Raw genomic sequence first — 57671 nt, forward strand, 5'->3', positions numbered from 1 at the left:
TGATGCGGTGGCAATGTTCCAGTGCCCGTTGTTGTCTGTTCCACCTGGTAACCTGACATGGATCGCTTTCTTTCTTGTTTTCGGCTGTTTGCTGGCCGGTGCCTTCCGGCTTCAGTGGATGTTAACGGGGATGCCGTGTCTGCGGTTACTGAGGAGGAAGGTGACTGCATGGCTTCTTCGGGGATTACCTGTTTGCAGTTGGAGAATCGTCTGGGGATGACAACAATAGAACGTAAACGCGAATTTAACCAGCGTAATAGCCAACCCCGCCGGATCGGCTTATTCTTGAGGTGCCTTCACACAGTTTCTTTTTCCAATAACCAGGCTGTGATGGTCTGACGCCGTTTTGTCGGCACCAGGCTTTTTGGCTAAGCCCGGGGTCGTGCCAGGCTTCGATCCGTTGCAGCCATTGTTCTTTAGTGGTTTCTGGGGTGGTCATCGGAGCCTCCATGCAATCAGAGGCTTTATGATCCACGATCAAATCTCAGCGGGGTAGGACGTGGGTTATTTTGGCGGTTACACTGCATCCAGATGAAATCGTTTTCTTCGCTCCAACAGTACTGAGCCCACCCTGCCTGTAACAAACTGCCATCAGGCCCCTCACTACCCATCACTGAGGTTGGAAATACCAACATCTGTACTACGATACATCCATAACAAATCATCCAGTCGCCCGAAAAAAATCACTAATAAGTAGGTGGACGTTTGGTTTTAAATATTTGCCTCTATCAAATCATGGGGATGTCGTCAGTCTTATGCCTAGCAAGGGATGGAACTAATTACTGATTATATGGTCGGAAGTATACGAAGGCTAACGAGTACCTGCTTACAATATATCAGGCACCAGATGAATACCGTCGCACAATCCACCAGTAAAACAATGAGTCCCTCATTTCCCGCAAGCTGGCAGATGCCAGAAAAACAACCCATCACGAATGCACACTTTGGCAACCGCCCTGTGGCATCACATTTAGTGAGTACTTCCCTCTTAAGTGGACACCTGACACTTGCTGAACCGACCTCCCCATCATTGTCCAGTTATGGGATATCCCAATGCACATCAGTTGCCGGATGGATGATTGAAAACCGGCTTGGCCTATCCAAACTGTTGGGCTGCCGCCTTGTTTCAGCACAATACTGCTACCTGTTTTCCGCTAAAGCCCACTTCCCCGCCAAGAGTCAGGCGATTATAGATTCTGCCTGTAACGCCACCCATGAGGACGGTTTCAGGACAGAAAAAATTACCCTCTCCCATGACGCCACAACCCTTTGCGGAGTCATTTGCTACCCCGCAGAGCGACAGTCCACACCATTGTCAGACCTGATCATTTTTAACAATATGAATGGTACAACCATCTCAAACTTCTTTGACAAAGACAGGCTTGCCAGCACATCCCATGGACTGCCAGATGGCAAACCCACAGAAACACCGGGCAATATTCAGCAGATTCTGGGCTGTCCAGTTCTTCTTTACGATTACACGGGCACCGGAATCAACAAAAGGGCAGGACTTTTACGCTATGCTCCTGCGGCCACCGGCGAAACCGTAATCAAGGATGCCATGGCAGTCTTGCACACGGCACTGAACCAACCCGGTATTGACAACATCACACTGATGGGAAGTTCATTGGGTGGCGGCGTTGCCACAGTTGCTCTGGAACGCTATCTCAGTAATCTGGGTGAAGATGAGGCAATACGGACCAAAAAACGCCTTACACTGGTTAACCATGACTCCTACAGCACCACTTCAAGAGTCGTCATTCCACAATTACCCGAATTTGCCGATACCCTGGGTTGGTTGTTCGGTGCTCACATTGATGCAGCCACCCCCATGAAACAGTTGGTGGAATACCAAAAGGTGAACACAATCATTCTCTCACGGGAAAACGATCATACGATTCGCAAGGGATCCCGGATGTACGAAATGTTTGCCAATGCTGCGGCAAAAGAAAGCCATTTATCGTGGTACCATAGTAAACTTCCCGGACACTCAGGCCTTTCTGAAGACCAGGCTGCTTTTCTTAAAAGTAAAATGTGTGATAGTTGAAGTAGCCAGGGGCAACCAGAAGCATCGCTGGTTGCCAGTCAAACTAAACTATGAACGTCGTTTTCCAGATGGGTGAGGCTTTTTCTCTTCCGGTGCGTTGAAGATCAGGTAAAGCTCCATCAACACTTCAGGAATCTGGCTGCACATATCTTCTGTGAGCTTACTGTCCCTGCGAATATCCTGAAACTCCTGTTCATCATCAAACAGGCCTGAGGCCAGCATGATCGGCAGCAGGAGTTCACAGACCTCCTGTTCATTGGTCCCGAACCAGATGTCTTCATCGAGGAAGTGAGCCACCATAAAACCGATGCACCAGTTGGCAAGGGCTTCATCGTCGTGGTCTTCCAGCTCTTCGGATTCGCAGGAGAGGGAAAAACCCTCATCTTCGTCGTTAAATCCCCGGTCGATGGTCGTTTGCATTCTGGCAATAAGTTCATTCAACTCATTGGCAATGGCTGCTGGAAGCTCTACCTTACCATCAAAAATACTCTCGTTCCGTACCTGCTCGGTCAGGTCTATCGGGCAGATGGTCAGGGCTGTCAGGAAACCGTGGAGACCATGGTAGTCAAGAGTTCCTTCATTTTGTTCCGTAAAAGGCTGTAACAGCGCCTCCACAGAAGCACGGGTATTGGACATAGAGGGTATCCTGAAAGTTTGAGGGGGGGATTTTACTCTGGCTTTGGTGGAGATAAAAGTCTGTCCGGTGAAGCCTTTATCATGATGGGTTACCTGATAATGAGCATCACTGTTTTTTTCTTTTTATAGAACTAAATGTTGGTTGTTAACGTCTGATTGAGTGGAGTGATCAGCCCATAAGCCGTCCAAACAGTCTCTGATAAGGGTTGGACGTATAACAAAAAACATCAAATGTCGTTCATATGTATGGCGAATCTTTGGAGATTGAGCATGGATAATCCGAAGCCTGTAGGTAGACCTTGCAAAACATATAGCTTGCGATCTGATGATAAAAGGGATAAGCCTGTCAGAGAAGGGCGCATGAAGGATGGCAAATCAGTAGGGCCATTTAAGTCTTTGAGGTCGATGTTAATGCGTCAAAGGCCTGCTGAGGAACCGGTGTATGCTAAAAATCGACGTGATGTTGTGCATTGTGATAAGCAACTTGCCGGAAAAGTCAGTTCAGAAATACGTGGCAGGATATCCCGGCCAAGAGTTGGTCATGGGGCAGCGTCGACCAGTGCAAGGTCTCCTATGGGTAGTACTGAATTCGGGTCTGCACTGGATGTGATGAGAGGGATCCCAAGCCAGTCGGCAAAAGCAAAAGATTGCTTTTCTGCGTTTTTTTTTCCGGTAACCTTCTCCTGCAAGCTCAACGATGTTGAGGAGACACTTCCCCATGAAATGGCACGTAAGATTTGTGATAACGATGCCATCCGGGATTGTGCGGCTTATCTGGCAAATGGGGGAACCGAAAAAGTAAGATTAAGGAAATATGAAGAATCGTATCAGAATGACGCAGGCAGGGTTGATTTAACCATTATTAAAGAAGGTACGAATGGTGCTCAACCACACAAGTTCAACACTAAAGACTACAAGTGCAGTTTGAATCTTGCAGATGAATCTGTCAGTAATCACGAGGTTGAGAGGATGTTGGCTTCATATCTTGAGGGTCAGGGTCCTGAACTGTCGGATTCCTTGAAAATTCTTCTTGGGCAAGGCTTGTTGAATCAGCTATATGCGTACTTCTCTGAAATGGGGGTGAAAATGAGTTGCTCAGGATCTTCAAGCTGCACTCATACTTTGGAACTAAACGACTGGCGGTGTGTTTTGACATCAACAGTGACTTACAATGAGTATATCAGTGCAGATGGTAAGGCAAAAAGACTGAAATTACCTTGTTCTTTTTCTGTGATGATCAGTCTTGGTTCTTTGAGTAAAAGTGGTCATTGGCGCCTGAATGAAGCAAAAATAAATCTGAACTTTCATGGTAAGGTGGCACGACAGGTAGAGAGACAAATCAAGCCAACAGCTTCAAAGCGTCTACTCCTGGACATCGAAGCGATAGCCGGGAATGCCGGAGGAATGCTTGCTGCCCGGGCACTGAATGATGGCGGGTTGAGGCGTTGTAACAGTGAAGATAGCTTATTATCTTCTATGTCAGAAAAGCCAAAAAACAGAAAAACCTATTTTAAAAAAGGTTTTTTGTTAAAAGATAATAAGGTGTTTTTATGTGATACTACTTTGAGTAAGTATGATGTGCGGTGGCAGTTGAGTAAATTTAACTGGGTGTCCGATTATAATGAAAGTTTAATAATAAGAGGTATCCATTCTGATGGTAGTCATGCTGACATGGAAGAGATTGTGGTGCGATGCTCAAATTTACTGCGCTGGTATCCTTCAGGAAAAAAACAGTTTTTTGATTTTTGGCTTGAGGATCATATTGATACGCTGAAGAATTATGGTGTTCCTTATTTGAGTGCTCTTAAACAAGCGGTTCTAGCTGAATGCAGGTGTTTATGGAATGCTCAGTTTCAAGAGTATCTAGATAAATATTTAAATTTCAATTACCAGGATTATGCCGGTCAGGTATTTCCAGAATTAAGTATACAGGCTAATGGGAGTGAATTTTTAGAGCTCGCCGTTGCCATTTATAAAAGTCAGGAAAATACATCAAGCGTAGTGGCTTGGGTGAAAGCGTTGAATGACATTCGTCAGGAATTAATGGCGGCAAAATCATTGTCCAATAGCGTATGTGCCGAGTATCTTCTCAAACTGGGAAAAGCCAAGGCGGGCAGCTTTTCAATTGTTGCCAGTTATCGAGGGTGTTCCCCATTAAAACACAAGCCAGCTCGTGAACTGGTGCCGTACTTTAACCGATTCTCAACCGCAGGCCAGAAGCTGGTCAGCATTCTTCTTTATGAGAACATGAACAGACTAAAGGTGATGTGTAAGGCTTCATGGGTTGGTCATTATTTGACCGCTATAGAGGTGCACAATAATCCCCATGAGAATGATGAATTTGTCAATAACTTATCCAGAGATTTAAAGTTATGTATTGAAACAGATGGGCGACATATGGCGATAGTCTGATTTGTTGGAACCTATCAGGATTTGATGAAGATGCTGGCGAGTATCCGTATACTTGCCCTTTTATCAGATGCGATTCTGTTCAATGCCTGATCCTGCTCTGGATATTTTAAAAAATACATTTGGTTACCAGTCCTTTCGAGGATTCCAGCAAGAGGTAATTAATGAAATCGTTGCTGGCCGTGATGCCCTGGTATTGATGCCTACAGGGGGAGGGAAATCGCTCTGTTACCAGATCCCCGCATTATTAAGAGGTGGTACGGCAGTTGTCGTTTCTCCTTTGATTGCCTTGATGGATGACCAGATTAACAGTCTTCGGGAGCTGGGTATTCGTGCCGACTGTCTGCACTCCGCCATGCTGCCGGAAGACCGGCTTCAGGTTGAACGGGAACTGCTGATCGGTGATCTGGATTTATTGTATGTAGCGCCGGAAAGACTGCTGACTGAGTCGATGCAGCGGCTGCTGGATCAGATTCAGGTGGCTTTGTTTGCCATTGATGAGGCTCACTGTGTCTCTCAGTGGGGGCACGATTTCCGGCCGGAATACCTGCAGCTCTCCTGTTTGCAAACACGGTTTCCCAGGGTTCCCAGAATTGCCCTGACAGCGACGGCCGATCAGAGAACCCGCCAGGAAATCCGTGAACGACTGGGACTTGGAGCAGCCCGGGTATTTATCGACAGCTTTAACCGACCCAATATTTTCTACCGGATCAGCCAGAAGAAGCAGGGTAAGCAACAGCTACTGAACTTTCTTAATAAAGAGCATCCCGAAGATTCCGGAATTGTTTATTGTCTTTCCCGTAAGAAAGTGGAGCAGACTGCCCAGTGGTTGACGCAGTCAGGGCGAAAGGCGCTGCCCTACCATGCCGGGCTTTCACCGGAAGAACGGCGGGCAAACCAGCACAGGTTTATCGTCGAAGAAGGGATCATTATTGTCGCGACCATTGCCTTTGGTATGGGGATTGATAAACCGGATGTGCGGTTTGTTGCCCACCTCGACCTGCCAAGAAGCATTGAAGCCTATTATCAGGAGACCGGGCGTGCGGGGCGGGATGGCCTGCCTGCTACCGCCTGGATGGTTTATGGTTTACAGGATGTGGTGCTGCTCAAACAGCTGCAGGCCCGCTCCAGTGCCAGTGTGCATATTCAACAGATAGAGCAGCAAAAGCTGGATGCCATGCTGGCGCTTTGTGAGGTGACCGGATGTCGACGACAGGTGTTGTTGAATTACTTTGATGAGCCTCTGGATAAACCCTGCGGCTATTGTGACTTGTGTCTTGAGCCACCGGAAATATGGGATGGGACCGAAGTTACCCGCAAGGCGTTGTCCTGTATTTACCGCAGTGGGCAGAGCTTTGGGGTAGCTCATCTTGTGGATATTCTGCTGGGGAAAAGCACTGATAAAACCCGCCGTTTTGGTCATAACCGGCTTAGCACCTTCGGTATCGGCACCGAGCTGGATCAGAGCAGCTGGCGGTCGGTCTATCGTCAGCTGGTGGCCAGAGGGTATGTGAATGTGGATCATGACAGTCACGGAGCCCTTAAATTGAATGAGCGTTGCCGTTCACTGTTAAAAGGTGATGAGCGTATTCAGTTACGCCGTGATCGATATGAGCCTTCCCGGAAGTATGAGCAGGAATACCGGGAAGTTGGTCGTGTTGTGGTGGAAGCCCATGATCAGCAATTGTGGGAGGCTTTGCGCCAATGGCGCCGTAGCCATGCTGAGGAACAGAATGTCCCCGCTTATGTCATCCTGAACGACAAGACCCTGATGGAGCTGATAAAGGCTCGTCCTCAATCCCATCTTGAATTGTCGAGAATCACCGGAATAGGGCAATTCAAGCTGGAGAAATACGGCGATGACTTATTAGCAGTTTTGGGGGGCAGCCAGGGCGTTACCGAGGAATGTTAATGGCCCTTTACAGGCGGTGCACAGATAGACCGTTCCCCGTTGTGAGCGGTTGTGTCGTATGGTGCTCAGGTGAATCGTCTTGCCCTGACAGTGGCATCGATACAGCCACTGCTTCCGGCTGCTTCTTCCGGTGTCGTACCGGTGACAACGATCGGCAGGAAGTCTGAATACCCTGGTCATGATCCCCTGCCACTCTCTGCCATGGGCCCGGATGTTTCGGCCAAACAGTTCATAGGCCAGCAGGTGGGCCACCTCGTGGGCGACGGTTTGTTGGATAAAGTGCTCACGGTTTTCCTGAAGCAGCACTTTATTGAAGCGCAGTTGATGTTTTTCAATCCACGCCTGACCCGCTGTCTCCCCGGTGAGATCCAGTCGAATATAAGGTTTTTTAAACGGTTGTTGAAAAAAGCGTTCCGCTTCCTGATAAAGCTCAATAATCCGCTGTTCAATTTGGTGAAGGTCGTTCGGCAATGGTTTGTCTGCTCCCTGAGTTTGCCCGCAAATCATAGTGGATTGCTCAGGATTGTAAAATCCGTAAGGCACAAAAAAAGCCGTGTAAAACGGCCTTGGGAATAGTCCTTGAATAATTTCACATTTTGGAGCCTCCAAACTCCGTTCGTCCTGAGGCTGTCGAAGGGCGTAAACTCCCAAGCATGATAGGTCGTGCCCGGGACCCTTCGACTCCGCTCAGGGTGAACGGAGAGCGAGTTCTAAATGTTGGAATCATTTAAGGATAATTAATCATTAAGATTGGGACTAATAACTCTGCACATACTCAGGCCCAATGCCCATACCCCAGAAAATCACGGTGGTGATCATGATGGCAACCAGAACCACCAGGCCAATACAGAGAACCGAGCTGGCATAGATAAAGCCCTGTTCCTGAGGAATCTTCATAAAAATATGGAGACCGCTGTACAGCAGGTAGGCCGTGGCAGATACCGCCACAGTACCGGCAATAATAGCCAGCCACAGGGATGGATAGAGACCGCAGATACCAATGAGAAACAGAGGATAGGCGGTATAGCATGTAAAGGCTGTACAGTCTGCCAATGACGGGTCGCTGTTGAAGTTACCGCTCATCCAGTGGATAAACCAACTCATGACCGCAACGCCACAGACCATCGCCATCCAGGCAAGGATGGACATCCACAGGGCACTCTCAGGTGTGAGTCTTACCACATTGGTGCTGCCGGGAAGGCTCCAGCCAGACATCGTAGTACCAATGTAAGTGCAGATGGCGGGCAGGGCTGCCAGCCAGATGATTTGGCCAAGGTAGAGCTGGATCAGTCCGGGCGGGTTCTTGCGAATGCTGACCCATTCGTTGTCGGGCTCAGTAAGCAAGCCCCAGAAATGGCTTAGGATCATAACAGTGCCTCCGTGTGTTCGGCAGGATATCAGGCCGCTTCTTCCACTGAAGTGGTGGATACTGATACTGACCGGCGCTTAACCTTTGTTATTATTATTGGCTCTCTGCAGAGGTTTTCCATCGCAGAACCGCGTTAAGCCGCTCCTCAAGTGTTGTCATGTTTCGCCCGGTTTGTAAAGAAACTGAACGTTTTTTAGTGGATTTTCTGCCTTTTTTGGCCATCAGCCTTTATTCTGTTGCTAATCAAGATGTTTTACTGAGGTACTCATGCTCAATAAGATTGATAAAATTATGTTGGGTGTTTTTCTGGCGTTAATTGTGCTGTCTTTGGTGATTCACTGGCAGGGTAAGTTTGCGTCAGGGCCTGAAATACCGGAACCGGTGGCGGTTGAAAAGACAGAAGCGTTGCCGGTTGTGACCATACCGGATTTCAGCAGCATGGTTGATGTCAAGGCCAAGAAAAGTGCTTTCTTTGGCTTCTTATTGCCGATGGTGCAAGAAGAGAATGATACGATTTTACAAAACCGTCTTCGGATTATGGCGTTATCTTCCCAGTCAGAGCTGACGGAGAACGATCAATTGTGGCTGGCTGATATGGGTAAAAAGTACCGTATTGGTGATGTGTCAGCTTTTGATGAACCGTTTTTTGCCAGGTTGCTGGCGTCTGTCGATATGATCCCTGCTTCTCTTGCCCTGGCTCAGTCGGCCAATGAAACCGCGTGGGGGACTTCACGATTTGCCCGACAGGGTAACAACTTCTTTGGTCAGTGGTGTTTCCGACCGGGATGCGGCATTGTACCCGGGGCTCGCCCGGCAGGAGAGAGCTACGAAGTTCAGAAGTTTAAGGATGTTGCGGCGTCGGTCCGTGCTTATATGCACAACCTGAACACCAATCATCAATACAGGGCTTTGCGACAGCTGCGGGAGCAGAAAAGAGTCAGTCAGGAGCCAGTCACAGGCGCTGATCTGGCCCATGGTTTGCGGGCATATTCCATCCGGGGTGAAGAATATATTGAAGAACTGCTTTCCATGATCAACAGCAATCAATTGCTGCGGTATGATTTAAATAATCAAGGCTAAATAATTAAAAGAAGGAATTCCCGTGACCGTATCATTCAGCAATTCTGCCTCGCTCCGTTTTTGCTTTGCCAATCTATGGAAGCGAGCAGTAAAGGCATTGTCTCTCGGTGCCTTGCTGCTCATCCTTCCGGGCCTGGTGATGGCAGCGCCTGCCAGCACCTACTGGGCATTTTGGGACAAAAGCAATCCAGAGTCTTCTGCGGTGATCAATCACCATCTCTGGCAGGAGATACTGGATACCTATCTGGCACTTCGCCCGGGTGGCAATCGTTTTCGATATGGGTTGGTCAGTCAGGAAGATCGGGACAAGCTTGATAAATACCTGAGGGATATGGTCTCCCTGGACCCAAGGACATACTCTTTGGCGGAGCAAAAAGCGTACTGGATCAACGTTTATAACGCGTTAACGGTTGATCTGGTGCTGGAACACTATCCGGTTAAATCCATTACCAGGATTGGCCCATGGTACCAGTTTGGCCCATGGGATATGGATATCACCCAGGTAGCGGGGCAAAACCTGACGTTGAATGATATTGAGCACCGGATTCTCAGACCACTATGGGACGATAGCCGTATTCATTATGCGGTGAACTGTGCCAGCATCGGTTGCCCGGATTTGTCCCCAACGGTGTTTACCGCAGACAATACTGAGCCAATGCTGGATGAACTTGCCAGGCGCTTTATCCGGCAGGAAAAAGGCATGAGCTGGGTGGAAGGCAAACTGACGCTGTCGCGTATCTATGAATGGTATGAACAGGACTTTGTTGATCAGGCGGGGGTTGTTTTGCATCTGCGCCAGTTTGCTTCTCAGGCAAATGCCCGGCGGCTGAAAAAATATACCGGTACGATTCAGTACCAGTATGACTGGCGATTGAATGAGCTGAAGTAGCCCGTTTCTTTGCCGATCTTAATCAGGCGCTTCACCAAAGGATGGCTCTGAAATAACGCTAAAAAAAGGTGCCATGTATGGCCAGATACGTCGTTTCAGCTTTGCTCTTATTGTTCAGTATTGCGGTCCAGGCGGTTCCATCCCCGGATCTCTGGTCATACTGGGATAAGGCTGACCAGAGTAGTGAGCAGGTGGTTGATCACTCACAATGGCAGAACTTTCTGGATCGCTACGTAATACTCTCTGAATCAACCGGAATGTATATGGTTGAGTATGGGCGTGTTACCAAAACTGAAAAAGGCAGTCTGGATGCTTATCTGAACAGTCTTGCCGGGCTGGACCCCAGAAAGCTGAATCGTACCGAGCAGTTGGCTTATTGGATCAACCTGTATAACGCATTAACCGTTGACCTGATCCTTGATTACTACCCGGTCAAGTCCATTACCAAGTTGGGTAAGGGATGGTTCCGTATGGGGCCCTGGCGAGATGAACTTATCATGATTGCTGGTCAGACTATCTCCCTGCACGATATTGAGCATCGAATTCTCCGCCCCATCTGGAACAATCCCCGGATTCACTATGCACTGAACTGCGCCAGCATTGGCTGCCCTGATTTATTGCCTGATGCGTTTCGGGGAAAAAGGATTGATCAACAGCTGGAGGCAGCCGCCCGACGCTTTATTAATCAGAAAAAAGGCGCAACCCTGGTCAATGGTCGCCTGGTGCTGTCCAGTATTTTTGATTGGTATGAAGATGACTTTATTGATAAAGATGGGGTATTGAACGAGATAAAGTCATTTGCCAGCGGTGACTTAAAGCATCAATTGGAAAACTACAGAGGGCGGATCAGTTATCGTTACAACTGGAAGCTTAATGAATACAGGCCGTAATAAAATAGAGTTGTCTGGCAAAGCCTGCGCCCGGCTATATTGCCACTAAATTCAGCAGTCGTATGTTAGCGGATGGCGTTCTGAGGGGGAGATGTGGGACAGTACCGGCAAACTGGTGGCCGTCTGCCGACAGTCTGCAATCATTCGCGTGCCTGAAGGCAAGCTTGTCTTACTGAGTTAGATAATCATGTTATACATCTCATCCGTGGGAACAAGTTCAACAGGGCTTTGCTGCACTGGTACACGGTTTCAATGTATTTGATGGGGTCCCTCTATCAATGACGCCCAAATTCCGTTCGTCCTGAGCGGAGTCGAAGGGCGTACACACCATACCCTGAATAAAGACTGTGCCCATCACCCTTCGTCCGTGCACCCTGAGCGGAGCCGAAGGACGCTCAGGGTGCACGGAGATTGTACACATCAAACTCATCGAAATGATGAGGTTATCAGTGAGTTTAACGTTTGCCCAGTCGACGCAGGTTGGCTGATTTCCAGAAGGAAAGTGGCTTCTGCTCTGCCAGTATATTACGCATGCCGACATCGCCATTTTCCATATTGGATACGGAATAAGTGGCATTAGCAAGGTCATGATAGACAGTAGGCGATGACATCATGGAGGGGATCTCATAAGCCATTTTCAGGTGAGCTGTATTTACTTTCCATAATCCTCCCCGGCTATCATAGGCTTCCATAATGGCACCCGCCCAGCTGTCTTCATCCAGATACATACGGCGCTTGCTGTATATATGTCGGTTACCTTCTTTCAGGTTGCCCTCTATCACCCAGACACGATGCAGTTCCCAACGGGTATAGTCAGGATTCAGGTGGTGAGGAGTCAGCAGCGTCTCACTCGAAAGGTCTTTACTGGCAAGCGCATAGCTATTATAGGGAATATACATTTCCTGCTTGCCCACGATCTGCCAGTCAAAGCGGTCCGGGGAACCGTTATAAAGATCGACTTCATCGGTGAGTATAAAGCCGGTAGGTGTGTCATAAGCGGTGGTGGGCGCTTTCTTCACCCGGCGCTGCCCTGGCAGATAAATCCAGGCTTTTCTGGGCTCTGCCAATTGATCAACGGTCTCTTTAACCAGTGTCAGCTCACCAGCATCACGTACCGGTGTAATCTGCTCCCTGAGATAGAAAAACAGCGTGTTGTCCAGCTCCTCGGCTGTTACGTTTGGATCATAATACTTGAAGTAGGCGTCATACTTGGAGACCTCACGCTTCACTTGTCCGGAAGGCTGAACCAGTGCCGCTTCATTCACGCCTTCCACGTTAATGCCCTGCCACCGGGTAATATGATTCCAGATAATTTCATTGGCATTTTGCGGGATAGGGAAAGGTATTCCGGCAATAGCGCCACTAAAACCATTACCGTCGTTGGCCAGCTGGGCGCTGGTGGCGTTATTCAGCGTATTGTTTACGATGCGCTCCGGTGCTGTAAACGTCCGGTGTGTTTTATATACCGGAATACGGAATGTATCTGGATAGGCTTCGAGCATGGCGATAATACCAGTACTTAGCTTATCCTGATGCTCCTTATAATTTTCTGCCGTGATTTCGAACAGGGGTTTTTCATCCGCGAATGGGTCGACGCGTGTCACTCTTTCCGGGTCGTAACCATTGTCAACAGAAACCAGTTTGCCGGTCCAGGCTGGAATAGTGCCCTCTTCATTGCCCGCTCTTTCTGCACCAAAAGGGGTGAGTTCGCTGGTTAATCGCCTGGCTTCCATGTTATCAACGGCTGCCAGCGACAAACTTGAAAAGGTAATGCCGACCGCTATGGCCAGCGTTGAAAATAAGGGTCTTGTTTTCATCTGTTCACCTCATTATTTTTGTTATTTTTTTAAAATGGCTTCGTTCGGATTGCCAAAACGAAGCCTTTTATTTTTCTGGTGATTAAAAGGAGTACGCCACGCTAAAGGCGACATTGTCCCGGTCTCTCTGGTCGCTTTGGCTGTTCCAGGCGTTATAGCTCAGTTCGGCAGAGATATTGCTGCCGTAGTCTGCAGCAACCCTGGCGCTGTAGCTTATGGCCCCCTGATCGTCTCCGTGGAGTTTATCATTGAGGGTCAATGATGGGGATAAGTCCAACCCGGGCAGCACGTTGTCGTATGAGCCGCTCAGAACCAGTGTGTACTCATAAGAGTTTTTGCTTAAGTTGGAAAAGTTGGGCACATCGGTAATGCTGCCGGGTATGATTTTACCGGAAACCTCTGAGATAAGGTTGACATCATCGGCACCAAGGTTTGGTCCGAAATTGTGGGTGGCGTTGACCGTCCAGGTGTATAGCTCGTCACGCTGGTAAAGGTTGGTTTTTGTACCTGAGGCAACGATTCCTGCGGCACCCAAGTCTATAGTACCCACTGATCCTCTACCTGCCAAAATAGCATTGCTGGCTAAGGTTGCAAATTCTTCCCGATTGGTAGAAAACGGCATGTTAGGCCGGTAGGTGACTTCCATTCCAATACTGGTTTCACCAATATTACCGGACAGGCTTAAGCCGTAGAGACGGATATCTTCAGGGTATGCAAGGTCATAGTAGGTGTTATTGAGGTAATACAGTCCATCTGCAAGAGCTGTTAACGTTGAGTTTGACCCAGTTATGCCAGCTTGACACAACGCTGCATATTGGCCTGTAATCGGGCTTCCTGCTGAAAGAAAACCCGGTGCCTGAGAGGAACAACCAGCCTGATCTCCAGTTTCAAGAGCAGCATAAGGAGCACGACTGTGATAGTTCATAAAGAATAACGAAGCTTCGACTCCAGAAAATTCATAACGCAGCGCAAGACCAAACTGACCATCATCTGAAGCATCGATTTTCTGCCCCTGTCTGGCAATAGGTAAAATCCGATCAGTGCCATTCAAGCCTGGGATTGAAATATCAGCCGGTACCGGAAGTGAATTCCTAAAATCTTCAATAACCCCCAAAGACCCATCACCAAACAGATCCTCCGTACTCATATAAGCCCCATTGGGTATCAACTCATGAGATTCCCATTCAAACTTATAAAACGCTTCCATACTGAGATTGTCGGTAATTCCCGCCTGCACATACGCCATATTCACCGGCAATGTATGGTTACGCAGTTCTGCCCCCGGAAGGCGCAGCCCGGCAATATCGTAAGGGTTGGCAGAGTTTATACCGCTGGTAAAGAAGAGGGCTTCACCCCAGTTAATCACCTGACGGCCCAGTCGGAAGGACAGCGGTTGGTCCGCAACATAACCATCCCGATAGGCATAGGCATCAAGAAGTCTTGCTCCTGAGGCAGAGTCTTTAAGGTCATCAGAAAATTTGGTTTCGCTGCCGGAGTTGGAATAAATATTGCCATCTCCGGTCGGGTCTTTATCTTTCAGTTGGCTGTCATACCAGGCGTTGGCCCGCAAAAACAGACCGTAATCATCTTTGCTCACTTCCAGGTCTGAGGTAATGCTGAAGATGTTCGAGACTAACCCGGTATCAAAATTATAATTACCGTCATTGGTATTGATATTGAGGTTGTCATCATCCCTGTCTTCTACTCGCCACATGGTGCTGTATTTCACCTGAGTATCCAGCGAGATATTGACATCATTTTCTGTGGTCCAGCTGACGGCCTGACTGACACCGGGCATGGTGCCCAGAATAGCCAGTGTGAGTAGATAAGTTGATTTTCTGATTCCAACAGGCCGTTCCATCTGCCTGGAAGCACGGTGATTTTTTTGCATGTTGCTAAGGTCTCCTGCTCCTTCTTGCCACTACTGCCCTCAGTAGTCGGTTTCAGGTTTTTGTTGTTATTGAATTCTTGTATCGAAGATTTCAGTGCTTTGTGATCTTAGCCTGAGGATATGGTTGAAATCAATATGCAATACTGCACAGCGAAATGTGTGTTCGATTTTTTATTTTATCTCAATTAAGTGCTATGTGCTCGTTCCCACGTGGAGCATGGAAACGAGGATAGGACAGTATTCAAGCCGTGTTATTTATGGGTTATACCCCGGTAGCCTCAATATCCCGCACCACATGAACCAGCTGTGGCCCCAATGACTGCATGATCATCTCATCGGAGATAAGGTATTTCGGACCACCGCAGTTGATTGCCATAACCCGGCCGTCCAGAAGTTTGAGCGGGACAGCAACGGCATTAACATCTTTGCTCCAGTCGCCAAGGGATGTACAGAAGCCTTTTTCCTGATACTCATCAATAGCCTTGCTGATGCTTTCTTGCCAGGCTGGCCAGTGATCACCTGAGTGCTGCTCCATCAGTGACAGGATCTGATGTCTTTCACCGTCTGACAGGCCGGCCAGAAAGGCGCGCCCGGAGGATGATGTTGCCAGTGGCAATCTTGAGCCAACATCCATGCGCAGAGCCTGCGTTTTTTCATTGCGGCAATTTTCAACATAAATCATCGACAGACGCTCACGTACGGTCAGTCCTACAGAGATATTGGCTTGAGTGGCCATTTTTTCCATATAAGGCTTGGCAATTTTACGTACGTTGAGGTTGGAGGTGTAGGCGTAACCCAGTGCCAGCACACCGACGTCCAGTTGATATTTTTCCAGGTGCTTCGAGTAGGTGAGATAGCCCAGCTGGGTCAATGTGTAAGTCAAGCGGGAGATGGTTGGTTTGGGAAGCCCGGTAATTCTGGCAAGGTCCTGATTGCCGAGAACGCCGCCCTGTTGGTTGAAAGCCCGCAGCAAATCCAGGCCACGTGCCAGCGCCTCAACGAATTTCCTGTCTTTCTCCCCCCCTTTCTCTCTTGGCAGGTCAATAATTTCATTCATATGTGGTGTGTCTTCTACTATTGTGTACGCTCTGCAGGGGGTGGAGTTCCGCTCCCCGCAAATTAAAGGCCATTATCAATACTGGTTAAAGGATTAAACATTTATAACATAGGTAAATCAGAAGTATCGGGTAAATCTCCGGGGTTTGTCGGTTAACATCCATCTATTGTTGCCTGGCGCTGCCGCTGTTCCAGAACGCCGTAATCAGCCCGGCTGCGATGACCAGCACAATTCCTGTCAGCGCAAACCCGTCAGGAATATGGCTCCAGATCAGCCAGCCCATAATTCCTGAAAATACAACACCGGAGTAGTTTATAGGTGCCACGATGACGGCACTGGCAAGTGTCAATGCCCGGGTATAACACCACATGGTCAACGAGATAGAACCACCAATAAAGAGCAAATAGGGCAGTGTCCAGTAAGGAATAGGCTGCCAGTCAAGGATAGCTAACGGGATGCTGCTAAGAAACGATATCAAAAAATAGTAAGACAAAATCACATGGGTCGATTCCGTGCCTGAAAGGACCCGGGTGCTGACCATGGAAAGCGCCAGAAACACGCCGGACAGCAACCCGACGATATGCCAGTATTCAATGCCTTCTGCGTCCGGTCGCAAGATCAGCAGAATACCCAGGAAGCCAACAATAATAGGCAGCCACTGCCCCCCCGGAATGGTTATTTTTATCCAGGCCCAGACAAATAATGGCACAAATAACGGTGCCGTGTTACGCAGCAGAGAGGCGTCCACCAGGGGGGTATGTTGAATCGCCAGATAGTAGGTAAAAAAACACAGCCAGCCGGAAATCCCCCGGACAGCATGAATAACCGGGTGTTTTGTATACCAGTTGCGAAGAGGGTGTTTCAACAGCAAAGGGATAAGAATAAGCAGGCAGATGCCGTACTGAAACAAAACAACCATAGAGATGGGAACTGCATCGGCTACCACCTTGGTGGCAACACCCGCGGTAGTGGATGCCAGTGCTGAGAGCAGGGCAAAGATTATTCCTTTCAGAGTGGCATATTGGTCATTCATATTGGATATTTAACTGCCTTGTGCCTGCCAATTTTTCCAGGGGTTGACCTGACGTCATCAGATTCAGTGCGTTTTTTACCCCGGCCAGACGGGGAACCCGCTGTGTGCCACCTGCGATAACGTCTTCGTATTGATTCAGGTCGAAAGCATTGCGCTGAATGAGAGTCCTGATGATGTCACCCAACAGGTCATCCGGACGGATCGATGAGAGCGCCCCACCGTCTCGGCCGAAAGGTCTACGACCACCGTCGTAGATATAGGCATCGGGCATGTTATCATTTCCTTATTATTCTGCTATGCAGAATTTGATTTTAAATATATTGATTTTGCTTTTGTTAATCAATACCGGGTTTTATCCATTTTCAGTGGCTGCTGGCGTTGAGCCGTTTTAAGTTGTGGGTCTTGAATGGCTCGGTGGATACCTTTCCGGGGCGGGGATATCCCATAACTTATTCCATTTGAGCTGGTTTCAGAATCCCCTGTAGTGAAAGTCCGTAACGGGATAGCAATCGGTCTGATTGGTGAAAGATTGACAGATAGTTATAATCAAATTTTTCCTTAGACTCCCTCAGGATAATATGACGACTTCTCTTTCCGGAACTGCAAAGACAGAATTTAACAAGCTGCAAAAAAGGTTGCGCCGCCACGCAGGTCAGGCTATTGAAGAGTTCAATATGATCGAGGATGGCGACAAAGTGATGGTCTGTTTATCGGGTGGCGCTGATAGCTACACGATGCTTCATATTTTGCAGAGTCTCCAGAAAAGTGCACCGATAACCTTTGATTTAGTGGCGGTGAATCTGGATCAGAAACAACCGGGCTTTCCTGAGCATATCCTGCCGGAATACCTGGATGGCCTGAATGTTCCTTATCATATTATTAACAGGGATACCTATTCGGTGGTTAAGTCGAAGATACCGGAGGGTAAAACCACCTGTGGTTTATGCTCGCGCTTGCGCCGTGGCACTTTGTACGCCTTTGCCGAAGATATCGGCGCAACCAAAATTGCCCTTGGCCACCATAAGGACGACATCGTAGAGACCATGTTTCTTAATATGTTCTATGGCTCCCGGCTGGCCGCCATGCCACCCAAGTTACTATCAGACGATGGACGGAACGTGGTGATTCGCCCTTTGGCTTATTGCCGCGAGAAGGATATCAAACGGTTTGCTGAGCAAATGGCGTTCCCGATTATTCCATGCAACCTGTGTGGCTCACAAAAGAACCTGCAGCGTCAGAATATCAAAGCCATGCTGGCTGAGTGGGAAAAAAAGAATCCGAGCAGGATCGAGTCAATTTTTACGGCTATGCAAAATATAGCGCCATCCCAGATGGCTGATACTGAGCTGTTCAATTTCAAGGATCTTAAAATGGATCGTTCTGGCGAGCGCAAGTCCTATGAGCATGAGGACAATCAAACGATCTTTTCCGGGAATATTCCTGATCCAATCGATACCGATATTGACATGGTAAAAATTATTACTATTTAATTTCCCGGCCTCTCAAGCTGAGAGGCTGTGCAGCCAGGCTATGCGAACGTTCAATTCAGATCAGATTGCCAAGGTGCGCCAATAGCAGGCAGGTCAGCTTCTGTGCTGCCTTTCAGGAACCAGTCCACAATTTTTCTGTCAATAGTGTTTATGAAATCACCGGTTGTCCATGAATTCAACCGGGTACACGGTGACCTGAATACTGATGGAAAATTCAATTTCTCCGGTTTCCAACCCGACAGGGCAACCATTAAACGATGTCTGTCCGATTTGTCTGGTTGGATTGTTTGGACACAGCAGGGTAGTGGTTACCCCTTGTCGCCATCGCTATCACGAGCAATGTGTGACCCCCTGGCTTAACAGCCGACAGTTGTCCAGACGAACTTGCCCGGTCTGTCTTAATTGGGCCCTGCCACTGATGCGAGAGGGTGGGGCGAAGCTCTATGAGTACTCAGCTTACAGCGAGTCAATGCCCCTGAGTTGCTGTCGCTCCGGAAACCTGGCACAGCTTCAGCAGTTGCTGACCCTCGACCCGAGTGTTGTCTTTGCCCTGTTTCGTACCGGTGATACAGGTCATCATGTCCGTCTGCTGTACATGGCCGCCAGCAATGGGCAAATGGGTTGCGTCAGGGCTTTGGTGGCAGCGGGGGCTTCGCTGGATGTCCCGGCCATCAATAACGGCATGACCCCACTGCACGTTGCCCTGGTCAATGGCCACCTTGATGTGGTTAATTTTCTGATTCAGTCCGGTGCGGGTCTCAATCTGACTAACCGGGATGGTCATACCGCCCTTCATCTGGCAGCCAGGCAGGAAGACGGTCAGTTTGCCGAAGCATTGATTCTGGGAGGGGCAAACCCTGCCACCAGGGACAGTCATGACCGAACAGCACTGCATATTGCTGCCCTGGAAGGCCGTTGTGAGTGTGTCAGGATACTGGCCCGGAACCCGGGCATTATTGATACCGTGGACAGCCGTGGCAGGACCCCCCTGATTCTGGCGACCAAGGCCGGCCACAGGGCGGTAATGGATATTCTCATCAGCAATGGGTGTAACATGACCATAGCCAGCCGGCATGGCCGGGTGGCAGTTCACCATGCGGCCACCGGTGGTCATGGCCACTGCCTGCGATTACTTGCCGATAAAGGTGCGAACCTTGACGCAGTGACCCCCGTTGGCAGAGCGGCGATACACTACGCTGCCATGCGAAACCATAGTGAGTGTCTGGAAATCCTGATTGATAACAACGCCAACGTTGAGGCGTTTGTCAATTGTGGCTGGAATGCCCTGCACCTTGCTGCTTATCATGGGCACCTTGAAAGCGTGCAAACCCTGATCCGAAGGGGGGCCAATATCCAGGCCTTTACCAACGGCAATAGCGTTATGACAGCACTGCACATAGCCACCAGATGCAACCATCTTGGGTGCGTCAGGGTCATTGTTGAGGCTAACGTGGATTTTTCGGCAAGGGACTCGGCTGGCAACACGGTGTTACACGACGCCGTCACCTACGGCAGTTATGTGTGCCTGCGCATGTTTATTCGCTCCGATGCCGACCTTGACATGACCAACGCAGAGGGTAAGACCGCACTGCATCTGGCTGTGCTTAAACACCGTTGCAATAGCCTGAAAGCCCTGATCCAGGTAGGTGCTCAGCTTGATGTTAAAGATAATTCCGGCCGTACTGCCATGCACTATGCCGTTGATATGTCCTTTATTCATTTCTCATTTGATGCTTCCCTCAGCCTGCTGATTCGGGCGAAGGCGGATCTGAATATTCCCGATCAAGACGGCAATACCGTTCTGCATATGGCGGCATTCAATGGCAACCTGAAAGTTGTCAGGATGCTGTTGAATGCCGGCGCAGATCATCGGGTGAGAAACAGACATGGCAGGACTCCCCTGGTACTTGCCAGACAGCTCAATCACACATCCTGCATCGACAGGCTGAAACGACTGCCTTATGTGATGTAATGCCTGGTTATCGACCACTCAGCCTGTTAATGGTTACGAGATCAAGAGGAGGGACTTTGTCAGCCTCCTGGACTCCGCTTCAGGCTGAACGGAGATTGTTCACATCAAACTCATTGAATTGATGTACCAGGTGGGAAAATGTTTTTCCGGATTGAAACTGAATATTACGTTTACGGTATCAATGATCTACTATTTGAATTCATGATTTTGGAAAGAATCAGTACGCCGCAGGTTGGTAATTACCTTATCCGTTTTTGTGAGTGGGGATAAGGTTCTTCGGCGTTGTTTTATGGTAAAGAGTGACCTTTTGACACAACCATTCTTTATAGAATAAACAGCAGGATTCTACAGTATTTTTGTGCAGGGGTAGCAAAATGACAGATCATGATAAGTGGCAGAAATGGTTGATGGCTCGCAGGGATGAGCTGAATACGCGTCTGGGTAAAATTAAAAAGGATGCTTCCCGAAAAAACAGTGCAGACTGGTCTGAGCAGGCGCAGGAACGGGAGAATGATGAGGTTATTGATGCACTGGGTAACGAGGCGGTGATTGAACTGGGTAAAATTAACCGCGCCCTTGATCGTATAAATGAGGGCGATTACGGTTTCTGCCTGTCCTGCGGTAAGGAAATTCCGGTTCAGCGCCTTGAGGTTATGCCTTATGCTGACCTTTGTGTTCAATGTGCTGAGGCCAAGGGGTTGTAGGGGAGCATCATCAAGGCGATAAGGGAGCAGGCAGGCTGAATCCTGTTATGCCGGTTTGGCTGCAGCCTGGTTAAAGTACGTTGACTCCTCTGTGGAGCAGCCTGATTCAATAATCATCTTTTGATAGCTTTCGCAGAAGCTCTGGAGTGTTCCGGGGTTTCTGCTGTGGAAGTGCTTTTGCCATAATCTGGCCATGGCAGTGATGTCTTCTTTATCAATATCTTCGATCTGAATACCGCAGCGGTGATAGATAAGCCAGGCAATGGCGGTGGCGTAAACCAGGTTGGTCGCCAGTTCATGATGGGGGTGGGAAAGAAACTCCCGCTGGCTGGCCAGTCCCCGAACTTTGCTGGATAAGTCAGCGTTTGGTGCCAGAAACAGGTCCCAGATATTGCGGTGCATGCGAGGAGAAATCTGATAGATACCGAGTGCCTGGTGATTGGCCTGTTTCAGATGAAAACCAAGCCCGGACTCTCTGGCTGCGGTACCAAGCAGCAGGTTCTCAGCAGTAGGGCTCCACATACCCAGATGCTTGAGTGCGGGGCGAACAACATAGTGCCTTAGTTCCTTGGCGCATATTCCCATTTGCAAAGTCCTTTTCCCGGGTAGATCCCGGTCTGTGCGTCCTGTAACTGCGGGAGGGGCTCTCAGATCCAGACATTAACCCTGGATCTAAGAGACATATCGTATCATCCCTGAAATTCTGAACTGAGGGTGGTTTTACTCACCGGCAAAATTGCACAGGGCATAGGTTGGAATGCCCGCCGCATTGAGTCTGTCAGCGCCCTTGAGGTCTGGCAGATTGATGATAGCTGCAGCTTCCAGTGTGCTGGCTCCTGCTTGTCGAATCAACTGATCCCCAGCCAGCAGTGTGCCTCCGGTGGCGATAAGGTCATCCACTAACAGAATTTTTTCACCGGCCTTAATGGTGTCTTCATGCATTTCCAGTACGGCTTTGCCATATTCAAGGTCATACTCGACACTGAGGGTTTTGCCTGGCAGTTTGCCTTTCTTGCGAAACAGTGCCAGCGGCTTGTTCATGATATAGGACAGTGTCGAGCCAAGCAGGAAACCGCGGGCATCAAGCGCGCCAATGCGATCAAAAGTCTGGTTCTCATAACGCTGAACCATGACATCCACGGCCTTACGCCAGGCTTCCGGGTTTTCAAACAGTGTGGTGATATCCCGAAACAGGATGCCTTCATGGGGCCAGTCCGCGATGGTTCTGATTTGCGTTCGCAGATATTCCTGAACGGATGAACATTCGTTTGTATGCATGGGAGGGAGCATGCCGCTGTCAGTCAATGGATAAAAAGGAAGAAGCCACCTCAAAGGGTAGCTTCTTTAGAGGATAAAGTCAGGCGTTGGTAGCAATCGGTTCCAGTGTTTTTCCCCCGGCCAGGGCACAGAGTTCAACCGAGTTGCGAATTTCGATTTCCTTGCCCACGGCGGAGATCAGGCCGTTTTTCTGGAATCGGGTAAATACACGACTAACCGTTTCTACCGCCAGACCCAGGTAGTTCCCCATCTCATTTCTCGACATGGACAGACGGAACGACTGGGAAGAAAAACCCCGGCGACGAAAACGGCTGGCCAGGTTAATCAGGAAGGTGGCAATACGTTCATCGGCGTTTTTCTTGGACAGCAGCATCATCATTTGCTGGTCTTCACGGATACGCTTGCTCATCAGGCGCATCAGATGTCGGCGCAATTCCGGGAATTGATCGGAAAGGGTTTCCAGTTGCTCAAAAGGAATCTCGCAGATCATGGTGGTTTCCATCGCCTGGGCCGACACCGGATAGGTATCCGTATCCATACCGCTCAGGCCAAGAATTTCGCTGGGCAGGTAAAATCCGGTGATTTGTTCCTCACCTTCATTGGTCGCTGTGTAGGTTTTGAGAGCCCCTGAGCGAACAGCAAAGACACTGGTAAAGGGGTCACCTTCCAGAAACAGGTGTTCGCCTTTTTTCAAAGGACGCCCACGCTTGATAATGTGATCCAGCTGATCGATATCCTTAATGCTCAGTGCCAGTGGCAGGCACAGTGAGCTGAGGCTGCAGTCTCTGCAGGCCACATGGCTCGGCTGTCGGACGTTGGGCTTTGACGTCATTGAGAGGCCTCAAAGTCGTATTTGGCGAAATTCGACACTGTTTATGGAAAACCAAGTGTATGAAAAGTGTTACCGGAGTGTAAATCAGGTATGTACGCAACCGGGCAGACCCAGGGTAGGGGTTTGGTGCTGCTTCAGCAATGCGTCATAAACTGCGGTGGTTCCGGTGAGCTCTCATCTGCCGTGTCATCTATCAAGCTCAGGGCTGACCCTGATCATGGTATGGTCATGGCTCCTGGTGGTTGTGTGTCTTTATCCCTGAAAATCAATCTGACATTGTCTTATGTCACAGGATTAAATTTTCGTTCGTGGTATTTAACGGACATGGCAGATTTTGCACTTATGTTTCAAGTAAATCAATGTGATAGTGGTGGCAAGTCGTCGTCAGTTTCAGTTTTTTTCTGATAAACCGGTGAGCTGCAGAGAGGTTTCGGTTCTGTGCGGGATGATCAGTCGTTGTCGGTACTGGCGGGAGAGGGGCTCCGGAGCCTGGTGATTGCTCCGGAGTGTTACTCAGATAACCTTTGAGAAGAGCGTCTTCTCTTTCATCTCCGGTTGATGGAGATAGTGGTCGAACTGCATACAGATGTTACGGATCAGCAGTGTTCCCTTTGGCAGTACTTCCAGCAAGCCATCGCTATTGAGACTGATCAGGCCGTCTGCCCTCATCGGCTCCAGCCTTGCCAGCTCATCCCGGAAGTAATCCCTGAATTGAATATCAAACCGCTGTTCAATATCGCTGAAGTTCAGTTTGAAGTGGCAGATCAGCTGGGTAATCACTGCCTGGCGGACTTTGTCATCAGCGGTCATCTTCAGGCCGCGAACCACTGGCAACTGCTGTTCATTGATCATTGCACAGTACCGGGCTTCATCGGTGCTGTTCTGGATATAAGTGTCGCCTACCTGGCTGATGGCAGACACGCCCATGCCGATCAGGTCGCAATGACCATGGGTGGTATAACCCTGGAAATTCCGGTGCAGCGTGCCTTCTTCCCGGGCAATGGCCAGTTCATCGTCTGGCAGGGCAAAGTGATCCATACCGATGTAGATGTAGCCCTGATCCAGCAGTTTTTCCGTGGCCTGATGCAGAATGTCCAGCTTCACTTCCGGCGCAGGCAGATCCTGCTCATTAATTCGGCGCTGTGGTTTGAAGCGGTGGGGCAGGTGGGCGTAGTTAAACAGGGATAGCCTGTCCGGGGCCATATCAGCCACACGATCGATGGTTTCCATAAAACTGTTGGTGGTCTGGAAAGGCAGGCCGTAAATCAGGTCCATGTGTACCGAGCGGAATGCCATGACCCTGGAAGCATCAAGAATGGATTGAATCATGCTTTCAGGTTGAACCCGGTTAACGGCTTGCTGAACTTTGGGGTTCAGGTCCTGAACGCCCATGCTGATTCGGTTGAAGCCAAGGTCCCTCAGGGTGCCCATCATGGGCCAGTCTACTTCCCTGGGATCCAGTTCAATGGAGTAGTCTGCGGTATCGCTTTGGGTCAGTTGGAAGTGCTGACGGATATGGCCCATCAGATCCCTCATCTGATCTCTGCTCAGAAAGGTCGGTGTGCCGCCGCCAAAGTGCAGTTGCTCGACCCGCTGTTCCTGACTGTAGAGTGCTGCCTGCATCTCTATTTCACGAAACAGGTATTCCAGATAACTATTGGCGCGCCCACGGTGTTTGGTGACAATTTTATTACAGGCGCAGTAATAACAGACATGGGAGCAGAACGGGATATGAAAGTAGAGTGACAGGGGATTGATGGCCCTGGCACTGGAGTGGGCATTGTGATGATATTTCTCAATATCAAAGCTGCCATCAAACTGCACCGCCGTGGGATAGGAGGTATAACGCGGGCCTGAGTGGTTGTATCGGTGAATCAGGTCTTTATCCCAAACTGGTGCGGTATTCATTATTGCTCTCGGTAATCTTCATGTCTTATTAGTCAGTGTGTTCGCCTTCTGGTCGGTCTTTTTGTGCCGGAAAGGGTAAGGCAAAAACAGTCGGTATTACGTCATGATGTTTTTGGCTAGTTTAGAAAGATTTTCAAGGTTGTTCTTTGATCGGTGTCAATAGGTATGAACCGAACTGGCATGCCTTAGTGGTTCGTCTTTAGGGCATGTGATGAGGATTGTGTCCAACGTGGCGTGAAGTTGTTGAGGTTGGCTATTGTATCTGCCATCTGGTTATTAATCGAGCAAATAATGCTTTGGCTGGCAGGGTTGTGCTGAAAAGGGTCTGATTGATAGTGATTGGTGGGTTCATTGAATGTGCTATTTTTGCTGCTAGATCATAAAAATTCACAAATATGTCCTGGTCACTGATCAGACAGGAGGAGTAATTATGGGTGCAGACATACATATGTATGCTGAATTCAGAAATAGTGTCGGGCAATGGGAAGAAATCCCGGGTTACGAACCTTTTTCAGATCGCAATCGTCATGTCTTTTCATTTTTTTCCGAGGGTTTTGTCAGAAGCGATTATGACTGGGGCTCCTGGCATGTTACTCCGTATCCCATTATTGAGGAGGCTCGGGGGCTGCCCGGAGATGTCAGTCTTTCCATCAAGGCCAAGTCTGATGAATGGGGAACGGGTGGATCTGGCCACTCCTGGCTGTCTGTTGATGAATTGGTTTCTTACGACTACAACAAGCCTTTAAGAGAAAGGGGCGTTGATGTTCCCGAAGAGTTTGTCAAGCTTACGATCAGGGAATCGTTGGGGGAAAAGTATTTTTTGGAGTTGGCTGAGTTGCAGAAGCAAAAAGCGGAGCGCCTCGTCTTTTGGTTTGATTTCTGATTCAAAACTTTAAGAGCCTCCTAGGAGGCAGAACTTTTTTTTTCCTTTTATCACATATGGTGATGGTGCAGCATGGACATCAACCACCTCTGGTGTGCGCCGGGCATAGACCACAAGCCAAAAAGGATAATCAGCAACCCCGCCAGGTTGCGGGTGATACTGGCTTGGATAATGCCGCTGAGCTGTCTTGAGAACGCACCAAGCAGGAACACTGAGGGTATGGTGCCTATACCAAATGAGGCCATTAACAGCGCACCCTGTACCGGTTTTCCCTGAGTGGCGCTCCAGGCCAGGGTGCTGTAGACCAGGCCGCAGGGTAACCACCCCCAGAGCATGCCAATGGCGAGGGCATTGGGAAAGTTTTTGATGGGCAGCAGTGCTTTGGCCTTGGGCTGGATATGTTGCCAGAGCTTATGTCCGATCTTTTCCAGATGTGTCAGACCACGCCACCAACCGGTCAGATAAAGCCCCATGGCGATCAGCATAATGGCCGCAAAATAGCGCAGTCCCATCTTTACTTCCGGGCTGATACCGCCCAGGTACCAGCCAATGCTGGCCAGAAGGAGACCAGCGATGGCGTAGCTGGTAATTCGTCCGAGATGATAGGTCAGCATCAGCCAGAAGATCTGTGCACGGGACTTGCCTGCCAGGGAGAGGCTGAGGGCGGAAGTAATGCCGCCACACATGCCGATACAGTGGGCGCTGCCCAGTATGCCCAGGGTTAATGCGGAAAGTAAGGTGGGGACTTCATTTATGGTCATGTGAATCAGCTTTTGGTATCTGTTGAGGCTCATCAAAAAGAATGCTGTGGGCTGGCCCTTCAAGGTCGTCAAACTGACCGTCGTCTACTGCCCAGAAAAAGAGTTTGATCGCTACAGCGATCAGGATCAGGGCCAGAGGGATCAGAATAATCAGGCTTTCCATGGTCAGGCAGCTCCTCTGGGTTCAAGGTGGGCGTAAACTTCTTCTGACTCGGTCGGTGCTTTGGGCAGTTTTCCCGGGCGGTTCAGTCGCAGGGCGTTGGCCACCACGATCAGTGAGCTGAGCGCCATGCCGGTAGCGGCCATCCATGGGGCAATCATGCCTGCTGCGGCCAGGGGCAGGGCGGCAAGGTTGTAGCCAAGGGACCATGCCAGGTTTTGCCGGATAATTTTCCGGGTTCTTATGGTCAGGTTAAAGGCATCGGCCAGTCGCTCAAGGTTGCCGGAAATCAATACTGCATCTGCACTGGTGCGCGCCAGGTCTGAGGCGTTGCCCATGGCCATGGAGATATCCGCCCCCGCCAGAACGGGAACATCATTGATGCCATCACCAACCATCAAGACTTTGTGGCCCTGACTCTGCAGCGTCTGGATATAGCGCAGCTTGTCATCCGGGCTGCTTTCAGACTTCCATTGCCGTATACCCAGGGATTCAGCGGTTGCCGCCACCACCGGCTCGGCATCACCACTGAGCAGGGTTACGGTTTTGCCCATCTGTTGCAGCCGTTGGATTGTGTGGGCGGCCTCAGGGCGCAGGCTGTCGGTAATCCTGAACCAGCAGAGCGGTTGCCAGAGTTTCTGGTCAGTACTTTCTGACATCAGCAACCACTGTCCATCCTGTTCTGGCGTTGCCACATTGCCGGATGGACAGACAAAGTCGGGTCGTCCGATGCGGTAAAGGCGGTTGCCAATGGTGCCTTCTATCCCCTGGCCAAGATGGTTTTTCACCTCGCGAGCCTGCTCATGCAATGACTCAACGGTGTAGAAAAAGGCTCTGGCGATAGGGTGTTCAGAGTGTGCTTCCAGGGCTGCTGCCCGCTGAAGCAACGCTTCTTTTGAACTGTTGCCGTTATCAAGAGAAACCACCTGGCTTAACGACAGTTCCCCTTTGGTTAAGGTGCCGGTTTTATCAAAGATCACATGGTCGATGGTTTTCAGGCCTTCCAGAACATGACCACGGGTCACCAGCAGGCCAAGGCGGTGCAGATAGCCGGTAGCCGCAGTCAGGGCGGCAGGGGTGGCCAGGGACAGGGCGCAGGGGCAGGTCACCACCAGAACCGACAGGGTAATCCAGAACGCGTCTTGTGGCGCAATGCCGGACCAGCCCCAGTACACACAAATGGCCACCAGCAACACACAGGCAACAAACCAGCCGGCCACCTTATCGGCAATTTTCGCGATGGCGGGCTTATCCTGCTGTGCCCGTTGCAGCAGCTGGATAATGCCGGCTACCCGGGTCTCTTCGCCTACTTTGCTTACCTTAAGCTCAATGGGATGGTCCACATTGATACTGCTGCACAGCAGTGTGTCACCACGCTGCTTTTCGATGGGCAGGTACTCTCCGGTCAACATGGCTTCATTCACGCTGGTGGAGCCACTGATCAGAATGCCATCTGCGGGAATGGCATCGCCGGGAAGAATTCTAACCTTGTCGTCTGGTTGCAGATCGGCCACCGGGACGCGCTGATAGTGACCGTTGACTTCTTTCAGGCAGCTGGGCGGCAGCAGATTGGTCAGCGCCCGTGCAGCCCTGGCGGTTGCATGGCGGGCACGAAGCTCAAGGTAGCGACCGGTCAGCAGGAAGAAGGTAAACATGGAAACGGAGTCGTAGTAGACTTCGCCAGAGCCCTCAGCGGTGGAATAAATAGAGCCTTCAGCGATGGAATAAATAGAGCCATCAGCAAGGAAATAAACGCAGAAGGTTGCCCACAGGCTGGCCAGATAAGCGCCACCAATGGCAATGGATACCGGAACATCCATGCCGAGATGCCGTATTTTGATATCCCGCCAGGCCGCCTTGAAGAAGGGCGCAGCAGAGTACAACACCACAGGCGTGGCAATCACGGCGCTGAAGATCCGGATCAGGTCCCGGTAAATGTCCGGCATATCGTCACTGATGGCACCGGAATAGAGGGCGATGGCATACATCATCACCTGCATGGCACCAATACCGGCAATGGCAAGCCGTCGTATAAAGGTGCGGTTTTCGTTTTTCAGCAGGGCTTCCTGCTGGTCGGCACGCCAGGGGAACGCCTTGTAACCGATTTTGTGAATTTCCAGCAGAATGGTACTTAAGGGGATTTCGCTGTTATCCCAGGTGATCTGTGCCTCATGGGTGCTGAGGTTGACACTGGCCCGGGCAACACCCGTCAATGATTCCAGATGGTTTTCCAATAACCAGATACAGGCGGCGCAGGTGATGCCGTCTATCAACAGACTGGCAGTGAGGTGGTTATCCTGGCTTTGGGAAGCCGGGCCTGCGGGTCTGACAAAATCCTTTTGCACCTCTGCACGGTCATAGATCTGCAGTTCTTCCTGAAGTCGCTGATTCAGGTCAGTGACCTGGTTGGCGCTTTCGGTACGGTGCCGGTAATAATTCTCCAGACCGCCGGCTACGATGGCCTCGGTCACTGCCTTGCAGCCCGGGCAACACATGGGCTGCAGTGTGCCTTCAACGTCTGCAAAAAATACCACCGGCTGGCTGACCGGCAGTGTGCAATGAAAGCAACGGGTATCGGTCATCAGGCATCCGGATTTTTCAGGGTAGTTGGGGTTCCCGGTGAGACGACGGCCTCCAGGGTGATCTTCCAGCCGGTCTCATAGCCCACTTCCGGAATCAGCTCATCCAGGGTTTCCAGTTGCAGGTAGTAACGACCGGTAACCAGGGCGTCCAGCTGGCCAACATACATTGGGTTTTGCCCGGGTTGTGCCGGGTTAGAATCTGCGGCTGATTTGGCGCTGATGCCAAAGGAGCGGTTCAGCACAATGGTTCTGTCTTTGTCTTTAAATACCGGAGAAAGAAAGCTGAGTTTTAGCTGCCCGGGCCACACCTCCGGATTTCCCTGCATCGTCACCCGGACTTCGCCGATCAATTCATCAATGGTCAGTGTACCGGCAACGGCCAGGCTTCGGGCATTTTCAATCCGGGTCATGTCCTGGTTGATGGTTTTGCCGTTTTTGTAATAGTCATCAATCACCACGCTGTCCTGATGGGTAAAGGCGGTGTAGACCTGAAAGCCGCCCCAGGCAAAGGTGACCAGCAAAATACCCACGATGTACCAGGCCCAGGGTTCCCGGTACCAGGGGGTAAAAGGTTCCCTGTTGGTGGCAGGCTGGCCTCCTGCCGGGTTATCTCTGCTGGTTGTTGATTGCGTCATGCTTCAGGGTTTCCTCTCTGGTCCGGGCACCATAAATCGGCTTTCAGCGGTAATGGCTTCCAGTCCGGGCTGGCTGGAACTGATGCTGAAGCGAATCGGCCGGGTGCTGGGGGCTCCATCAATTAACGGCGCGATAACCCTGATGATTTCCTGCTGCACACTGCCCGGCTCTGCCACAATGGCGGTTCTGCCCGCTATTTTCAGATTCTCGATACCAGCCACCTGTATTTTGATGAGATGAGGTTGCTGGTCTTTGTTAGCGACTTTCAGTGTGTAGATATTTTCTACCTGGTCATCATTTATGACCCGGAAAAGGACATTTCTATCCCTGAGTACTTCCAGCTCCAGCGGAATTCGATGGCCAAGGCTGAACATAAACAGGCAGATCATAATGAACAGTGCTGAACTATACCCGATCAGGCGGGGACGAAGCCAATGGGTCTTCTGGCCGGCAAGTTCGTTATCGGTGGTGTAGCGAATCAGGCCTTTGTCGTAGCCCATTTTGTCCATGATGGTGTCGCAGGCATCGATACAGGCGGCACAGCCTATACACTGATATTGCAGCCCATCACGGATGTCGATACCCGTAGGGCAGACTTGTACGCAGACACTGCAGTCCACACAGTCCCCCAGCCCCATGGTTTTGTGATCAGCGCTTTTCTTGCGTGGGCCACGCTGCTCACCGCGATGCTTGTCGTAAGCTACCACCAGGGTATCGTTATCGAACATGACGCTCTGGAAACGGGCGTACGGGCACATGTGAATACAAACCTGCTCCCGCAGGTAACCCGCATTGCCATAGGTTGCCAGGGTGAAGAAGCCGAGCCAGAAAATACCCCAGGGGGCAACATCGAAGGCGGCGATGTCCAACACCAGTTGCCGGATGGGAATGAAGTAACCGACAAAGGTGAGCGCCGTAGCAAAAGCGATACTCACCCAGAGTAAGTGTTTGGCACTCTTGCGCAGAAATTTCCCGCCGGACATGGGCTCTTTGTCCATCTTCATCCTGCGGTTGCGCTCACCTTCTGTGATGCGTTCTGCCCACATAAATACCCAGGTGAAGACGCTCTGGGGGCAGGTGTAGCCGCACCAGATTCGTCCGGCAAACACCGTCAGTGCAAACAGGCCAAAGGCGCAGATAATCAGTAGCCAGGACAGCAGGATAAAGTCCTGGGGCCAGTAGGTGGTGCCAAAAATATGAAACTGCCGGGCAGGCAGGTCAAAGAGCACGGCCTGACGGCCATTCAGATTGATCCAGCAGGTGCCAAAAAAAAGCAAGAAGAGAAATGTACCGCCAGCCAGACGAAGCGTTCGGAAGTGGCCCGAAAAGCTTCTGGTGTAAATCTTTTCAGGCTTCTGATACAAGTCGATCAGTTCCGGTTCCTGGTTGGCATTGTCTGTGTTCATAGAGCCCAAATATACCGTTAAGGTTTTATTGGAACCACAAAGGCACAAAGGCACAAGGTTTTTTCAGGCTTGCCTGAGCTGGGCTTAGCAAAAAAAGCGCCCTTTGTGTCTTTGTTCCTTTGTGGTTCATAGTTTTTTGTCCCTGCGCCTGAGCAAATCATTCAGCCTTGTGGGTCAGGCTGTAAACGTAAGCCGTCACCAGATGAACCTTCTCTTCACCAAGAATATCGTTCCAGGGTGGCATAACGCCGTTTCGTCCCTTGCGGATGGTGTATTCCACTTGCGCCTGACTTGATCCGTACAGCCAGATATTGTTGGTCAGGTTCGGAGCGCCCAGGGCATGGTTACCGGTACCATCGGCGTTATGACAGACGGCACACGTCGTACTGAAGATCTTTTCGCCAGCGGCCAGGTCCGCTTCGCTGGCACCGCTGTCAATACCAGACAGTTCACGGGTATAGCTGGCAACCTGCTTCACGCCGGTATCACCGATCACGGCACCCCAGGCGGGCATTTGTCCCTGACGACCGTGGGCAATGGTGGCCTTGATGGCGTCCGGAGTGCCACCGTAGAGCCAGTCGTTGTCAGTGAGATTCGGGAAACCGAAGTTGCCACCGGCATCCATACCGTGACAGAGGGCACAGTTGTTGATATAGACCCGCTCACCCATTTTCAGAGCCCTGGGGTTGTTAATCAGCTGTTCAACCGGAGTGGCGGCGTAACGGGCAAATTCAGGGGCATATTTGCGGTCATGCTTGAGTTGATCCTGTTCCAGCTCATTCACCTGAGTCCAGCCAAGGACGCCTGTCCACTTACCCATACCCGGGTAGAGAATCAGATAGCCGACAGTGAATACCAGGGTGGCGATGAACATGATAAACCACCACTGCGGCAGTGGGTTATCATACTCCTCAATGCCATCATAGGCGTGACCGGTGGTCTCATCGGTCATATCCCTGCGCTGGCCCTTGCGAGTTGCAAACAGAACCCAGGTGACCAGTACAAGGCAGGCGGTGGTCAGCAGAACAATCCACCAGTGCCAGAAATTACTCATCGTTATACAGCTCCTCTTTTCTGGGAGTTCTTATGGGTTTCCCGGTGGCTGCCTGTGGCATCGGTATTCTCAGCACCCTCCTGCTGGTCATCAGCAAATGGCAGGGCGGCGGCTTCATCAAAGTCGCCTTTACGTCGGCTGCCGTAGGCCCAGAAGACCACCGATAGAAATGCGACCAGGGCGACCAGTGTCGCCAGTCCTCGAATCGTATTGATATCCATCAGCGCTTACCCGAAATAACTGTGCCCAGTCCCTGGAGATAAGCCACCAGGGCGTCCAGCTCGGTTTGTCCTTTGACGGCATCCCGGGCACCGGCAATATCTTCATCGGTGTAGGGAACACCCAGTGTCCGCAACGTTTCCATCTTTCTTGCGGTCAGCTTGCCATCCAGCGTGTTCTCTGCCAGGAATGGGTAGGCGGGCATAATGGACTGAGGCACCAGATCACGTGGGTTAATCAGGTGGGCACGGTGCCAGTCATCGGAGTAACGGCCGCCAACCCGGGCAAGGTCCGGACCGGTACGCTTGGAACCCCAGAGGAATGGGTAGTCATAAACGGATTCGCCAGCCACCGAGTAGTGGCCATAACGCTCCACCTCGGCACGCAGCGGACGAATCATCTGGGAGTGGCAGCCTGCGCAGCCCTCACGGATATAGATATCACGGCCTTCCAGCTGCATGGCGGTGTAAGGCTTCAGGCCCTCCACGGGCTGAGTGGTCTCTTTCTGGAAAAACAGCGGGACGATTTCCACCAGGGAGCCAAAACTGATGGCAACGACCACCAGTATCGCCATCAGGCCCAGGTTCTTTTCAACAATATCGTGTTTGCTCGCCATTATTATTATCTCCCTTCAACCGGCGCAGTGGTCGGGTTGAGTTCGAGGGACTCTTTATCGGAAGAGGGCTCCTCCGACTCTCTGGCAGTGCGGTATACGTTATAAGCCATTGTCAGCATGCCAAGAACAAAGAAGGCACCACCAATAGCACGGACAATGTAGCCGACGCCGCTGGCTTCTACGGACTCAATAAAGCTGTAGGTTAACGTGCCGTCTTCGTTCACTGCACGCCACATCAGGCCCTGGGTGATACCGTTTACCCACATGGCAACGATGTAAAGAACGGTGCCGATGGTGGCCAGCCAGAAGTGCATATTGATCAGGCCAACGCTGTACATCTGTTCCTTGCCGTACAGCCTTGGAATCAGGTGATAGAGCGAACCGAATGACACCATGGCTACCCAGCCCAGGGCACCTGAATGCACATGACCAATGGTCCAGTCGGTGTAGTGGGACAGGGCGTTAACGGTCTTGATGGCCATCATCGGGCCTTCGAAGGTGGACATGCCATAGAAAGAGAGGGAAACCACCAGAAAACGCAGGATCGGATCGGTCCGCAGCTTATGCCAGGCACCGGAGAGGGTCATGACCCCATTGATCATGCCACCCCAGGACGGTGCCAGCAGCACCAGTGACATAACCATGCCCAGGCTCTGGGCCCAGTCCGGCAGTGCGGTGTAGTGCAGATGGTGCGGGCCGGCCCAGATGTAGATGGCAACCAGCGCCCAGAAATGCACGATGGACAGACGATAAGAGTAAACCGGACGCTCCGCCTGTTTGGGCACGAAGTAATACATCATGCCCAGGAAACCAGCGGTCAGGAAAAAGCCTACCGCATTGTGGCCATACCACCACTGGATCACGGCATCCATGGCACCCGCATAGGCAGAGTAGGACTTGGTCAGGCTAACAGGTAACGAAGCACTGTTAACGATATGGAGCACGGCAACCGTAATAATGAAGGCACCAAAGAACCAGTTAGCCACATAGATGTGCTTACTCTTGCGCTTTATGATGGTGCCAAAGAAGACCAGCGCGTAACTGACCCAGACAACGGCGATCAGAATATCAATGGGCCATTCCAGTTCGGCGTACTCTTTGGAAGAGGTAATACCCAGGGGCAGAGTAATGGCTGCCGCAACAATCACCAGTTGCCATCCCCAAAAGGTGAAAGCGGCCAGCCGCGGCATGGCCAGTGTCGCCTGACAGGTTCGCTGGACGATGTAATAGGACGTTGCAAACAGGACACAGCCGCCAAACGCAAAAATCACCGCATTGGTGTGCAGTGGCCGCAAGCGTCCAAAGCTGGTCCAGGGTAAGCCCAGGTTGAGTTCGGGAAAGACCATCTGAGAGGCAATCAGCAGGCCTACCGCCATACCAACAACTCCCCAGACCACGGCCATGATGGCAAACTGCCGAACTACTTTGTAGTTATAGGTCGGCTGTAACGTTGCAGTGCTCATGCTCCATGTTACCTTCGGGTTATGCTTATAAGATTTGATGGTTATTGTGGGTAAACCGAAATGGGATTGTATTGATACGGATCAATATCCGGTCAAAAAATGAGCCAGTTGCTTCTGTTCAAAGGTAGGGGGTTACGCCCCGGGAGTTGCAGACTTTTTCCAGGAAAAAGCGGAATGTGTGTGCTGTTTTTTAGCGTTTTTTCCTTATGATAGTGCTTGTTTAGTTAACTACCCTGGCCCCGTTGCCAGAGCACTTGAGTGCACAACTCCATTGGAAAATCAAAAGCACCCCTGCTTTCCCCTTGCCAACCTTCTAAACAGGCTTTGCTGTACCGACAGTTCTGACTTTCTTATGTCCTCATCTGGTTATCGGGAGCATATACTCCGCCGATCCCGCGGCAATCATACAGAAATATAAGAGTGGCTGCTAATGCTTTTTCGGTCTTTACTGGTGTGTTCTGTCAGCTTTTTTAAGAGCCGGGTACCTGGCTGGATTGCCCGGAACCGGTGATGATGACGGACAGCCAGTCAGGGATATGTCACGGGGCAGGGGGCTGGCAACGGAACCTTCCACCCAGTGAGATATCCCCGGGTTCTGCAATTTTCCGGATAGCCTCCCAAGCTAATGGATCAGATTGACCCAAACGTCAGTTTGTCTATCTGATCCGTAAACGCCTGGTTCAACCGGATTGATTGGACTCCGCCAGCCATAAGGCAATTCTGGCAAACGGTGGCTCAGCCTTGTACTTATTGGCAGTCTCGCTTTTGAAGAACGTTCTGGTGAAATCATCACTACCTTTCAGGCCCTTAGCGGCAATCTCGTTGCTGAGTTCTTTCTGCTCGTCAGCCTGGCCATGGTTCAGTATGCTGTGTGCTTTGGCTAAATGTGTAAGATTCTCCGGATTGATACCAAGTTTGGCAAATTTGTCTGCAAATATTGAATTTCTTGCGACAAATGAAACCAGCAAGGCTGCATCATTGGTCAGGGTAGCGCGGTTGTCTGCACCCTGTCTGGCCAGTAATTGTTTCAGGTGATACGGTTGATTACCCTGCAGCAGTTTAGTGATGTCTTCATTATTGCCCAGCATGTCGATCAGCTCTGAGTCGGAGTCGAACAGCTGTTGTTGTAACGCCATGATCTCTTTTGCCAAATTATCTGCACACAGCTTCTGCCGTGGGTAGATCAGGCTTCCAGTTAGCTTGCTGACTTGTTCCCGGTCGAATTGGTCAAAAGTTATTGACTCTTTGAAGTTACCGATTCCGGTATTGCCAGCGATCTGCATTTTGGCCATCCTTAGTGCATCTTTCAGTTGATCCATTTCTTTCGTTTCAAAGTTTGCTTCCGAGAATTGGGAGTCAATAAAACTATTCATTAACTTATCCCGAAAAAAACTGAAATTTTGCGATGTCATGCCATAGCCCGGAGGCAGGGTAATCGGATTATCGTTGTCCATGTCGGCGCTATCCTTTAACTTCTGGCAGTCATCCTGATTGTCAGGATTCTCATGCAGTTTGCTGTTAGCAAACGCTTTGAGGGAATCAATATCATGGCAGTTGGTGAGGGTCAGGAGGATTTGAATGGCTTTGAGCTGGGTGGACTCTTGAACCAGGATATTATCCAGATTAAAAGCACTGGTGAAATTTTGGCACATTAGTGCAATATCGCTAGCGTCAAGCCCTCCAGTATCTGGCTTTTCAGTACCTGTCTTTTCAGTTTCAGACTTTTTAGCATTCAGGATGACCGATATATTCTCGTTGAATGCGTTCAATCGGGTTGCCAGCATTTCGGCTCCCGGCTGATTGTCGAAGCTGTCAGCCGTAAACTGAGGGACTGATTGTGCTGCTGGGGCCGGTTGTTCGGTTGATTGAGTTGATAAGGGTAATGGGACTTTTGCAGATTCAACGTGCATGTAACCACCTGTTTCGTAGGAGTTTTGTTGTTATGGTTTATTGTCAAAACTGGCAATGTTTTGGGTATAAACCGGTTGGTCTTTGTGTCCATCTGCCTGCGTTGCAGCAATCCGGACACTATCGTAGACCATTGACTACCGAATTAGTTTCATTAAGCTGTCTGGAGAGAGTGGCACTCCTCACTTTGGCTTTGGATGAGACATAACGACAAGCAGTAACCTTTTCTCCAGAGGTGTAGCCAGATGCTCTCCAGTTTCAACCGGAACATACTTACAATCAGCACCTCGATGAACAAGATGACCCTGATTGTTTGTGAAAGCAAAACCACCACCGTTAAGTGGGTATTCGTGCTCTTCATCAGTCCCCTCATCAGCAAAGAATGAAAAAATAGAACCCGTTTTAATTTTTGCTGTTTGCAATCCTCCTCCTGTGTAATACGGAGCATTCTTTTTAATAACCGAATCATCATTCATCAACATCACGAGGCTATAATCCCCCCCGTCACGATGCCATCTACCTCCAGATATACCTTTTCTGGAAATGTAATTCCGTAATATCGACACCCGGGATATGTCCATTGGCTGATTATGCAATGAGAATTGCCTGGCCAAAGTCTCTACACCTTCTCTTGCCAGTTTAATCAATGCCGGATGACTGGTCTGTAATTGATGTTCAAAGCTTTTCTGATCAATAATCTGACATTGATGATCAAATTTCACTGTTGTTTTGGTTTTACCATCAATCCGAACTAAAGGAAGAGCGTATTGTGAATTATTAATTCCTCTTACCACTTGTGAGCAATATTTGGATTTCATAGATGAAGAAGAGGAATTTTCAATAAAATAAGCAGAATCTTTCTTTATAGCCTCGTTGGCATTTTTAAACGTTTCCTCACCGACAACCTTATGTACAGTCCAGAATTTATCCCCGAATTTAACATCCACCGTTGCAGTTGAAGTAGAGGCCTCTTTCGTTGCAGGAACAGCCATTGATCGCTGGAAATTAACGTCAGAAGAGAGTGAAATCATTTTTTTTAACTCCAAATGAATATGCTTGTAAGCGACTAACGATTCGTGACTGGTTATTTAACCTGAGTAGTTAACGATTTTCTTTCGCATAAATCACTAACCAGTAAGTCAGTTATGGTAACAATGTGATACCTGCAATTATGTAGAACATTAGTACTCATAAAACCTGTTATATTGTCACTGTATCCCGTGCTCCACAGGATTTCAGGCTTAATTACCGTCCAATAAATTTGGTTAAATCCTGATTGCGACAGGCGAGCCTGAGAATGTGGGAAGTTTTATAAACTGAAATCATTCGTTGAAATCCAGTGGGTTCGACTCCCATCCGTTAAAGATTAACCAATGGATTGACTCTAAATGGATTTCATTGGGTTAACTGCTTAACATTCGATTATTACTCCTCATTCCGCCTTGCCCAGATGCCTGGAATGGTTTGTTCGTTATCATATTTAGAAAGCGTAACGGGTATGAAAAAATTCATCAGAAAGCACCTCAGAAGAGGTGCTGACAGTGGTTACTGATTTTCGCTCAATTATTCAATGCCAAAAATTCACGAGAGGGCGCAAAGAAAGCACAGCCAGTGACTGGCGTTGAAAAATTCATCAAATGATCATAGTGACCATGGGCATCGGCTTTAATCATCGCTTTCAGCATCAGATTAAAATGTTTTGGTGTCTTGCCATAGGCAATAAAGAACAGGCCTGACTCCCTGGCGTCACCATAAGGCATACTATGGCGGAGAATCTCCATACTGTTGCCGTGTTCGTCTTTCAGGTTGACCCGTTTGATATGGGCTATGGGAGCCTTCTGTTCAGCACTGAACTCAATATTATCCTCCTTGGTGCGCCCCATAATGGTTTCCTGATCTTTCAGCGGACACTGTTCCCACTCTTTTAAATGGTGAACATAGCGCTGGGTGTGGATATAGCTGCCCCCTGCAAACGGGCTATCCTCTTCCCCCACAAGCGCGACATCTGCACGGTGCTCACCTTCAGGGTTTTCTGTGCCATCGACAAATCCGGTCAGATCACGGCTGTCCAGATACCGGAAACCGCTGATGTCTTCCTGAACCTGCACGTTATTGCCCAGCAGACGAAGCACCTGGCTCATCAGCAGAAAATTAATATCCTTTCGGTCTGAGCGAATGTGCAGCAGCAAGTCGCCGGGAGTTGCAGGCGCTTCCCGATCAGCGTCTTTGATGGCCATAAAAGGGCGCAGAGCCCCGGGTTTGCTGCCGGAATAAAGCCGGTCCCAGGCAGCACTGCCAATACTGATGGTTGAGCTGAGCCTGGCATCGGGGTATTGCCTCGCCAGAGTTTCAGTAAGCTCTGGAATGCCGGAGAGCGTCTGGCGGATTTTCAATAGACTATCGCTGTCGTTTTCTTTGATCGTCAGTATCAGAAATTGAGCGTTGGTATTGGCATCCGGAGTGATGCCGGACTGAGGCGTTGGCATGGTCTTGAACCTTGAAAGTCTATGTATCGAATAAAATCGGTGTCTGGTTGTGGTGGTCTGATCATTATATTAAGTAGTTGGCCAAATGGAATCGTATATTTCTGGCTAAGTGGGCAGTTGCTATGCAAGGCGCAACGTAGGGAGCATAGCCGTAGCTATGTGACCGGAGTTGCAACGCCGCACGACTGCATGGATGCAGGAGATAGAGCAACGCAGGAGCAGTTGCCGGGAGTGACTGACAACTTAGTCAGAAATATATGATTTCATTTGGTTAACTACTTACCACCACGGAGCATTTGTTACTGTCAGGGATCAATGTTGTATAGACGTCAGGGGTGAATCATTTTGGTGATGAAAGCAACCAGTGAAGATTATTCACTCTGCGGGTGAGTATTTTCATCAATGCTATCAAGGTCAGTTATTGATTTGTCAGCAATGAGTCTTTTCAGTCCCGGAGAGGTAGGAAGGTGGTCGATCTGCTCTGCAAATTCCAGCCGGTTTCTTAATGCCAGTTTTGACAGGTCTTGCAGCAAGAGAGGAGTGGGGTTACAGCCTTTGTTATAGGCGACTGAGATTTCTGCGTCCCCCCAAACAGAGGAGACAGCCAGGAAAACGGTTTTATGTTTTAGCCCAGAAAACGCGTCTCCCAAATATTTCTCGTTGGTTTTGAAGCCGATTGTTCCTGTATTCATATCTATTATGCAGCTTATTTTGCTGGGTGCAGTAAATACCCCATCCGCTTTGTCTTTGGGGTAATTGCCCATGGTTTGGCCGTTATGAATCAGTTTATTGTTTTTTATGTCCCAGCCCCAGGAGGACTCTGTGCTACCAAGAAGATTGGTATAAAAGATTTCATTTTTAGGGGTTCCTGCCAGTGCAACCCCAATCACTGCATAAGATCCTCGCATCTTTGTCGGCCATTCAACATCCAGAATATGTATGCCTTTTGAAAAGCCGGTATCTGACATGGCAAGGTCGGTACTCTGGAAAACAGGTTCACGATGTAATTTTGATGGCACCCCATCGTTGATGCGAATATTGTGACTGCTTTTGTTCGGATCCCAGGTGGTGCAGATAGAGACGCAGGTATACTTATTTCTTTTCATGCCTTCCAGACGCATGCCTGTGGGGCTGCACTTGGGCAATGGAACCATTTGCCTGACACTCCTTCCTTCCCGGGTGTTTCCGGTTGCTGCCTGTTGTCGGCAGGGAGACACTGTTTCCTGTCGGTGGTTATGTTCTGCTGAGGCCGGTGGACTGGTTTGAGAAGGGATATCTGGCAAACGCTTTGGCCAACACGGCAGACAATGTGAAAAAAGACTTTTCAGGTTCATGAATTGATTCTTGCAGTTGCAAATTACTTAACAGTTAGACAGCTTTAGAATGAAAAAGTTCTTATTCTTACTGCTATAGGAGAAAATGGTGTAAGTGATGAACGTGAATGATTACTTATTTCTGTTCATAAAGACGCTCTATAAAATACTCCCTTGTGATTAAGGCGCAGAAGGAGTTGACCCCTTGCTATCGGCTTCGGCAACTTATCAGCGGGTGTGGCATTTTGCCTGGCCTGCCATTATTTCCAATATTTCGGTACCGCTGCTGGGGCTGGTGGATGCGGCTGTCCTTGGTCATCTCTCTGCACCGGAATATCTGGGTGGTGTTGCCGTTGCGGCAACCCTGTTCAGCATGCTTTTCTGGGCTTTCGGTTTTCTGAGAATGGGGACCACCGGGCTGGTTGCCCAGGCAAAGGGCCGCAATGACCGTTATGCCCTGAGAAAGTGGCTGTTACAGTCGGTGGTTTTTGCGGTTCTCACAGGCTTGCTGCTGATTCTCTGCTCCCCGTTGATTTTACAATTGGCGTTGCCTTTATTTGCAGCCAGTGATGTGGTGGCTAGGCAGGCTGAAATCTACTTTCAGATCCGGATATTTTCAGCACCAGCCGTATTGGTTAACTATGCGTTGATTGGTTGGCTGATAGGAATGCAAATGCCGAAGGGGCCGTTGTTTATCCTGGTTGTGGGTAATGCCGTCAATATTGTGCTGGACCTGTTGCTGGTCCTTGGTCTGGGCTGGGCAACCCAGGGTGCCGCGTTGGCAACGGTGATTGCTGATTATCTGGCGCTGGCTCTTGGGTTGTTGCTGGTGAGGCAAATTCTGGCCGGTGATGATGGCCGGTTCAGTGCTGACATGGTGTTTGATATGGCTGCGTTTCGTCGGCTGATCATGCTCAATCGCCACCTGTTTGTCCGTACATTGTGTCTGTTATCAGTACAGGCATTTTTTACCGCCCGGGGCGCTCGCCTGGGGGATGAAGTGCTTGCTGCCAATGCGCTGTTGCTGAATCTGATGGTGCTGATTTCCAATGGCCTGGATGGATTCGCGCACGCAGCTGAAGCCCTGACCGGTGAGTCCATTGGCAAAGGTGATCGCCGACAGTTTCATCAGGTAGTGCGGGTAACCGGCTGGTGTTCCCTGATCTGTGGCGGGCTGTTCTGTCTGTTGCTTGGCCTTGGGGGGAAGGCTTTGCTGGGTTGGTTGACCAATATCCCGGAGGTTGCAGAACAAGCGTCTGTTTACCTGCCCTGGCTGGTAGCCATGCCGCTGATTGCCGTTTGGTGTTTCTGGTTGGATGGCGTCTTTATTGGCGCGGTCAGAACCGATATGATGCAGAGCACGATGCTGATCGCCACGGTTCTGGTGTTTCTCCCGGTCTGGTTCCTGTTTCGTGATATGGGAAATCAGGGCCTGTGGCTTGCTTACACGGTTTTTATGGCCGCCCGGGGCCTGGGACTGATCTGGGTGTATCGCCATTTTAGTAACAACGATGTCTGGTTTGCAGCCCGACATGACCTTTTATGAGGAGCTGGTTTGAAAGACTGGTTTAACGTTTGATGTCAGACATGTTGCTTGAAGAGAACGCTGGCACTATTGAAGTGCAGCATGAGCTGGATACCTGTGGCCTGTTCTGTCCGGAGCCGGTTATGCTGCTGCATAATAAAATCAGGGATATGGCTTCCGGTGAGGTGGTTCGGGTATTGGCGACTGACCCTTCCACGAAACGTGATATCCCCAAGTTCTGTAATTTCCTGGAGCACCAGCTTCTTCAGCATCAAGAGACGGATGCTGTTTTTTCTTACTGGATCAGAAAGAAAAAGGTGGAACTGGTTTAAGTGCCCCTTGAAAATATCAAAGGGCACCACGGAATCGGATAGGCTTAAGCCATTGCCGTCAGATCTTCAGGCAATGGTGCCAGGCTATTAATCAGCGCGTCAGCAGCACTGCTGGCGGCGGATTTTGCGCCGCCTTGATAATGCTCTCTAACCATTGCATCACTGCGCTCCAGACCCATTGCAAGGGCAGTGCTGTCTGAGAGTGCTGGATTGTCTGCCTGCGCCTGTGTTTTCAGTGACAAAATCTGGGCAGCTTTCAAGTAAGACTTCAGGTGTTTCTCCGTGTGGTGCGTGATGATTGAAGCCAGCACCATTGCTTTTGTGGTCATCTCAGATACAGGGTGGGATAACGCCTGAATTAATTGCTCCATTTGGTCTTCTGGAACGTTGCCCTGTAAAGCGCGGGTCAGGTTTTCCTTATTGGTGAAATGCTGTTCTAAATCACTGGATTTATTCAGAAGTTCTTCTCTTGCCTGGCTGAAAATCTCAGGATTAGGGTATTTGAAATGAGCAGAAAAAGTGGCCAGGTCTCCAGCTGTTTCAAGCTTCAGCTTCATAATTTGTGCCTCGATACGGCCTATATCGCCACCTGATGTTATCTGATTCTTTAACAGCATCAGTGCATCTTTAACGCGTTGCTGCTTATCTTCCTGAAACCACGCTTCGATTTGCTGTTCTGCAAAGCCCTGCCGTTCAATGCCCATGCAATAAGAACCTGACTCGGACTTGATCTGATTATCTTCCCTTGAAATGGCTCCCAGATCTCTTTCCAGTGCTTCTAGTGTGGGTTCTTCACTTGTTGCACCTGATGGATCCTCAAGCAGAAGGACTTTTTTGAAAATATTATTTTGAATGTTACAAACTTGCTGAAGTTTTGAAATACCCTCAATACTGGCAAGATTACACTGGGCCAGAGCAAGAGCCGCGAAATTACGATTATCCTGCTCTATGCAGCGGTCACTGTCGTCAGCGTTATGAGAAGGGGCAATACCCCTGAAAAGATCAAAGATTGCATCTATCACGTAAAGGTTATCGCTTAACAGGCTCTCTGCCTTTTTTAATCGGTCTGAAAAAACATCCTGGAGTGTTTGAAGTTCCGGGTTTACGGCGGCTTTCTCAGTCTGGGTATTTTCTGTGGTACTGACAGGTGATTTCGCCCCTGTTAATGGAGTTGGTATGAGTTGCGCAGAAGATGAAATCATTGTTGGTTCTCCTCAAATATATGGCATTAATTGGTGCGAGAATTTCTATTTGATTGTTTGCATGCAGAACAATGCTGTGAGTATGACCAGTCAGACATTAATTAGTTCCGGCTGAGTTTTTGCAGGAAGAAGCCACTTCTCAGAGATGATGTACCATTGCTATATGCTGCAAGCACCGCAGCAGGGGTAACTTTTCGTCCCTGCAATGGCTTGTTGCCCCAAAAAGCATCCTCAAGACATTGGCCAATAAATACTGCGATTTGACCTGAAAATGATTATCAGGTTCCACTCATGGTGTGTCAGGGTGAGCTGAAGCTTATATATTGACTTGCAAAGACTGCGCATCCATCAGGAGAATCACTGATAAAGGCATTTTCTCGTTTAAACAGTAAACAATCCAGTACACTGTCTTCGGAGCGGCATTGTTCAAACCATGAGCCTAAAGCCTTACGCAGATTGCTGCCTTCAGGAAAATTCTTAAGGTATTCCAGTACCTGATCTTTATGGATCTGTCGTTCATTAACAGGCTGGCCGGTGATACAGCAGTGTGCCAGGAAGAAAAAATGGATTTGAGATTTCTGAAATGAGCACCTGAGGGTTTGGATGGATTGCCATACCTGTGCTGCCGACACTTTTTGATGGTCAATTGGTAGTTCAAGCTGCATAGCTATGAATTGCAGAATACATTGCAGGCGACGTTGCTCTTCTTTGACCGGTACGCTGTTTAAGATTTGCCAGGCCTGGTGAATGATCTCCTGAGCCTCTTTGATGGCATTGTACCGTTGAGATTGAACCAACCTTTGTATCAGGTATTCGGCTTGCTTTAACGAATAATTCCCGAGGGCTTTATTAAACGCTGATAATACTTTCTGGTTATCCAGATAGCTGCCATTCAATGCTCTTTCATTCAATGCCAGCAGAGCATAAAAAATAGCGCTTTCGAACAACCAGCCACCGCGTTGAAAGTCCTTGACCACCGCATCCGGTGTAACCGGCTGGCCAGCTAATGGAAGGCCTTTCAGGCAGCATTCCGCTTTGAAGCGCACTAACCCCAGTTTGCCTTCCGGATTATCCGGGAAAGCCGTAACGACCAGATCCGGTGTGAGCTGCTCGCCATTTAACGGCAGGCTCCTGAGACAGCAATCTGCTTTGAAGCGCGCTATGCCCAGTTTACCTTCCGGGCTATTCGGGAAACCCTGAACCACCTCATCCGGTGTGACCTGCCTGCCATTCAACGGCACGCCTCTCAGGCAGCATTCTGCTTTAAAGTGCGTTAACCCCAGTTTGCCTTCCGGGCTATCCGGGAACTTCTTGACCACCGCCTCCGGTGTAACCCGCCGACCACTTAACGCCAGACCCTTCAGGCAACATTCTGCGCTAAAGCGTGCTATCTCAAGTTTGCCTTCCGGGCTATCCGGGAAAGCCTTAACCACTGCCTCCGGGGAGACCAGCCGACCATTTAGCGTCAGCCCCTTCAGGCAACATTGCTCTTTAAAGCGCGCCAGCGCCATTGTTGCTCTGGCGGTCTGATAATCTTGAACTACCGCCTCCGGTGTGACTGGCAGGCCATTGAGCATCAGGCCCCTCAGGCAACATTCCGCTTTGAAGAATGCCAGCCCCAGTGTGCTTTTCGGACTATCGGGGAAATCCCTGGCCGCCTCATCCGGCGTGACCTGTCGGCCATTCAACAACAGGTTCTTCAGGCAGCATGTGGTTTTGAAGCGTGCTCTTGCCAATTTGCCTTCCTGAGTATCCGGGAAACCCTTAAGCACCAGGTCCGGAGTGACCTGTCGACCATTCAACTGCAGGCCTGCCAGACAACATTGTTCCTGAAAGCGCGCGAGCTCCAGGGTTGCTCTGGCTGCCTGATAATCCTTGACTACCGTTTCCGGCGTGACCGGCTGGCCATTCAACGAAAGGTTTTTCAGGCAACATTCCGCTTTGAAGCGAGCTATTCCCAGTTTGCCTTTCGGGCTATCAGGGTAAGCCCCGGCCACTTCATCCGGCGTGACCGGCAGGCCATTGAGCAACAGGCCCCTCAGACAACATTGTTTTTTGAAGAGCGCGAGCTCCAGTATTGCTTTAACTGCCTGATAATCATTGACTACCTCATCCGGCGTGATCGGCTGACCATTTAACGAAAGGCCCCTGAGGCAACATTCCGCTTTGAAGCGTGCGGGCTCCAATATTGCTCTGGTTGCACGATAATCCCTGGCTACCGTATCCGGTGTCACCTGCTGGCCATTCAATGGCAGCCCCTCCAGGCAACATTCCTCTTTGAAGCGCGCTATCCCCAGCCTGCCTTCCGGACTATCCGGGAAACCCTTGACCACCGCATCCGGTGAGATCTGCTGGCCATTCAACGCCAGGTTTTTCAGACAACAGTCTGCTTTGAAGCGCGCCAGCTCCAGTGTTGCCCCGACAGCCAGATATTCCCTGACCACCGTATCTGGTGGGACCTGCTGGTGGTTTAACGGAAGGCCTTTCAGGCAACATTCCGCTTTGAAGCGCGCCAGCTCCAGTGGAGCCCCCGCCGCCTGATAATCCATAACCACCTCATCCGGTGTCACCAGCTGGCCATTTAGCGGCAGTTTTTGCAGGCAACATTCCGCTTTGAAGCGGGCCAGCTCCAGTGGTGTACCGGCTGCCAGAAAATCCTTAACCACTGCATCCGGTGTGATCTGCTGGCCATTCAATGCCAGACCTTTAAGGCAGCAGTGTTGCTTAAAGTGCGCTAGTTCCAGTATTGCCCTGATCGCCTGAAAATCCTTAACCACCTCAGCTGGTGTGACCTGCTGGCCATTTAACGGAAGGTCCCTCAGGCAACATTCCCCCTTGAAGCGCGCCAGCTCCAGTTTTGCCCTGATTGCCTGATAATCCCTGGCCACCGCATCCGGTGTGACTTGCTGTCCGCACAACGGCAGGCCCCTCAGGCAACATTCTGCTTTGAAGCGCGCTATCCCGAGCCTGCCTTCCGGACTGTCCGGAAAAGCCTTGACCACCGAATCCGGCGTGACCTTCTGGCCGAACAATGCCAGGTCCTGCAGACAGCAATGTTGCCTGAAGCGTGCCAGCTCCAATGCTGCCCCGATTGCCCGAAAATTCTGAACCACCGTTTCCGGTGTTACCCGCTGACCATTCAACAGCAGGCCGTTCAGGCAACATTCCGATTTGAAGCGTGCTATCGCTAGTTTGTACTTATGATTTCGACCTGGCTTGCGGTTGAATTCCCGAATGACCTGGTCCGGGGTGACTTTTTTATCATCATAAAGAATGTTCTTTAAGCAGAGTTTTAGCAGGAAGAAACCACCTCTAAGCGATGTGGTGTCTCTTCCATAGGCTGTGAGCACATCAGCCGGGGTGATTTGGCGTCCTTGTAATGTTTTTTTTTCCCAGAAGGCATCTTCAGTACATTTGCCATGATCCGGGGGGGGAGCTGTGCCTCTACTGTAAGATGGATGGTTTTCAACTTTTTTACCGTTAAAGGCCCTTCCGGGGTGGTCACTAAACCGGCTTGAGCCAACAGGTCGGTTATAAAGGCCCGCAGGTTTTGGGTGGGATCTGGTTGATGCTGTGGCTGGCAAAATAAACCCTTCACAACAAGACAATAAATACCATCATTGGACTTCAAAATAGCGGTTAGGTTCCGTTTACGGTGTATCAGGGCAAGCCGGAAACATGGGACAAGACCCGTTCCTGATTGCATGGCAATCATCTTGCGTAACCAGAAATTTTCGGAAGTGGAACTTTTTTCTGGGCCCGGGCTCAAAACAACCCGGAATAAAAGACAAAGGTTGACTTATGCATCAAGCCGCTGATGTTTCGCTCCAGCTAAAATCATTTATTCTTAATCCTCAAATAGAGGATTCAGATATTCCATTTGCTTTTTTCGGTTTCAGGAAGGTGCATGTGCAGGAAGTACGTAACCAACCGGATACCTGTCATTTGGCGGCACTTCCTGACAAAGCACTGGAACTCATTGCCCGGCAGTTGAGTTTTTCTGATTTCGTCAATTTCAGTGCGACGCATACACGCCATGTGTCGTGCCTCCGGTCAGATTCCCTGATTAAAGAAATTTTTGACCGCGATACATCCATGACATTGCTGCTTGTGGAAAGGGCGAACAACAAAGCGAAATGTTACCTGGGCTGCCAGCGATGGAATGATCAGCGGCTCACACCGGAGGCAGTGATCGAGGCTTTTCCGGATTGTCCACAAAGCAAGATGGGGATACTGCACTTCAAGGCAAAATGCTGCCTGAGAGGCACGCTGTTGGATGGTCGGCCGGTCACCCCGGAAGCAGTGGTTGAGGCTTTTCCGGACACTCCGGAAGGCCATCTGGCGCTGGCCCTCTTTAAAGTGGACTGTCGCAAGATGGAGTTGTCGCTGTATGGCCAGCCGGTCACCCGGGAAATGGTGGTGGAGGCTTTCCCGGATACTCCGGAAGGCCAGCTGGAGCTGGTGCACTACAAAGTAAAATGCTGCCTGAGAGAGGAGTCGCTTTATGGCCAGCCGGTCACCCCGGAAGAAGTGGTTGAGGCTTTCCCGAATACTCCGAAAGGCAAGGTGAGGAGAGCGGGCTTCATAGAGGGATGTTGCCTGAGGGGCCTGCCGTTGTATGGCGAGCCGGTGACACCGGATGCGGTGGTCAAGGCTTACACGGATTGTCCGGATGGCAAGATTATGATAGCGCGCTTCAAAGGGGAATGTTACCTGCATGGCCTGACGTTGAAGGCGGTTTGAGCAAGTTTGTAGTAGCGGTAGTGAGCAAACTTATACCAATTCCGCCTTCTAAATATGAGATCGAGCAAGTCATTTTGGACAGCTGGGCAAGGCGGAATGACGAGTAATAGCAGGGCTATTGCGAGGAATTCCAACGAAGACCAGCTGTTCAAAATGGCTGCGCAGTTCATATTTAGAAGGTGGAATTGGTATTACACAACCGGCCTTCAAGTGAGGCGCGGGGCCGGATTACAGCGTTTTATGCCGCCACACTGTGCACTGGGCAACCGAATGCTGATATTTCCGGGCTGTTTCCCTGATCACAAACGGGAGATCGAGGGGGGGGCGTACCTCTTCAAAATGTTTGCTCAACGCTCTTTGCAGTCCGGTATAGGTGTCCAGGGCTTCACCATTTTCACGGATGCCTCCAAGCCAGTTCTGCCGGGGCGTATACTCTTCCAGCCAGGTATAGGGCGAAGTGATCACGAGGATGCCGCCGGGGCGTATGCGCTCATGGATCATGTCCAGAAATTGCGCGGGGTTATTCAGGCGATCAATCAGGTTACCGGCAAAAACAAGATCATAGTCGTTAAACATGGGTTTCAGGTTGCAGGCATCCCCCTGGGTAAAGCGGATACGGCTGGTATCGATATCATCCAGCCCCATCTCCGTGGTATCGGCAATAAAGTAATCACCCAGTTCGCCTTCTGTGGTCAGGTGGTAGCGTATTTTCCCCCGCTCCTGCAACTCGGCCGCCGCAGAAATGAATCGGGCAGAGAAGTCGATGCCGTCCACATGTTGAAACCAGCGGGCCAGTTCAAAGCTGGTGCGTCCCACTGAACAGCCCAGGTCCAGTGCCCGTGTTCGGGGTGTCTCGCCACTGACTTCATGGCAGAGGCGGGCACAGGCTTTGGGGTAGTTGGGTACATCAAAGTAAGACTCCCCAAAATGGAACGACAGATATTGGGCAACCAGGGCATCGCTCTCATAAGGGTTGCTGGAGGTATTGGTCATGGCACTGGACTCTACGTAACGGAAACCGGCATGCTGGAAGAAGTGGCGGCGAAAGGCGTAGCGGGATTCTTTAATAGCGTAGTTGCCGGTTGATATCCAGCAACCTCCTTTAATCAGGTTGTGTCGTCCATCAAAGGTCGGGGTTGAGAAATCATCGTAGCAGGGGTGGACACGGAAGCCTTCATAACCGTCAATGGGGGTGGTGGTCCATTGCCAGACATTCCCGATAATGTCATATAGTTCTCCGGTTCTGAAGTGGTCAACCGGGCAAGATGAAGACCAGTATTCGAGATTGATATTTCCGGGGGCTTTATCCCACCAGGGCTGGTCAGTACTGATGGTCTCCCTTAGGTGGTACCATTCGGCTTCACTGGGCAGCTGAATCTGTTTGCCGGTCACTTCTGACTTCCAGCGACAAAAGGCCTGGGCTTCATGACAGTTGACGTCTACCGGCCAGTTCCAGGGCATATCGATCTCTGCCAGCATGGTGCGGTAGCGATAACTGTCCCCATCGGGGATCCAGAATTCGGGGTGGCGCACTTTACCATCCGTGTTGCTGAACGTGTTCCAGGCCCAGCCTTCATCCGTCCACCAGCGTTCATTGTCATAACCACCGGCATCAATAAAGGCTTTAAACTCCTGATTGCTCACCAGGTATTCGCTGGCTTTGAAGGGGGCCACCTCAACCTCGCAGCGGCCATATTCATTGTCCCAGCCGTAGAGCGAAGCATCGTAATCTTTACCCAGGCGAAGTGATCCTCCGGGCATCTCAATCAGGCGGTTGTCCGGTGCTGACCCTGTGTCTGGACAGTGTTGCCAGTAACTGTGTGGCTTGACGCAGGCGATTGGCAGCTGGCGAATCAGTACTGATGAGGTTTCCAGGTGAATGCGTTCATGTTCAATGCCCATCAGAATGATCCAGGCCTGACTCTCCCAGTTGATGGGTATCTCCAGTGGCATGTTCCGGATAAAACCGGAAACCAGTGCCCTGACTTTACTGCGGTAGTCGCGGACCTGTTGCACGGTTGGCCATTGGTAATTGTTGTCGTCCAGATCATCCCAGGACATTTCATCCACACCAATGGCAACGGTGGACTCAATATAAGGGTCAACTCGTTCCGAGATCAGTTTTGCGGTTATCAGTTTGTTCACAAAAAAAGCGGCAGTGTGCCCGTAATAGAAAATCAACGGGTGACGAAGGGGTATTGCCTTTTTGTACCAGGCTTCCTGGCAGGCCAGGGTTGCAAACAGCAGCTCATATTGATCAAACGTCTGGTGGAAATAATTTAATAACTCCTGTCGTTTGTTCTCAGGGCTGCCGTCATTTAGGACTATAGTTCGTGTTATTTTTTTTGGATGATCGTCCGGGGTGACACTGTGGTCTATTTGACTCGCAGTATTCTCAGCCACGTTTCCTCTCCTGAATGTTGGTGTGTGGGGCGTTGAGCAATCAGTTAGCCGTCAGCAGAACCAGCACTAAACAGTATGGTGTGCTTCATTAAAGAGAAACAGCATATCCATGACTTATTGCTGTTAAACGATAGTGTACGGAGCAAATGAAATAGGTGATCATACTTCCTGATTTGTCTTGCTACTCCCTTCAGGCTCCCGGTACATGGTTTCAATGAGTTTGACGTGCACAATCTTCGTTCACGCTGAGCGGAGTCGAAGGGTGCTTGGCACGATCTATCAGAGTCCGAAGTTTTCGCCCTTCTTGCCGGTGTGGATAGTTTGCCTATACAAGATGCTGTCATTGCACAAGATGCCTGATGATAAATTGTGGGAGTATTGCTGCCTAGGAGCCTGTCCGAGAATAGCGCCCGTAGCGAGGATGGCAGAAAATTGAGGATAAAAAGTCGGAAATTTTTAGTGAATAGTGGTTCTATTTGCTAAAAATTTCCGACTTTTTAGACTAATTTGCTGCCACCGCAGTAGGGTAGTCTATTCTCGGACAGGCTCCTAGCAATCATCCAGATTTTATGTGGACAATGTTGTGGATAAGCCGTTAGGTGATCAGGGAGAGCATCAGGTCAGACAGCTTTACTGATATCGACTGTTTTTTGACCACTCTCGCAGCAGCTAACCCAGTCAGAAAAGGTGCTCTATATTCTTGCACAACAACTTTCCGAGGCTGCGTAACAAGTTGCCCGAAAATTTTTCCAATATCAAACAATTTTGGACAAGCTTTTTCTCTACCTCACTCCCGGGCAGGCTCAAGACCCCATTGAGCGAGAGAAAGCACTGCAGGCACTGGATCCCATACAAAGCGACAGCGGTGTAGTGATTCCCGATAACGTCATTATTGAGTTGATCGAAGCGGCCAGATCGGGCACCGCTGACTATGATGCCCTTCGCCAGCGAATGGACAAGGCCATCAGCAAAGTGATCCTGAGCCAGACCATGACCACGGATGATGGCAGCAGCCGCAGTCAGGCAGAAGTACATCAGGAGGTTCAGGAAGCAGTTATCAATTGGTTAGTTATTCTATTCGAAAGCATATGATTTAGTGCTTATGTATGAGGAACTATTCCTAGCATACCCTGTCCTATAAATCGAATATTTAATTTAAAGCGGTAAATTATGAATGTATCTAATTTAAGTAACGCTTCAAGCTTACCGCCTGCCTATGAAGCTGTTATGGCAGAGACATTAGGTCCAGAGGTTAGCCGATTTATTGAATCCAAAGGTGGATATGCCACGGAATTACAGAGCAAAAATTTGCTCGATTATTTGATCAAGGCACATAATGCTCGGCACAGTCAAAACTACTGCTTATCTCGCGGATCAGTGACTCAAGAGACTTCTTCTGGCAGTGTATCAGTTGCAGAGAAGACGCGACAGAAAATACAACAGAAATATCCAGATATGGATAGCAAAATTGCTGAAATTTCAAGTTGTATATCCCATGGTAGGGACGTGTTGAAAGAGGTTACACGAAGAAACTTGATCTTTTTGCGTAATCTTGTTGAAACATATGTTCAGCAGGAGTTAATTAACGTAAACAACAAATGTGACCGTTTTAAGGATCTTGATCCGTACGCTTCTAACGCATGTCTGAATGTTGATGATTATCGAGCAGCGGATAACCCAAAGAATGCAAAAGAACTATTAATGGATGATTTAGATATTCCTTCTTTTCGTTGCGGGGATAATCAGGCTAAAGCGAGAATAGAAGCCTTATTCAAAGCAGCTCTTGGTATCGAACTATCATAATTGGCCGCTTTTATCCTCCTTATCATTCACGAAGCTTGTTTTAAATGGCTGTGACCTGACTTAATCGCCGGGTCAACAATTTCAGTTATTCGAGTGCTGAAGCCGTTTTAATATTTACTTTTTGTCATAGTAAGCTGGGGCCAAGTCTTTCATTGTGCGGATATCTTTACTTATCACTAAAACGTCAATTGTTGTCCATAATGAAGGACCTGACCCTGATTTTTGACACTGGTTTTTTTTGATCTGTTCAAATTAACCAAGATAATCATAGATTACTCGACACTGTTATTAGCCCCTCACTTTTCATCAGCCAACCTGCGAAAGCCCCCATTATTAATTACCAAAAGCCGAAGCCCGGTAAACCCAGAGAGGTTGAGCCGCCAGAAGTCAGCCTGTAGGCACCGGACGCTACTTCCGAGGTTGATCTACCACTAACGATTTCAGAGATAGCATAAGTAGTGGGGTGAATGGAGCAAACATTACCGATGCTTGGCGATGGAGGAGAAGAGTACAGTCCTGGCTGTGACTGAACTGGTGCTGTGCGGATGGAACCAGTTCCCGAGTAAGGCGGAGGTGGTTCTGACAGGAACCGAACAGACTCTGTAGGGTTGCAACCAATTCCCGGGTAAGGCGGAGGTTCAGCCGATAGTGGTTCCTGTTTATGTTGCTGCCCAACTGCAAGAGGGGCCAGTTCGGTGGAGGTGGTGATTTCTCGATCACGAAGCTTAATGTAATCGCAGTCATCGGAGCAGCAATTTACACAAAGACACACGGAGAAAGAAAAGCAAACGCCAACAGACAGGCCGCCGAAGACACCAATGACAGTGCTGCCAATTGTGCCTGCAGTATTATAGCCTACAACACCACCAATAGCAGCACCTCCACCGGCAGCCAACGGTGTAGTGATGCGACACGCAAAGCGATCTTGTTTAATTCGCTCACAATTAAGGGTGTAGTCACATAACCGGTGAGCCGTTGGTTGTGCTGTCACCGTTGAAGACACAGCATTAGAGATAGTCATATACCTTATTATCCTCAGATTATTTGTTACTTACGATCCATAATTTTTATTAGCAATAATTTTGGCTGCTGACAGACAAAATATCCGACTTAATTATTCCCAAAAAGTTCCTTATGAATTACCACACTAAAAGATAATTTCCTGTGGCGAAAGATCAGGTTGTTTTTCTCGGAATTCTGAACAGAAGTTAATTGCAGCTTTGAAAAAAAACTGACCAATACATCATTATCAATTATGCCCGTGAGGTTTTCGGTCAGGAGCCCGGTGGCCATATCTCTCCTGCAGGTGCTTATCACAAACCATCGGATTCTTTTCTGGTCATTGATGTAGCCCCGGCAAAGTAAGTAGCTAACCATATGAAATCATATATTTCTGACTCCTTGTTCAGGCACTCTGCTTCGTTACAACTCCGGTCACATAGCTACGGCTATGCTCCCTCCGTTGTGCCTCGCATAGCACCTGCCCAAGTAGCCAGAAATATATGATTCCATATGGCCAGCTACTTATAATTGGGTATGGGTTTCCAGTGATCTATTATTTCAGGCAATGGCAGCCAGGGATGGCAATGTCCATCGCGGTTATGTGCTTGTCAGTGACACTCTGCCAAAATAACAACAGGAATAAAGTAAGTATTTGCGTTGCTGGGACTATTATGGCAGGTACAAAGTTTGCTATGATAGTGCGTTATTTCGCGGGCGGCTGTTTTACCCGTTATGCGGTAGCCTGTGGTCATTCTCCGGCTATTGTCATGGCCGGGATTGTTGCCGAACTCTCTCATCCTTTGCATGAAGGCGGGGGTACTTCATGGCTGTAGTTGCCAAAAAGTCATCCATGATTTTTTTCTCGGATCCAGCTGACCATTACTGTCACCGGGTTCGTATTGTGCTGGCAGAAAAGGGCGTTGCGGTTGACGTTCAGAATGTAAATCCGGAAAACCTTCCTCGGGAGCTTTCCGATCTGAACCCCTACAACAACGTTCCTACGCTGGTTGACCGGGAACTGGTTCTTTATGAACCCAACGTCATGATGGAATATCTGGACGAACGTTTCCCACATCCACCGCTGCTGCCGGTTTATCCAGTCAGCCGCGCCCAGAGCCGACTGATCATGCACCGCATTCAGAAAGACTGGTGTGTCTTGGTGGATACTATTCTGGATCCCAAAACCAAGGAGACACCTGCGGCCCGTGCTCGTAAAGAGTTGCGGGAGAGTCTGTTGGCGGTTGAGCCTGTTTTTGCTGAAATGCCGTTCTTCATGAGCGAAGAGTTTACCCTGGTGGACTGCTGTGTGGCACCGATTCTCTGGCGTCTGCCGTTGCTGGGTGTTGAGCTGCCGAAACAGGGTAAGTCTATTCTGGACTATGCTGAGCGTTTATTTGAGCGTGAGTCGTTCCAGGAAAGCCTTTCTGAAATCGAAAAGGAAATGCGTGAGTAACCTGGCTGGCGGCGTGAAGTGTTTGTCCGGAGGCTGTTATGACAATGACCAGTAGCCGTTCGTATATTGCCAGAGCACTGTATGAATGGATTCTTGATAATGATTGCACACCCTATATTCTGGTGGATGCCTATCGCCGTGGCGTTGAGGTGCCCCAGGAGTTCGTCAAGGATGGTCAGATCGTTCTGAACATCTCGCCAACCGCAGTACGGGCTCTGAATATTGGTAATGATTACATCATGTTTGACGGCCGTTTCGGTGGTCGCGCCCTGACGATTACCGTACCTGTTCCGGCATTGATGGCTATTTATGCCCAGGAGAATGGTCAGGGAATGGTCTTTGAGGCGGAACCCCTTGAGGAAGAGGTGGAAGAGATTCAGGCAGAAGTGCCGGATGATGAGCCTCCTCAACCACCGAAAAAGCCGGGGCGTTCTCATTTAAAAGTGGTTAAGTAGCCCGTTTCTGATCCAAAGAGCCGCTATGCGGCTCTTTGTCATGATGCTCCGATTAGCCTTTGTACAAAATTTCTCTGTTGCGGCCTAAGCAGGCGACCTTTGAAATTTTCCATCGCCTGGGCAAGCGTTTCCATTTTGTTGCGGATTTCAGTGATGGAATTTTCGGGCAGGGTTTCTTCCGGGGCTGCATTAAGACTTTTCGCACCAGATGGCCTGTTTTTCGAGGCGTCATAGCCGGTGGCTGGCAAACCGGGCTGACCTGAAATTGATTTCCTGGCCATTACTTCCTTGATAAGCGCCAGCAGTTGCCTTCGGCAGTTAAGGAGCTCTATCAGATTTTCACTGGCTGTTTTTATATTGGATACAAAGCAGGTAATACGATCCTGTGCCTGGATAATCAGTTCAAGGTCACATTTGATCAGTGATAAATCCTGTGTTTCCTGATCACTGTCGAAGGTGAATAGTTGCAGTACATCGATGATCTCTTTTTGTAGCGTAAACGCATCTTGCAGTATTTGTTGATGTGTTGAGAATAATGTTGCCAGTTCAAAGACTTTATCACTGAGATTCCGTATCGGCTGTTTTTGTACAGTGATTTTTGTATTTTTATCGATTTTTGACCGCTCTTTTTGTCTGGCCAGATCGGCTTCCACTTTTTTCAGATAGTCAGTGGAGCACACTAAAATACCCCGGCTTCTCTGCATACCCTGAAGTACGACATCAAAAAATTGCTTAATCAGTATCTCGGATCGTAACGACTTTATCTGAACAATCAACAGTGAGTCGTCCGGCGGGTTATTAAGCATCTCCAATACAAGGGTATTGGCCTGTGATAGCTGACCACTCCCAAAATGTCGCCATGCCATGTTCAGTGAATCCTGTGAGCCAATTTCGATGTCCAGAGAAGCGATGTCTTCATCAACGTGATCACTACTGGCACTGCAGGGTGGTTGATGATTTTCCCCTGAGGTGGATTCTTCGCTGTCAGATTCATCGGGTTCCACAGTGTTTTGGTTCTTTTGTCCTGAGGCTATTGTTGACAGTTTGCGATTGATAATGGATTCTAATTTTTTCTGTTCCCTGGCATTATTTTCCTGCTCTTCTTTGATTAAAATATTCCAATACTTTTCTGCTTTGGCATTTTTAATCTCCAGCTCCTGACTGGTCATTTTTTTGAGTCTTTCTAATTGGGGTGACCAGATGGACTGGTAAAAATTGATTTGCTCGGTTGAATTAAATTTTTTCAATATTTTTTCAACATTTTGGTAGAGAATCAGTTGATCCTCTTGATCATAACTATCGTCTTGTTTTGCAGTTAAGTACTGAATTTTCAGCAATATTGTATCAATAAGAGGGTTAAACTGTGTGATGAATTCATAGTCTCTCAAGTCCAGTGTAATGATCAGCTCCAGTGTCTCCAGCAGATTGCTTTCATCGTGGCAATGGGCTATCCACTGTTTGATCAGAGCTTGTATGGGGGCGACATTTCTATCGCTTATAAAGTTTGCAACAAGGCGCTTACAGGAAACCAATATCAATACCATGTTTTTTAAGAATTGTTCTGATATATCGGCGTGCTGTAATGGGTCCAGCAATTCGATGAAGTTGGCTACCAGTTTTTCCAGCTTATGATGTTCTTTGACGGTAATGTATTCTGTTGACTCTTTGGTAAGCAGGGTATTGTGAAATTCTACTAATTTCTGCGTCACCTCCTGTTCAAACAGTAGCTCTTCTTTAATATGAGCCAGTGCAGCAAAACCGAACAGCGTGTTGTAGGTTAACATGGCTTCTTGCATTTTGGTTTTTTCCAGAAAATTGTTTTTTGCCCTGTTTTTGGAGGCGTTTTCGAGTTCGCGGGTAATGATGGGGATATCCCGGGTGGCCAGTTCAATGCTCTGGTCAAGTAACAGAATGGCCCGGACATAAATATTGGTAGCGTTTCTTGCTTTTCTGGGATTGGCATCCTGATATAACTTAATAAAGTCAGCTGACAAAGTGTCAACACGTTGTTTCAGGGTTCGAACAATCTCTACCGCTTTTCTGGTTTGTTTT

The 57671-nt window shown here is 49.5% G+C and carries 51 protein-coding genes (1 of these 51 running past the window's edge); 20 read left to right on the forward strand and 31 right to left on the reverse strand.

Annotated features, from left to right (window positions below):
• Nucleotides 1-244: 244 nt before the first annotated feature.
• Nucleotides 245-439, reverse strand: coding sequence for an IS66 family insertion sequence element accessory protein TnpA (gene tnpA, locus ACO6UY_RS07305; protein ID WP_422461143.1), 195 nt, complete (start codon nt 437-439; stop codon nt 245-247).
• A gap of 408 nt (nt 440-847) precedes the next feature.
• On the opposite strand from tnpA, the gene ACO6UY_RS07310 reads away from it, so the two are divergent.
• Entirely contained in the window at nt 848-2047 is a 1200-nt protein-coding gene (locus ACO6UY_RS07310) for an alpha/beta hydrolase family protein (protein ID WP_422450835.1), read from the forward strand.
• 48 nt (nt 2048-2095) lie between these two features.
• Here ACO6UY_RS07310 and ACO6UY_RS07315 read toward each other — a convergent pair whose 3' ends face one another.
• On the reverse strand, nt 2096-2683 hold the full coding sequence (locus tag ACO6UY_RS07315) for a YecA family protein (RefSeq protein ID WP_422461145.1): 588 nt from the start codon (nt 2681-2683) through the stop codon (nt 2096-2098).
• Between the two features lie 270 nt (nt 2684-2953).
• Between ACO6UY_RS07315 and ACO6UY_RS07320 the strand changes: the two genes are divergently transcribed.
• Both ACO6UY_RS07320 and recQ read left to right on the forward strand, forming a co-directional pair.
• Complete coding sequence (locus ACO6UY_RS07320) at nt 2954-5095, forward strand: hypothetical protein (protein WP_422450839.1); 2142 nt, start codon at nt 2954-2956, stop codon at nt 5093-5095.
• 82 nt (nt 5096-5177) lie between these two features.
• Nucleotides 5178-7004 carry a DNA helicase RecQ gene (gene recQ / locus ACO6UY_RS07325; RefSeq protein ID WP_422450840.1) on the forward strand — a complete coding sequence of 609 codons (1827 nt, stop codon included), beginning with the start codon at nt 5178-5180 and terminating at the stop codon, nt 7002-7004.
• Here the strand turns inward: recQ and ACO6UY_RS07330 are convergent.
• Nucleotides 6960-7511, reverse strand: coding sequence for a SprT family zinc-dependent metalloprotease (locus ACO6UY_RS07330; protein ID WP_422450842.1), 552 nt, complete (start codon nt 7509-7511; stop codon nt 6960-6962). The two genes, recQ and ACO6UY_RS07330, sit on opposite strands and share 45 nt — an antisense overlap.
• A gap of 249 nt (nt 7512-7760) precedes the next feature.
• Complete coding sequence (locus ACO6UY_RS07335; RefSeq protein ID WP_422450843.1) at nt 7761-8372, reverse strand: Yip1 family protein; 612 nt, start codon at nt 8370-8372, stop codon at nt 7761-7763.
• A gap of 268 nt (nt 8373-8640) precedes the next feature.
• On the opposite strand from ACO6UY_RS07335, the gene ACO6UY_RS07340 reads away from it, so the two are divergent.
• From ACO6UY_RS07340 to ACO6UY_RS07350, 3 genes are all read left to right on the forward strand, one after another.
• Nucleotides 8641-9453 carry a glucosaminidase domain-containing protein gene (locus ACO6UY_RS07340; RefSeq protein ID WP_422450845.1) on the forward strand — a complete coding sequence of 271 codons (813 nt, stop codon included), beginning with the start codon at nt 8641-8643 and terminating at the stop codon, nt 9451-9453.
• A gap of 22 nt (nt 9454-9475) precedes the next feature.
• The gene (locus tag ACO6UY_RS07345) at nt 9476-10342 is read left to right on the forward strand and encodes a DUF547 domain-containing protein (RefSeq protein ID WP_422450847.1); all 867 of its coding nucleotides are present in this window, start codon (nt 9476-9478) and stop codon (nt 10340-10342) included.
• A 77-nt stretch (nt 10343-10419) separates the two neighbouring features.
• Nucleotides 10420-11232, forward strand: a complete 813-nt coding sequence (locus ACO6UY_RS07350) for a DUF547 domain-containing protein (RefSeq protein WP_422450848.1) — start codon at nt 10420-10422, stop codon at nt 11230-11232.
• Nucleotides 11233-11687: 455 nt separating this feature from the next.
• Here the strand turns inward: ACO6UY_RS07350 and ACO6UY_RS07355 are convergent, their stop codons facing one another.
• The 5 genes from ACO6UY_RS07355 to ACO6UY_RS07375 all read right to left on the reverse strand — a co-directional run bounded on the left by ACO6UY_RS07355 (nt 11688) and on the right by ACO6UY_RS07375 (nt 17301).
• The gene (locus ACO6UY_RS07355) at nt 11688-13049 is read right to left on the reverse strand and encodes a DUF1329 domain-containing protein (RefSeq protein WP_422450850.1); all 1362 of its coding nucleotides are present in this window, start codon (nt 13047-13049) and stop codon (nt 11688-11690) included.
• 82 nt (nt 13050-13131) lie between these two features.
• A complete protein-coding gene (locus ACO6UY_RS07360) occupies nt 13132-14940 on the reverse strand; it encodes a DUF1302 domain-containing protein (protein ID WP_422450851.1) in 1809 nt (602 codons plus the stop codon).
• A 262-nt stretch (nt 14941-15202) separates the two neighbouring features.
• Nucleotides 15203-15997: an IclR family transcriptional regulator gene (locus ACO6UY_RS07365; protein ID WP_422450852.1), complete on the reverse strand. Its 795-nt coding sequence runs from the start codon at nt 15995-15997 to the stop codon at nt 15203-15205.
• A gap of 163 nt (nt 15998-16160) precedes the next feature.
• On the reverse strand, nt 16161-17030 hold the full coding sequence (locus tag ACO6UY_RS07370; RefSeq protein ID WP_422461151.1) for a DMT family transporter: 870 nt from the start codon (nt 17028-17030) through the stop codon (nt 16161-16163).
• Nucleotides 17023-17301 carry a hypothetical protein gene (locus ACO6UY_RS07375; RefSeq protein ID WP_422461153.1) on the reverse strand — a complete coding sequence of 93 codons (279 nt, stop codon included), beginning with the start codon at nt 17299-17301 and terminating at the stop codon, nt 17023-17025. Before ACO6UY_RS07375 ends, ACO6UY_RS07370 begins: the two co-directional genes overlap by 8 nt.
• 307 nt (nt 17302-17608) lie before the next feature.
• Here ACO6UY_RS07375 and ttcA point away from each other — a divergent pair, with 307 nt between their 5' ends.
• The 3 genes from ttcA (at nt 17609) to ACO6UY_RS07390 (ending at nt 21196) form a co-directional block, all read left to right on the forward strand.
• The gene (gene ttcA / locus ACO6UY_RS07380) at nt 17609-18520 is read left to right on the forward strand and encodes a tRNA 2-thiocytidine(32) synthetase TtcA (protein WP_422450856.1); all 912 of its coding nucleotides are present in this window, start codon (nt 17609-17611) and stop codon (nt 18518-18520) included.
• Nucleotides 18521-18725: 205 nt separating this feature from the next.
• A complete protein-coding gene (locus tag ACO6UY_RS07385) occupies nt 18726-20492 on the forward strand; it encodes an ankyrin repeat domain-containing protein (RefSeq protein WP_422450857.1) in 1767 nt (588 codons plus the stop codon).
• A 374-nt stretch (nt 20493-20866) separates the two neighbouring features.
• On the forward strand, nt 20867-21196 hold the full coding sequence (locus ACO6UY_RS07390; protein ID WP_101748834.1) for a TraR/DksA family transcriptional regulator: 330 nt from the start codon (nt 20867-20869) through the stop codon (nt 21194-21196).
• A gap of 45 nt (nt 21197-21241) precedes the next feature.
• Here ACO6UY_RS07390 and ACO6UY_RS07395 read toward each other — a convergent pair whose 3' ends face one another.
• The 4 genes from ACO6UY_RS07395 to hemN all read right to left on the reverse strand — a co-directional run bounded on the left by ACO6UY_RS07395 (nt 21242) and on the right by hemN (nt 25214).
• Nucleotides 21242-21781, reverse strand: coding sequence for a hypothetical protein (locus ACO6UY_RS07395; protein ID WP_174783948.1), 540 nt, complete (start codon nt 21779-21781; stop codon nt 21242-21244).
• A 135-nt stretch (nt 21782-21916) separates the two neighbouring features.
• On the reverse strand, nt 21917-22474 hold the full coding sequence (locus ACO6UY_RS07400) for an adenine phosphoribosyltransferase (protein WP_422450858.1): 558 nt from the start codon (nt 22472-22474) through the stop codon (nt 21917-21919).
• A 79-nt stretch (nt 22475-22553) separates the two neighbouring features.
• Nucleotides 22554-23306, reverse strand: coding sequence for a fumarate/nitrate reduction transcriptional regulator Fnr (gene fnr, locus ACO6UY_RS07405; protein WP_422450859.1), 753 nt, complete (start codon nt 23304-23306; stop codon nt 22554-22556).
• A gap of 513 nt (nt 23307-23819) precedes the next feature.
• Nucleotides 23820-25214: an oxygen-independent coproporphyrinogen III oxidase gene (hemN, locus tag ACO6UY_RS07410; protein WP_422450860.1), complete on the reverse strand. Its 1395-nt coding sequence runs from the start codon at nt 25212-25214 to the stop codon at nt 23820-23822.
• 430 nt (nt 25215-25644) lie between these two features.
• On the opposite strand from hemN, the gene ACO6UY_RS07415 reads away from it, so the two are divergent.
• On the forward strand, nt 25645-26097 hold the full coding sequence (locus tag ACO6UY_RS07415) for a hypothetical protein (protein ID WP_422450861.1): 453 nt from the start codon (nt 25645-25647) through the stop codon (nt 26095-26097).
• Nucleotides 26098-26147: 50 nt separating this feature from the next.
• Here the strand turns inward: ACO6UY_RS07415 and ACO6UY_RS07420 are convergent, their stop codons facing one another.
• The 13 genes from ACO6UY_RS07420 to ACO6UY_RS07480 all read right to left on the reverse strand — a co-directional run bounded on the left by ACO6UY_RS07420 (nt 26148) and on the right by ACO6UY_RS07480 (nt 40509).
• Nucleotides 26148-26858 carry a sulfite exporter TauE/SafE family protein gene (locus ACO6UY_RS07420; RefSeq protein WP_422450862.1) on the reverse strand — a complete coding sequence of 237 codons (711 nt, stop codon included), beginning with the start codon at nt 26856-26858 and terminating at the stop codon, nt 26148-26150.
• Entirely contained in the window at nt 26845-27021 is a 177-nt protein-coding gene (gene ccoS / locus ACO6UY_RS07425; protein ID WP_422450863.1) for a cbb3-type cytochrome oxidase assembly protein CcoS, read from the reverse strand. Before ccoS ends, ACO6UY_RS07420 begins: the two co-directional genes overlap by 14 nt.
• Nucleotides 27022-27023: 2 nt before the next feature.
• The gene (locus tag ACO6UY_RS07430) at nt 27024-29600 is read right to left on the reverse strand and encodes a heavy metal translocating P-type ATPase (RefSeq protein ID WP_422489505.1); all 2577 of its coding nucleotides are present in this window, start codon (nt 29598-29600) and stop codon (nt 27024-27026) included.
• The gene (locus tag ACO6UY_RS07435; RefSeq protein WP_422450867.1) at nt 29600-30235 is read right to left on the reverse strand and encodes a FixH family protein; all 636 of its coding nucleotides are present in this window, start codon (nt 30233-30235) and stop codon (nt 29600-29602) included. Before ACO6UY_RS07435 ends, ACO6UY_RS07430 begins: the two co-directional genes overlap by 1 nt.
• 3 nt (nt 30236-30238) lie before the next feature.
• Nucleotides 30239-31642 (reverse strand): cytochrome c oxidase accessory protein CcoG, encoded by a 1404-nt coding sequence (ccoG, locus tag ACO6UY_RS07440; RefSeq protein WP_422461159.1) that lies wholly within the window; start codon nt 31640-31642, stop codon nt 30239-30241.
• A 157-nt stretch (nt 31643-31799) separates the two neighbouring features.
• Complete coding sequence (ccoP, locus tag ACO6UY_RS07445; protein WP_422450870.1) at nt 31800-32696, reverse strand: cytochrome-c oxidase, cbb3-type subunit III; 897 nt, start codon at nt 32694-32696, stop codon at nt 31800-31802.
• Between the two features lie 2 nt (nt 32697-32698).
• Nucleotides 32699-32917: a cbb3-type cytochrome oxidase subunit 3 gene (locus ACO6UY_RS07450; protein WP_422450871.1), complete on the reverse strand. Its 219-nt coding sequence runs from the start codon at nt 32915-32917 to the stop codon at nt 32699-32701.
• The gene (gene ccoO, locus ACO6UY_RS07455) at nt 32917-33531 is read right to left on the reverse strand and encodes a cytochrome-c oxidase, cbb3-type subunit II (RefSeq protein ID WP_422461161.1); all 615 of its coding nucleotides are present in this window, start codon (nt 33529-33531) and stop codon (nt 32917-32919) included. The genes ACO6UY_RS07450 and ccoO overlap by 1 nt, the downstream gene beginning before the upstream one ends.
• Before the next feature lie 5 nt (nt 33532-33536).
• Nucleotides 33537-34994 carry a cytochrome-c oxidase, cbb3-type subunit I gene (gene ccoN, locus ACO6UY_RS07460; protein WP_422450873.1) on the reverse strand — a complete coding sequence of 486 codons (1458 nt, stop codon included), beginning with the start codon at nt 34992-34994 and terminating at the stop codon, nt 33537-33539.
• A 680-nt stretch (nt 34995-35674) separates the two neighbouring features.
• Entirely contained in the window at nt 35675-36904 is a 1230-nt protein-coding gene (locus tag ACO6UY_RS07465) for a hypothetical protein (protein WP_422450874.1), read from the reverse strand.
• A gap of 180 nt (nt 36905-37084) precedes the next feature.
• On the reverse strand, nt 37085-37933 hold the full coding sequence (locus tag ACO6UY_RS07470; protein WP_422450876.1) for a hypothetical protein: 849 nt from the start codon (nt 37931-37933) through the stop codon (nt 37085-37087).
• Nucleotides 37934-38461: 528 nt separating this feature from the next.
• Nucleotides 38462-39388, reverse strand: coding sequence for a Dyp-type peroxidase (locus ACO6UY_RS07475; protein ID WP_422450878.1), 927 nt, complete (start codon nt 39386-39388; stop codon nt 38462-38464).
• A 371-nt stretch (nt 39389-39759) separates the two neighbouring features.
• Complete coding sequence (locus tag ACO6UY_RS07480) at nt 39760-40509, reverse strand: SPRY domain-containing protein (protein ID WP_422461167.1); 750 nt, start codon at nt 40507-40509, stop codon at nt 39760-39762.
• A 68-nt stretch (nt 40510-40577) separates the two neighbouring features.
• On the opposite strand from ACO6UY_RS07480, the gene ACO6UY_RS07485 reads away from it, so the two are divergent.
• The 3 genes from ACO6UY_RS07485 to tusA all read left to right on the forward strand — a co-directional run bounded on the left by ACO6UY_RS07485 (nt 40578) and on the right by tusA (nt 42558).
• Entirely contained in the window at nt 40578-40724 is a 147-nt protein-coding gene (locus ACO6UY_RS07485) for a hypothetical protein (protein ID WP_422461169.1), read from the forward strand.
• Between the two features lie 182 nt (nt 40725-40906).
• Nucleotides 40907-42247, forward strand: coding sequence for an MATE family efflux transporter (locus tag ACO6UY_RS07490; protein WP_422489507.1), 1341 nt, complete (start codon nt 40907-40909; stop codon nt 42245-42247).
• A 32-nt stretch (nt 42248-42279) separates the two neighbouring features.
• Nucleotides 42280-42558 (forward strand): sulfurtransferase TusA, encoded by a 279-nt coding sequence (tusA, locus tag ACO6UY_RS07495; protein WP_422450883.1) that lies wholly within the window; start codon nt 42280-42282, stop codon nt 42556-42558.
• A gap of 44 nt (nt 42559-42602) precedes the next feature.
• Here the strand turns inward: tusA and ACO6UY_RS07500 are convergent, their stop codons facing one another.
• Nucleotides 42603-43760: a hypothetical protein gene (locus ACO6UY_RS07500; protein WP_422450885.1), complete on the reverse strand. Its 1158-nt coding sequence runs from the start codon at nt 43758-43760 to the stop codon at nt 42603-42605.
• A 299-nt stretch (nt 43761-44059) separates the two neighbouring features.
• The gene (locus ACO6UY_RS07505) at nt 44060-47344 is read right to left on the reverse strand and encodes a hypothetical protein (protein WP_422450886.1); all 3285 of its coding nucleotides are present in this window, start codon (nt 47342-47344) and stop codon (nt 44060-44062) included.
• A 217-nt stretch (nt 47345-47561) separates the two neighbouring features.
• On the opposite strand from ACO6UY_RS07505, the gene ACO6UY_RS07510 reads away from it, so the two are divergent.
• A complete protein-coding gene (locus ACO6UY_RS07510; RefSeq protein ID WP_422450888.1) occupies nt 47562-48503 on the forward strand; it encodes a hypothetical protein in 942 nt (313 codons plus the stop codon).
• A 228-nt stretch (nt 48504-48731) separates the two neighbouring features.
• Here the strand turns inward: ACO6UY_RS07510 and ovoA are convergent, their stop codons facing one another.
• The gene (gene ovoA, locus ACO6UY_RS07515) at nt 48732-50906 is read right to left on the reverse strand and encodes a 5-histidylcysteine sulfoxide synthase (RefSeq protein WP_422450889.1); all 2175 of its coding nucleotides are present in this window, start codon (nt 50904-50906) and stop codon (nt 48732-48734) included.
• Nucleotides 50907-51671: 765 nt separating this feature from the next.
• Here ovoA and ACO6UY_RS07520 point away from each other — a divergent pair.
• A complete protein-coding gene (locus tag ACO6UY_RS07520) occupies nt 51672-51998 on the forward strand; it encodes a phage portal protein family protein (protein WP_422450890.1) in 327 nt (108 codons plus the stop codon).
• Nucleotides 51999-52076: 78 nt separating this feature from the next.
• Nucleotides 52077-52709 carry a hypothetical protein gene (locus ACO6UY_RS07525; RefSeq protein ID WP_422450891.1) on the forward strand — a complete coding sequence of 211 codons (633 nt, stop codon included), beginning with the start codon at nt 52077-52079 and terminating at the stop codon, nt 52707-52709.
• 337 nt (nt 52710-53046) lie between these two features.
• On the opposite strand, the gene ACO6UY_RS07530 is transcribed toward ACO6UY_RS07525, so the two are convergent.
• Nucleotides 53047-53730: a hypothetical protein gene (locus tag ACO6UY_RS07530; protein WP_422468022.1), complete on the reverse strand. Its 684-nt coding sequence runs from the start codon at nt 53728-53730 to the stop codon at nt 53047-53049.
• A 221-nt stretch (nt 53731-53951) separates the two neighbouring features.
• Here ACO6UY_RS07530 and ACO6UY_RS07535 point away from each other — a divergent pair, with 221 nt between their 5' ends.
• The 4 genes from ACO6UY_RS07535 (at nt 53952) to ACO6UY_RS07550 (ending at nt 55619) form a co-directional block, all read left to right on the forward strand.
• Nucleotides 53952-54074 carry a phytochelatin synthase family protein gene (locus tag ACO6UY_RS07535; protein ID WP_422451121.1) on the forward strand — a complete coding sequence of 41 codons (123 nt, stop codon included), beginning with the start codon at nt 53952-53954 and terminating at the stop codon, nt 54072-54074.
• 329 nt (nt 54075-54403) lie between these two features.
• The gene (locus tag ACO6UY_RS07540) at nt 54404-54544 is read left to right on the forward strand and encodes a hypothetical protein (protein ID WP_422489509.1); all 141 of its coding nucleotides are present in this window, start codon (nt 54404-54406) and stop codon (nt 54542-54544) included.
• On the forward strand, nt 54535-55164 hold the full coding sequence (locus tag ACO6UY_RS07545) for a glutathione S-transferase N-terminal domain-containing protein (protein WP_422450894.1): 630 nt from the start codon (nt 54535-54537) through the stop codon (nt 55162-55164). Before ACO6UY_RS07540 ends, ACO6UY_RS07545 begins: the two co-directional genes overlap by 10 nt.
• Nucleotides 55165-55202: 38 nt before the next feature.
• Nucleotides 55203-55619, forward strand: coding sequence for a ClpXP protease specificity-enhancing factor (locus tag ACO6UY_RS07550; protein ID WP_422467109.1), 417 nt, complete (start codon nt 55203-55205; stop codon nt 55617-55619).
• A gap of 38 nt (nt 55620-55657) precedes the next feature.
• Here ACO6UY_RS07550 and ACO6UY_RS07555 read toward each other — a convergent pair whose 3' ends face one another.
• Nucleotides 55658-57671 carry the 3' portion of a hypothetical protein gene (locus tag ACO6UY_RS07555; protein ID WP_422489511.1) on the reverse strand. It continues 3431 nt past the right edge of the window, so 2014 of the gene's 5445 nt are visible here — the last part of the coding sequence; its start codon lies beyond the right edge, outside the window; the stop codon is at nt 55658-55660.

Source organism: Endozoicomonas sp. ALE010 (assembly GCF_049310165.1).
Lineage (GTDB): Bacteria > Pseudomonadota > Gammaproteobacteria > Pseudomonadales > Endozoicomonadaceae > Endozoicomonas.

Excerpts from the sequence above, each read along its gene's own strand:
- ACO6UY_RS07335 (WP_422450843.1), bottom strand. The coding sequence starts at position 8,372 with ATGATCCTAAGCCATTTCTGGGGCTTGCTTACTGAGCCCGACAACGAA.
- ACO6UY_RS07465 (WP_422450874.1), bottom strand. The coding sequence starts at position 36,904 with ATGCACGTTGAATCTGCAAAAGTCCCATTACCCTTATCAACTCAATCA.
- ACO6UY_RS07340 (WP_422450845.1), top strand. The coding sequence starts at position 8,641 with ATGCTCAATAAGATTGATAAAATTATGTTGGGTGTTTTTCTGGCGTTA.
- ACO6UY_RS07415 (WP_422450861.1), top strand. The coding sequence starts at position 25,645 with ATGGGTGCAGACATACATATGTATGCTGAATTCAGAAATAGTGTCGGG.
- hemN (WP_422450860.1), bottom strand. The coding sequence starts at position 25,214 with ATGAATACCGCACCAGTTTGGGATAAAGACCTGATTCACCGATACAAC.
- fnr (WP_422450859.1), bottom strand. The coding sequence starts at position 23,306 with ATGACGTCAAAGCCCAACGTCCGACAGCCGAGCCATGTGGCCTGCAGA.
- ACO6UY_RS07360 (WP_422450851.1), bottom strand. The coding sequence starts at position 14,940 with ATGCAAAAAAATCACCGTGCTTCCAGGCAGATGGAACGGCCTGTTGGA.
- ACO6UY_RS07470 (WP_422450876.1), bottom strand. The coding sequence starts at position 37,933 with ATGATTTCACTCTCTTCTGACGTTAATTTCCAGCGATCAATGGCTGTT.
- ccoS (WP_422450863.1), bottom strand. The coding sequence starts at position 27,021 with ATGGAAAGCCTGATTATTCTGATCCCTCTGGCCCTGATCCTGATCGCT.
- ACO6UY_RS07350 (WP_422450848.1), top strand. The coding sequence starts at position 10,420 with ATGGCCAGATACGTCGTTTCAGCTTTGCTCTTATTGTTCAGTATTGCG.
- tnpA (WP_422461143.1), bottom strand. The coding sequence starts at position 439 with ATGACCACCCCAGAAACCACTAAAGAACAATGGCTGCAACGGATCGAA.
- ACO6UY_RS07355 (WP_422450850.1), bottom strand. The coding sequence starts at position 13,049 with ATGAAAACAAGACCCTTATTTTCAACGCTGGCCATAGCGGTCGGCATT.
- tusA (WP_422450883.1), top strand. The coding sequence starts at position 42,280 with ATGTCAGACATGTTGCTTGAAGAGAACGCTGGCACTATTGAAGTGCAG.
- ACO6UY_RS07430 (WP_422489505.1), bottom strand. The coding sequence starts at position 29,600 with ATGACCGATACCCGTTGCTTTCATTGCACACTGCCGGTCAGCCAGCCG.
- ACO6UY_RS07530 (WP_422468022.1), bottom strand. The coding sequence starts at position 53,730 with ATGACTATCTCTAATGCTGTGTCTTCAACGGTGACAGCACAACCAACG.
- ACO6UY_RS07310 (WP_422450835.1), top strand. The coding sequence starts at position 848 with ATGAATACCGTCGCACAATCCACCAGTAAAACAATGAGTCCCTCATTT.
- ACO6UY_RS07385 (WP_422450857.1), top strand. The coding sequence starts at position 18,726 with ATGGAAAATTCAATTTCTCCGGTTTCCAACCCGACAGGGCAACCATTA.
- ACO6UY_RS07400 (WP_422450858.1), bottom strand. The coding sequence starts at position 22,474 with ATGCATACAAACGAATGTTCATCCGTTCAGGAATATCTGCGAACGCAA.
- ACO6UY_RS07315 (WP_422461145.1), bottom strand. The coding sequence starts at position 2,683 with ATGTCCAATACCCGTGCTTCTGTGGAGGCGCTGTTACAGCCTTTTACG.
- ACO6UY_RS07545 (WP_422450894.1), top strand. The coding sequence starts at position 54,535 with ATGGCTGTAGTTGCCAAAAAGTCATCCATGATTTTTTTCTCGGATCCA.
- ccoO (WP_422461161.1), bottom strand. The coding sequence starts at position 33,531 with ATGGCGAGCAAACACGATATTGTTGAAAAGAACCTGGGCCTGATGGCG.
- ACO6UY_RS07540 (WP_422489509.1), top strand. The coding sequence starts at position 54,404 with ATGATAGTGCGTTATTTCGCGGGCGGCTGTTTTACCCGTTATGCGGTA.
- ACO6UY_RS07420 (WP_422450862.1), bottom strand. The coding sequence starts at position 26,858 with ATGACCATAAATGAAGTCCCCACCTTACTTTCCGCATTAACCCTGGGC.
- ACO6UY_RS07500 (WP_422450885.1), bottom strand. The coding sequence starts at position 43,760 with ATGATTTCATCTTCTGCGCAACTCATACCAACTCCATTAACAGGGGCG.
- ACO6UY_RS07375 (WP_422461153.1), bottom strand. The coding sequence starts at position 17,301 with ATGCCCGATGCCTATATCTACGACGGTGGTCGTAGACCTTTCGGCCGA.
- ACO6UY_RS07450 (WP_422450871.1), bottom strand. The coding sequence starts at position 32,917 with ATGGATATCAATACGATTCGAGGACTGGCGACACTGGTCGCCCTGGTC.
- ACO6UY_RS07390 (WP_101748834.1), top strand. The coding sequence starts at position 20,867 with ATGACAGATCATGATAAGTGGCAGAAATGGTTGATGGCTCGCAGGGAT.
- ACO6UY_RS07480 (WP_422461167.1), bottom strand. The coding sequence starts at position 40,509 with ATGCGTCTGGAAGGCATGAAAAGAAATAAGTATACCTGCGTCTCTATC.
- ACO6UY_RS07320 (WP_422450839.1), top strand. The coding sequence starts at position 2,954 with ATGGATAATCCGAAGCCTGTAGGTAGACCTTGCAAAACATATAGCTTG.
- ccoG (WP_422461159.1), bottom strand. The coding sequence starts at position 31,642 with ATGAACACAGACAATGCCAACCAGGAACCGGAACTGATCGACTTGTAT.
- ACO6UY_RS07510 (WP_422450888.1), top strand. The coding sequence starts at position 47,562 with ATGCATCAAGCCGCTGATGTTTCGCTCCAGCTAAAATCATTTATTCTT.
- ACO6UY_RS07475 (WP_422450878.1), bottom strand. The coding sequence starts at position 39,388 with ATGCCAACGCCTCAGTCCGGCATCACTCCGGATGCCAATACCAACGCT.
- recQ (WP_422450840.1), top strand. The coding sequence starts at position 5,178 with ATGCCTGATCCTGCTCTGGATATTTTAAAAAATACATTTGGTTACCAG.
- ACO6UY_RS07330 (WP_422450842.1), bottom strand. The coding sequence starts at position 7,511 with ATGATTTGCGGGCAAACTCAGGGAGCAGACAAACCATTGCCGAACGAC.
- ACO6UY_RS07370 (WP_422461151.1), bottom strand. The coding sequence starts at position 17,030 with ATGAATGACCAATATGCCACTCTGAAAGGAATAATCTTTGCCCTGCTC.
- ccoN (WP_422450873.1), bottom strand. The coding sequence starts at position 34,994 with ATGAGCACTGCAACGTTACAGCCGACCTATAACTACAAAGTAGTTCGG.
- ttcA (WP_422450856.1), top strand. The coding sequence starts at position 17,609 with ATGACGACTTCTCTTTCCGGAACTGCAAAGACAGAATTTAACAAGCTG.
- ccoP (WP_422450870.1), bottom strand. The coding sequence starts at position 32,696 with ATGAGTAATTTCTGGCACTGGTGGATTGTTCTGCTGACCACCGCCTGC.
- ACO6UY_RS07525 (WP_422450891.1), top strand. The coding sequence starts at position 52,077 with ATGAATGTATCTAATTTAAGTAACGCTTCAAGCTTACCGCCTGCCTAT.
- ACO6UY_RS07395 (WP_174783948.1), bottom strand. The coding sequence starts at position 21,781 with ATGGGAATATGCGCCAAGGAACTAAGGCACTATGTTGTTCGCCCCGCA.
- ACO6UY_RS07365 (WP_422450852.1), bottom strand. The coding sequence starts at position 15,997 with ATGAATGAAATTATTGACCTGCCAAGAGAGAAAGGGGGGGAGAAAGAC.
- ACO6UY_RS07435 (WP_422450867.1), bottom strand. The coding sequence starts at position 30,235 with ATGACGCAATCAACAACCAGCAGAGATAACCCGGCAGGAGGCCAGCCT.
- ACO6UY_RS07550 (WP_422467109.1), top strand. The coding sequence starts at position 55,203 with ATGACAATGACCAGTAGCCGTTCGTATATTGCCAGAGCACTGTATGAA.